General features: G+C 70.4%; 45 protein-coding genes (1 of these 45 only partly in view). 20 read left to right on the top strand and 25 right to left on the bottom strand.

What is annotated here, in order from left to right; translation table 11 throughout:
- Positions 1–293 precede the first annotated feature (293 nt).
- On the bottom strand, positions 294–2,210 hold the full coding sequence (dnaK, locus tag AAHG03_RS14615; RefSeq protein ID WP_342151406.1) for a molecular chaperone DnaK: 1,917 nt from the start codon (positions 2,208–2,210) through the stop codon (positions 294–296).
- 414 nt (positions 2,211–2,624) lie between these two features.
- Between dnaK and AAHG03_RS14620 the strand changes: the two genes are divergently transcribed.
- From AAHG03_RS14620 to AAHG03_RS14630, 3 genes are all read left to right on the top strand, one after another.
- Positions 2,625–3,611, top strand: a complete 987-nt coding sequence (locus AAHG03_RS14620) for a hypothetical protein (RefSeq protein ID WP_412759747.1) — start codon at positions 2,625–2,627, stop codon at positions 3,609–3,611.
- A gap of 178 nt (positions 3,612–3,789) precedes the next feature.
- A complete protein-coding gene (locus AAHG03_RS14625; protein WP_342151408.1) occupies positions 3,790–6,102 on the top strand; it encodes an FdhF/YdeP family oxidoreductase in 2,313 nt (770 codons plus the stop codon).
- Positions 6,103–6,153: 51 nt separating this feature from the next.
- Positions 6,154–6,447, top strand: a complete 294-nt coding sequence (locus AAHG03_RS14630; RefSeq protein WP_056244240.1) for an RNA polymerase sigma factor region1.1 domain-containing protein — start codon at positions 6,154–6,156, stop codon at positions 6,445–6,447.
- 214 nt (positions 6,448–6,661) lie between these two features.
- Here AAHG03_RS14630 and recN read toward each other — a convergent pair whose 3' ends face one another.
- Positions 6,662–8,359: a DNA repair protein RecN gene (recN, locus tag AAHG03_RS14635; RefSeq protein WP_342151409.1), complete on the bottom strand. Its 1,698-nt coding sequence runs from the start codon at positions 8,357–8,359 to the stop codon at positions 6,662–6,664.
- A 152-nt stretch (positions 8,360–8,511) separates the two neighbouring features.
- Between recN and AAHG03_RS14640 the strand changes: the two genes are divergently transcribed.
- Entirely contained in the window at positions 8,512–9,498 is a 987-nt protein-coding gene (locus tag AAHG03_RS14640) for a glycosyltransferase family 2 protein (protein WP_342151410.1), read from the top strand.
- A gap of 123 nt (positions 9,499–9,621) precedes the next feature.
- On the opposite strand, the gene AAHG03_RS14645 is transcribed toward AAHG03_RS14640, so the two are convergent.
- The 12 genes from AAHG03_RS14645 to AAHG03_RS14700 form a co-directional block, all read right to left on the bottom strand.
- The gene (locus tag AAHG03_RS14645; RefSeq protein WP_342151411.1) at positions 9,622–10,500 is read right to left on the bottom strand and encodes an outer membrane protein assembly factor BamD; all 879 of its coding nucleotides are present in this window, start codon (positions 10,498–10,500) and stop codon (positions 9,622–9,624) included.
- Positions 10,501–10,665: 165 nt separating this feature from the next.
- Complete coding sequence (gene lpxC, locus AAHG03_RS14650; RefSeq protein ID WP_342151412.1) at positions 10,666–11,613, bottom strand: UDP-3-O-acyl-N-acetylglucosamine deacetylase; 948 nt, start codon at positions 11,611–11,613, stop codon at positions 10,666–10,668.
- A gap of 337 nt (positions 11,614–11,950) precedes the next feature.
- On the bottom strand, positions 11,951–13,735 hold the full coding sequence (gene ftsZ, locus AAHG03_RS14655) for a cell division protein FtsZ (protein WP_342151413.1): 1,785 nt from the start codon (positions 13,733–13,735) through the stop codon (positions 11,951–11,953).
- Between the two features lie 108 nt (positions 13,736–13,843).
- The gene (gene ftsA, locus AAHG03_RS14660; protein WP_342151414.1) at positions 13,844–15,166 is read right to left on the bottom strand and encodes a cell division protein FtsA; all 1,323 of its coding nucleotides are present in this window, start codon (positions 15,164–15,166) and stop codon (positions 13,844–13,846) included.
- Positions 15,167–15,228: 62 nt separating this feature from the next.
- Positions 15,229–16,167, bottom strand: a complete 939-nt coding sequence (locus AAHG03_RS14665; RefSeq protein WP_342151415.1) for a cell division protein FtsQ/DivIB — start codon at positions 16,165–16,167, stop codon at positions 15,229–15,231.
- On the bottom strand, positions 16,134–17,057 hold the full coding sequence (locus AAHG03_RS14670) for a D-alanine--D-alanine ligase (RefSeq protein ID WP_342151416.1): 924 nt from the start codon (positions 17,055–17,057) through the stop codon (positions 16,134–16,136). The genes AAHG03_RS14665 and AAHG03_RS14670 overlap by 34 nt, the downstream gene beginning before the upstream one ends.
- 25 nt (positions 17,058–17,082) lie before the next feature.
- Complete coding sequence (locus tag AAHG03_RS14675) at positions 17,083–17,241, bottom strand: type II toxin-antitoxin system HicB family antitoxin (RefSeq protein ID WP_342151417.1); 159 nt, start codon at positions 17,239–17,241, stop codon at positions 17,083–17,085.
- 213 nt (positions 17,242–17,454) lie between these two features.
- The gene (gene murB, locus AAHG03_RS14680; protein WP_342151418.1) at positions 17,455–18,384 is read right to left on the bottom strand and encodes a UDP-N-acetylmuramate dehydrogenase; all 930 of its coding nucleotides are present in this window, start codon (positions 18,382–18,384) and stop codon (positions 17,455–17,457) included.
- Positions 18,381–18,917, bottom strand: a complete 537-nt coding sequence (locus AAHG03_RS14685) for an endonuclease domain-containing protein (protein WP_342151419.1) — start codon at positions 18,915–18,917, stop codon at positions 18,381–18,383. The genes murB and AAHG03_RS14685 overlap by 4 nt, the downstream gene beginning before the upstream one ends.
- A gap of 3 nt (positions 18,918–18,920) precedes the next feature.
- Positions 18,921–20,327, bottom strand: a complete 1,407-nt coding sequence (gene murC / locus AAHG03_RS14690; protein WP_342151420.1) for a UDP-N-acetylmuramate--L-alanine ligase — start codon at positions 20,325–20,327, stop codon at positions 18,921–18,923.
- A 49-nt stretch (positions 20,328–20,376) separates the two neighbouring features.
- Positions 20,377–21,486: an undecaprenyldiphospho-muramoylpentapeptide beta-N-acetylglucosaminyltransferase gene (gene murG / locus AAHG03_RS14695; protein ID WP_342151421.1), complete on the bottom strand. Its 1,110-nt coding sequence runs from the start codon at positions 21,484–21,486 to the stop codon at positions 20,377–20,379.
- A 115-nt stretch (positions 21,487–21,601) separates the two neighbouring features.
- Entirely contained in the window at positions 21,602–22,768 is a 1,167-nt protein-coding gene (locus tag AAHG03_RS14700; RefSeq protein WP_342151422.1) for an FtsW/RodA/SpoVE family cell cycle protein, read from the bottom strand.
- Positions 22,769–23,228: 460 nt separating this feature from the next.
- Between AAHG03_RS14700 and guaB the strand changes: the two genes are divergently transcribed.
- Positions 23,229–24,722, top strand: a complete 1,494-nt coding sequence (guaB, locus tag AAHG03_RS14705; RefSeq protein WP_342151423.1) for an IMP dehydrogenase — start codon at positions 23,229–23,231, stop codon at positions 24,720–24,722.
- A 10-nt stretch (positions 24,723–24,732) separates the two neighbouring features.
- On the opposite strand, the gene AAHG03_RS14710 is transcribed toward guaB, so the two are convergent.
- From AAHG03_RS14710 to AAHG03_RS14720, 3 genes are all read right to left on the bottom strand, one after another.
- A complete protein-coding gene (locus AAHG03_RS14710; RefSeq protein ID WP_342151424.1) occupies positions 24,733–24,855 on the bottom strand; it encodes a hypothetical protein in 123 nt (40 codons plus the stop codon).
- Between the two features lie 321 nt (positions 24,856–25,176).
- Positions 25,177–25,755 (bottom strand): hypothetical protein, encoded by a 579-nt coding sequence (locus tag AAHG03_RS14715; RefSeq protein WP_342151425.1) that lies wholly within the window; start codon positions 25,753–25,755, stop codon positions 25,177–25,179.
- 205 nt (positions 25,756–25,960) lie between these two features.
- Positions 25,961–26,137, bottom strand: a complete 177-nt coding sequence (locus AAHG03_RS14720; protein WP_342151426.1) for a hypothetical protein — start codon at positions 26,135–26,137, stop codon at positions 25,961–25,963.
- A 170-nt stretch (positions 26,138–26,307) separates the two neighbouring features.
- On the opposite strand from AAHG03_RS14720, the gene AAHG03_RS14725 reads away from it, so the two are divergent.
- From AAHG03_RS14725 to AAHG03_RS14735, 3 genes are all read left to right on the top strand, one after another.
- Entirely contained in the window at positions 26,308–27,579 is a 1,272-nt protein-coding gene (locus AAHG03_RS14725; protein WP_342151427.1) for a glycosyltransferase, read from the top strand.
- Between the two features lie 290 nt (positions 27,580–27,869).
- Positions 27,870–28,223 carry a phasin gene (locus AAHG03_RS14730; protein WP_342151428.1) on the top strand — a complete coding sequence of 118 codons (354 nt, stop codon included), beginning with the start codon at positions 27,870–27,872 and terminating at the stop codon, positions 28,221–28,223.
- A gap of 256 nt (positions 28,224–28,479) precedes the next feature.
- Entirely contained in the window at positions 28,480–29,286 is an 807-nt protein-coding gene (locus tag AAHG03_RS14735) for a phasin family protein (protein WP_342151429.1), read from the top strand.
- Positions 29,287–29,636: 350 nt separating this feature from the next.
- On the opposite strand, the gene cysN is transcribed toward AAHG03_RS14735, so the two are convergent.
- Genes cysN through AAHG03_RS14750 form a run of 3 tightly spaced genes read right to left on the bottom strand, consistent with a single transcriptional unit; the run spans position 29,637 to position 32,778 of the window.
- Positions 29,637–31,040 carry a sulfate adenylyltransferase subunit CysN gene (gene cysN / locus AAHG03_RS14740; protein ID WP_342151430.1) on the bottom strand — a complete coding sequence of 468 codons (1,404 nt, stop codon included), beginning with the start codon at positions 31,038–31,040 and terminating at the stop codon, positions 29,637–29,639.
- On the bottom strand, positions 31,040–31,969 hold the full coding sequence (cysD, locus tag AAHG03_RS14745) for a sulfate adenylyltransferase subunit CysD (RefSeq protein ID WP_342151431.1): 930 nt from the start codon (positions 31,967–31,969) through the stop codon (positions 31,040–31,042). Before cysD ends, cysN begins: the two co-directional genes overlap by 1 nt.
- On the bottom strand, positions 31,969–32,778 hold the full coding sequence (locus AAHG03_RS14750) for a phosphoadenylyl-sulfate reductase (RefSeq protein WP_342151432.1): 810 nt from the start codon (positions 32,776–32,778) through the stop codon (positions 31,969–31,971). Before AAHG03_RS14750 ends, cysD begins: the two co-directional genes overlap by 1 nt.
- A 237-nt stretch (positions 32,779–33,015) precedes the next feature.
- Between AAHG03_RS14750 and AAHG03_RS14755 the strand changes: the two genes are divergently transcribed.
- From AAHG03_RS14755 to AAHG03_RS14770, 4 genes are all read left to right on the top strand, one after another.
- Positions 33,016–33,519 (top strand): Lrp/AsnC family transcriptional regulator, encoded by a 504-nt coding sequence (locus tag AAHG03_RS14755; protein WP_342151433.1) that lies wholly within the window; start codon positions 33,016–33,018, stop codon positions 33,517–33,519.
- Between the two features lie 112 nt (positions 33,520–33,631).
- On the top strand, positions 33,632–35,413 hold the full coding sequence (locus AAHG03_RS14760) for a diflavin oxidoreductase (RefSeq protein ID WP_342151434.1): 1,782 nt from the start codon (positions 33,632–33,634) through the stop codon (positions 35,411–35,413).
- 183 nt (positions 35,414–35,596) lie between these two features.
- Complete coding sequence (locus tag AAHG03_RS14765; protein ID WP_342151435.1) at positions 35,597–37,429, top strand: NADPH-dependent assimilatory sulfite reductase hemoprotein subunit; 1,833 nt, start codon at positions 35,597–35,599, stop codon at positions 37,427–37,429.
- A 130-nt stretch (positions 37,430–37,559) separates the two neighbouring features.
- On the top strand, positions 37,560–37,985 hold the full coding sequence (locus tag AAHG03_RS14770) for a hypothetical protein (RefSeq protein ID WP_342151436.1): 426 nt from the start codon (positions 37,560–37,562) through the stop codon (positions 37,983–37,985).
- 6 nt (positions 37,986–37,991) lie between these two features.
- On the opposite strand, the gene panC is transcribed toward AAHG03_RS14770, so the two are convergent.
- Positions 37,992–38,858: a pantoate--beta-alanine ligase gene (gene panC / locus AAHG03_RS14775; RefSeq protein ID WP_342151437.1), complete on the bottom strand. Its 867-nt coding sequence runs from the start codon at positions 38,856–38,858 to the stop codon at positions 37,992–37,994.
- A 375-nt stretch (positions 38,859–39,233) separates the two neighbouring features.
- Here panC and AAHG03_RS14780 point away from each other — a divergent pair, with 375 nt between their 5' ends.
- The 3 genes from AAHG03_RS14780 (at position 39,234) to AAHG03_RS14790 (ending at position 42,983) form a co-directional block, all read left to right on the top strand.
- Positions 39,234–41,735: a TonB-dependent receptor gene (locus AAHG03_RS14780; RefSeq protein ID WP_342151462.1), complete on the top strand. Its 2,502-nt coding sequence runs from the start codon at positions 39,234–39,236 to the stop codon at positions 41,733–41,735.
- A 308-nt stretch (positions 41,736–42,043) separates the two neighbouring features.
- Positions 42,044–42,448 (top strand): penta-EF hand family protein, encoded by a 405-nt coding sequence (locus AAHG03_RS14785; protein WP_342151438.1) that lies wholly within the window; start codon positions 42,044–42,046, stop codon positions 42,446–42,448.
- Between the two features lie 175 nt (positions 42,449–42,623).
- Positions 42,624–42,983, top strand: coding sequence for a hypothetical protein (locus tag AAHG03_RS14790; RefSeq protein WP_342151439.1), 360 nt, complete (start codon positions 42,624–42,626; stop codon positions 42,981–42,983).
- Between the two features lie 107 nt (positions 42,984–43,090).
- Here AAHG03_RS14790 and AAHG03_RS14795 read toward each other — a convergent pair whose 3' ends face one another.
- The 3 genes from AAHG03_RS14795 to AAHG03_RS14805 form a co-directional block, all read right to left on the bottom strand.
- On the bottom strand, positions 43,091–44,632 hold the full coding sequence (locus AAHG03_RS14795) for an undecaprenyl-phosphate glucose phosphotransferase (RefSeq protein WP_342151440.1): 1,542 nt from the start codon (positions 44,630–44,632) through the stop codon (positions 43,091–43,093).
- Positions 44,633–44,706: 74 nt separating this feature from the next.
- Positions 44,707–45,951: a glycosyltransferase family 4 protein gene (locus AAHG03_RS14800; RefSeq protein ID WP_412759748.1), complete on the bottom strand. Its 1,245-nt coding sequence runs from the start codon at positions 45,949–45,951 to the stop codon at positions 44,707–44,709.
- A 194-nt stretch (positions 45,952–46,145) separates the two neighbouring features.
- Positions 46,146–46,724, bottom strand: coding sequence for a polysaccharide biosynthesis/export family protein (locus AAHG03_RS14805; protein WP_342151464.1), 579 nt, complete (start codon positions 46,722–46,724; stop codon positions 46,146–46,148).
- Positions 46,725–46,903: 179 nt separating this feature from the next.
- On the opposite strand from AAHG03_RS14805, the gene AAHG03_RS14810 reads away from it, so the two are divergent.
- Entirely contained in the window at positions 46,904–49,192 is a 2,289-nt protein-coding gene (locus AAHG03_RS14810; RefSeq protein WP_342151441.1) for a GumC family protein, read from the top strand.
- 243 nt (positions 49,193–49,435) lie between these two features.
- Here AAHG03_RS14810 and AAHG03_RS14815 read toward each other — a convergent pair whose 3' ends face one another.
- Positions 49,436–50,626 (bottom strand): GNAT family N-acetyltransferase, encoded by a 1,191-nt coding sequence (locus AAHG03_RS14815; protein ID WP_342151442.1) that lies wholly within the window; start codon positions 50,624–50,626, stop codon positions 49,436–49,438.
- Positions 50,627–50,765: 139 nt separating this feature from the next.
- Between AAHG03_RS14815 and AAHG03_RS14820 the strand changes: the two genes are divergently transcribed.
- From AAHG03_RS14820 to AAHG03_RS14835, 4 genes are all read left to right on the top strand, one after another.
- Positions 50,766–51,812: a polysaccharide deacetylase family protein gene (locus AAHG03_RS14820; RefSeq protein WP_342151443.1), complete on the top strand. Its 1,047-nt coding sequence runs from the start codon at positions 50,766–50,768 to the stop codon at positions 51,810–51,812.
- Positions 51,813–52,037: 225 nt separating this feature from the next.
- On the top strand, positions 52,038–52,439 hold the full coding sequence (locus AAHG03_RS14825) for a hypothetical protein (protein ID WP_342151444.1): 402 nt from the start codon (positions 52,038–52,040) through the stop codon (positions 52,437–52,439).
- A gap of 114 nt (positions 52,440–52,553) precedes the next feature.
- The gene (locus tag AAHG03_RS14830) at positions 52,554–55,877 is read left to right on the top strand and encodes a tetratricopeptide repeat protein (RefSeq protein WP_342151445.1); all 3,324 of its coding nucleotides are present in this window, start codon (positions 52,554–52,556) and stop codon (positions 55,875–55,877) included.
- 416 nt (positions 55,878–56,293) lie between these two features.
- Positions 56,294–57,671, top strand: the 5' portion of a protein-coding gene (locus AAHG03_RS14835; RefSeq protein ID WP_342151446.1) for a CYTH and CHAD domain-containing protein. The gene runs 182 nt beyond the window's last position; the window shows 1,378 of its 1,560 coding nt (coding positions 1–1,378); the start codon lies at positions 56,294–56,296; its stop codon lies off the right edge, out of view.

Genomic DNA, 57,671 nt, shown 5'->3' on the forward strand with positions numbered 1-57,671 from the left:
GCGCGGGTCCGGCTCGCGCGCGATCTTTTCCCGTGAACCGCCGCAGCGTTGCCCTCCCCCTCCGCGGGGGAGGGTGGCCCCCGAAGGGGGTCGGGAGAGGGGAGCGACGGTTCCGCTCGGCCGCCGACGAAGGCGAACTCTCCGGGACCGTCGCTCCCCTCTCCCGCCTCGCATCCGCGAGGCACCCTCCCCCACCTCAAGTCGGGCTTGCCCGACTTGAGCACTTGGGATGCGGATATCGGGCAAGCCCGATATCCGTGGGGGAGGGTCGTTCTCGCGTCGCGCCTACGATCTTAGGCGCGCTTCTTCTGGTCCTTGTCGTCGACCTCCTGGAAGTCGGCGTCGATAACGTCGTCCTTCTTCTCGGCCGACGCCGAGGCCCCCTCACCCGGCGCACCCTCGTTCTGCGAGGCGGCGTACATCGCTTCGCCCAGCTTCATCGAGGCCTGCATCAGGTCGTTGGTCTTGGCCTTGATGCCCTCAGTATCCTCGCCCTCCAGCGCGGTGCGGAGCGCGGCGATGGCGGACTCGATGGCGCCCTTGTCGGCGGCCGAGACCTTGTCGCCGTATTCCGCAACCGACTTCTCGGTGGCGTGGATCAGGCTCTCGCCCTGGTTCTTCACCTCGACGAGTTCGCGGCGCTTCTTGTCGGCTTCGGCGTTGGCCTCGGCGTCCTTGACCATCTTCTCGATGTCCGCGTCCGAGAGGCCGCCGGAGGCCTGGATGCGGATCTGGTGCTCCTTGTTGGTCGCCTTGTCCTTGGCCGTGACGTTCACGATGCCGTTGGCGTCGATGTCGAAGGTCACCTCGATCTGCGGCATGCCGCGCGGGGCCGGCGGGATGCCCATCAGGTCGAACTGGCCGAGCAGCTTGTTGTCGGCCGCCATCTCGCGCTCACCCTGGAAGACCCGGATGGTGACCGCGTTCTGGTTGTCTTCCGCCGTCGAGAAGACCTGGGACTTCTTGGTCGGGATCGTGGTGTTGCGGTCGATCAGGCGGGTGAACACGCCGCCGAGCGTCTCGATACCGAGCGAGAGCGGGGTGACGTCCAGCAGCAGCACGTCCTTCACGTCGCCCTGAAGCACGCCGGCCTGGACCGCGGCGCCGATGGCGACGACCTCGTCCGGGTTGACGCCCTTGTGGGGCTCCTTGCCGAAGAACGCCTTCACGACCTCCTGCACCTTGGGCATGCGGGTCTGGCCGCCGACGAGCACGACCTCGTCGATCTCGGACGCGGACACGCCCGCATCCTTGAGCGCCTTGCGGCACGGCTCGATCGTGCGCTGGACGAGGTCGTCGACCAGCGACTCGAACTTCGCCCGGCTGAGCTTGAGCGCGAGGTGCTTCGGGCCCGAGGCATCGGCGGTGATGTAGGGCAGGTTGATCTCGGTCTGGGTGGCCGAGGACAGCTCGATCTTGGCCTTCTCGGCGGCCTCCTTGAGGCGCTGGAGGGCGAGCTTGTCCTTGGTCAGGTCGATGCCCTGCTCCTTCTTGAACTCGGCGGTCAGGTACTCGACCACGCGGTTGTCGAAGTCCTCGCCGCCGAGGAAGGTGTCGCCGTTGGTGGACTTCACCTCGAACACGCCGTCGCCGATCTCGAGGATCGATACGTCGAAGGTGCCGCCGCCAAGGTCGTAGACCGCGATGGTGCCGGCCTTCTTCTTGTCGAGGCCGTAGGCGAGCGCGGCCGCCGTCGGCTCGTTGATGATGCGCAGCACTTCGAGGCCGGCGATCTTGCCCGCGTCCTTGGTGGCCTGACGCTGGGCGTCGTTGAAGTAGGCCGGGACCGTGATGACGGCCTGCGTCACCGGCTGACCGAGATGCGACTCGGCGGTCTCCTTCATCTTCTGCAGGGTGAAGGCGGAGATCTGCGAGGGCGAGTACTTCTTGCCGTCGGCCTCGACCCAGGCGTCACCGTTGTCGCCCTTGGCGATCTTGTAGGGGACGAGCCCCTTGTCCTTCTGCGTCAGCGGATCGTCGTAGGTGCGGCCGATCAGGCGCTTGATCGCGAAGAACGTGCGTTCCGGATTGGTCACGGCCTGCCGCTTGGCCGGCTGGCCGACGAGGCGCTCCCCGTCGTCGGTGAAGGCGACGATGGACGGGGTGGTGCGGGCGCCCTCCGCATTCTCGATGACCCTCGGCTGCGTGCCTTCCATGACGGCCACGCAGGAATTGGTGGTTCCGAGGTCGATACCGATCACTTTACCCATGGTGGGATCCCTCTGTTCGCTGTTTCAAGCAGACCGCCGAGCCCCGAAGCAGCTCGACCCATGGCGGTACAAAACTTCCAGGCTTGAGAACGGGATGGATCCGAAGCGCGGCTCCCGGGGCAGGGTGCGCTCTCAAGGCCTCGTCCCGTGTCTCGGCGCATATAAGAAGACGGCTACGTCGCCGCAAGAACGAGCGGAGACGCGCGAACCCCATCCCACAATCCCGTGTTCCGTGCGGGTTTTTCGGGAGCCGACGCGTGGAAGGCGACCCTTCCCCGTTGCCAGGCTGCCACGCCCGCGCCACGGGTGGCGTGCTAGAGAGCGTGAAGATTCCCTCAACGACCGGCCCCGAGCCAGGATCGCGACTGCCTGATGCGACTGTCCGTTTCGTCAAGTCCCACCCGCCGCCCGCGCATGGCTCTGGTCGCGGCCGTGGCCGCCGTCGCGATGTTCAACCCTGCTGGCGCCAACGCCCAAAACTTTTTCGAGGAGCTGTTCGGGATCGGCCGGGCGGCCAAGCCCCCGGCTCCGCCGCGCAACGTGCCGGCCCCGCCGCCGGCGGCCGTGCCGGGCGAGCCCGGTGCACCCGTCGCGCCGGCGCTTCCCGGCGAGGGTGCCGAGACGCGGCCCAGTGCGCCGCCCGTGCCGCGCCAGCCGGTGGTGCTCAAGGTGCCGGCGGAGGACAACGTCGTCGGCCAGGATCTGATGCTCAACGGCCTCAACGGTGCGCTCAAGATCGAGAAGGCGGGCGCGGGCTACACCGCCCTGATGACGCTGCCGGGCACCAAGGTCTCGCAGCCGACCGAGGCCTGCGCGGTCAAGCTCAACGCCGGCAAGCCGGTGGCGCTGACGGCGGAGGGCCGCTCGCAGGGCGTGTCGCGCTTCTCGGCGAACGCGCCCGAATGCCCGCTCAAGCTCGAAATCCTCGACGGCAGCGTGCTGGCGACGCCGCTCGGCGACAAGGTCTGCACCTTCACGGCGCAGGATTGCGCCACCACGCCGACCGGCCTGTGGGGGCCGGGCGCCGCCGCGCTGATCCCGCAGGCGGGCGAACTCGACACCGCCCGCGGCGTCGCCGACAAGGCCGTGCGCGACAACTTCAAGCTGATGACCCAGCGCGCCCGCGGCCAGGACGTCCGGCCGATCGTGCAGGAGCAGGCGGCCTTCTCCTCCGACCGCGAGCAGGCCTGCCGCACCTATGCCCGCGAGGGCGCGCACGGCTATTGCCACGTGCGCTACACCGAGGCGCGGGCGATCGCGCTCGCCGCCCGGCTCGGCGCCAACACCGCGAGCCCGACGGCGTCGAACACGCCCCCGCCCCGCGCGCGCAAGCCCAAACCCGCCGTCGATGGGGTGAACCCGGACGCGGCCGGCGGCGGCGATCCGTTCGGCGAGCAATAGAGTGCATTCCGACGAAGTGGACACCGGTTCGTCGCAAGAATGCGCGGCAAAACAGAAACTTAGAGACGCCGACCTGATGCAATCAGGTCGGCGTCTCTAAGGCCGCGTCACCGCGGGCCGGAACTCCGCTTTCGCCCATCCTGTTGCGCCGAGGCCACCGGAGCCTCGCGAGCGCGCCATGACCGACCAGAAGATCGAAGCCTACACCGACCCGGCCGGCGGCTGGGGCTCGGCCCGCTCGCTCGTGGACATCCTGACGCGCGAGGAAATCCCGGTCACCGGCGCGGCGATGCTGCTCAAGCAGAACAAGCCCGGCGGCTTCATGTGCGTGTCCTGCGCGTGGTCGAAGCCGGCCAAGCCCGCGGCGTTCGAGTATTGCGAGAACGGCGCCAAGGCGACCGCCTGGGAGCAGACCCGCAAGCGCATCGGCCCCGACTTCTTCGAGCGCCACACCGTCACCGAACTGCTGACGTGGTCGGACTACGCGCTGGAGGAGAAGGGCCGGATCACCCACCCCTTGCGCTACGACCGCCAACGCGACCGCTACGTCCCGGTCGCCTGGGAGGAGGCGTTCGCCGAGATCGGCCGCGAGCTGAAGGGGTTCGATCCGAAATTGGTGGTGTTCTACGCCTCGGGCCGAGCCTCGCTGGAGACGAGCTATATGTACGCGCTGTTCGCGCGGCTCTACGGCACCAACAACCTGCCCGACTCCTCCAATATGTGCCACGAATCGACCTCCAAGGCGCTGCCGCAATCGATCGGCGTGCCGGTCGGGACGACGGTGCTGGAGGATTTCGAGGCGACCGACCTGATCCTGTTCTTCGGCCAGAACGTCGGCTCGAACGCGCCGCGGATGCTGCATCCGCTGCAGGAGGCCCGCCGCCGGGGCGTGCCGATCATCACCTTCAATCCCCTGCGCGAGCGCGGCCTGGAGCGCTTCACCAACCCGCAATCGCCCGTCGAGATGCTGACCAAATCCTCGACGCAGATCTCGACGCAGTACCATCAGGTGAAGGCGGGCGGCGACATCGCGGCGATCGCGGGCATCTGCAAGGCGCTGTTTTCCGCCGACCGCGCGGCGCAAGCGGAAGGCCGCCCGCGCGTGCTCGACGTCGCCTTCATCGCCGAGCACACCCACGGCTTCGAAAAGTTCGAGAAATTCTGCGATCGCCTCGATTGGACGTCCCTCGAGACGAAATCCGGCCTCAAGCGCGAGGCGATGGAGGCGGCGGCCGCCGTCTACGCGCGGGCGCAGGCCGTGATCGGCATCTACGGCATGGGCCTGACCCAGCACCGCCGCGGCACCGAGACGGTGCAGATGCTGGTCAACCTGCTGCTGCTGCGCGGCCATATCGGCCGGCCCGGCGCCGGCATCTGCCCGGTGCGGGGGCACTCGAACGTCCAGGGGCAGCGCACCGTCGGCATCGCCGACGATCCCGAACTCGTGCCGCTCGACAAGCTGAAGGAACTCTACGGCTTCGAGCCGCCGCGGGAAAAAGGCCTCAACACCGTCGAGGCCTGCGAGGCGATCGTGGACGGCAAGGTGAAGGCCTTCATCGGCCTCGGCGGCAATTTCGTCCGCGCGGTGCCCGACACCCGGCGGATGGAGGAGGCGTGGCGCGGCCAGCGGCTGACCGTGCAGGTCTCGACCAAGCTCAACCGCTCCCACCTCGTCAACGGCGAAATCGCCTACATCCTGCCCTGCCTCGGGCGGATCGAGGTGGACGAGCAGAGGAGCGGCCCGCAGGCGGTGTCGATAGAGGATTCGACCTCCTGCTTCCACGGCTCCAAGGGCGTGGCCACCCCGATCAGCGACCACGTCCGGTCCGAGCCCTGGATCGTGGCCGAACTCGCCAAGGCGACGCTGCCGCCCGGCGGCGCGGTCGATTGGGATGCCTGGGTCGGAGATTACGCCAAGGTACGCGACGCCATCGAAGCGACCTACCCCGAAAAATTCAAGGATTTCAACGCGCGCCTGTTCGAACCCGGCGGCCAGCACAAGCCGGTCGCGGCGCGCGAGCGCAAGTGGGACACCGACACCGGCAAGGCCAACTTCGTTGTGCCGCCGGACGGGCTGGAGGAGGACCCCGACATGCCGGCCCGCGGGCACGACGTGCTCGACCTCATCACGCTGCGCTCGAACGACCAGTTCAACACCACGGTCTACGGCTACCACGACCGCTTCCGCGGGGTGAAAGGCACCCGCGACATCCTGTTCATGAACGAGAACGACATCGCCCGCCTCGGGCTGACCGACGGCGAGACGGTGGACGTGGCCACCGACGCCTCCGACGGCTTCGCCCGCGAGGTCCGCGGCCTGCGCATCGTCCGCTACGACATCCCCGAGGGCAATTGCGGCGGCTACTACCCGGAGCTGAACGTGCTGATCCCGCTCTGGCACCACGACGTGCAGGCGAAGGTGCCGGCCGCGAAGGCGATTCCGGTGCGGATCAGCAAGTCAGTCATGCAGGGCGCGACTGAGGGGGCCTGACGGGGTCGGATCGGACTCGACGCCGGCCCGCGCCGGTCCATATTCCGCCACATGGATGGACCGGACGGAGCCCATGCGCGGCGGCAGGCGATCATCGACCGCCTGCTCAGCGACGCCTTGCGCCCGGCGGGCGGGGTCGTGCTGCCGAGTCACGACGCCTTGCCGGCCGACATCCGCATGACCGTGGATCGGCTGCTCGCCAAGGCGGATGCGGAGCGGCGCCGCTCGCTCACCTACGACGATCTCGAAGAGGCGCTGCCGCCCCGCGACGTGACCGCGGACGATCTCGAAGCGATCTTCTGGGTGCTGGCCGAGTACGGCATCGAGCTGGACGAGGGCGATTGAGGCTCGGAGGCCGGATGGTCGCGACGCTTCCCCACCGAACCCGTCATTGCGAGGCGGAGCCGAAGCAATCCAGCGCTCCGCACTCACGGATGAGGTCGCTCACGTCGCCGCCTCATCGTCTCGGTCGCGCCCATTCCGAAAAAACGCGCGCCCTGGATTGCTTCGACTTCGCCTCGCAATGACGGCGCGGGTCTGACGGGGCCGGCGCGCCCTCTCAGCCCTCCGCCCCCTGCAACAGCCGCGCGGCGGCCGCACGGGCTTCGTCCGTGATGGTGGCGCCGGCGAGCATGCGGGCGATCTCCTCCCGGCGGGCCTCCGCGGCGAGGCCGACGACGCGGGTGGTGACGCGGTCCTCGGCCTTGCCCTTCGCCTTGGCTCCCCCCTTCACACTATCCTTGGCGATGCGGAAATGCGTGCCGGCCCGCGCCGCCACCTGGGGAGCGTGGGTCACCGCCACCACTTGGACCTGCGCGGCGAGCCGCCCGAGGCGGGCGCCGATGGCGTCGGCGACGGCGCCGCCGAGGCCGGTGTCGATCTCGTCGAAGATCAGCGTCGGGGCCGAGCCCTTGCCGGCCAGCACCACCTTCAGCGCCAGCATGAAGCGCGAGAGTTCGCCGCCGGAGGCGACCTTCATCATCGGGCCGGCGCGGGTGCCCGGATTGGTCTGCGCCCAGAACTCGACCCGCTCGGTGCCGGCGGCGTCGCGCGAGGCCTCGTCCACGCTGATCTGGGTGATGAAGCGGGCGCCCTCCAGCTTCAACGGCGGCAGCTCGGCCTGGACCGCGGCGTCGAGCGCCTTGGCGGCGCGGCGGCGCCCGTCGCCGAGCTTTTTTGCGGCTGCCGCGTAGGCGGCTTCCGCGGCGTTCTGCTCGGCTTCGAGCCCCGAAAGCGCCTTCTCGCCCGCGTCGAGCGCGGCCACGTCGGCGTCGTAGCGGCTGCGCAGGTCGGCGAGGTCGTCGGCCGGCACCGCGTATTTTCGCGAGGCGGCGCGCAGCGCGAACAGGCGCTCCTCGACGCGCTCCAGCTCGCGCGGATCGAACTCGGCGGCGAGCACCGCCGCGTCGAGCGCCGTGCGGGCCTCGTCCAGCGCGGTCAGCGCCGCGTCGAGGGCCGCGATACTCGGCTCGACCAGGCTCGGCACGGTGGCGGCGCGGCGCTCCAGCTTGCGCACGGCGGAGGAAAGATGCGGCACCATCGAGCCCGAGCCGCCGACGAGGTCGAGCGCCTCGTTCAGCTCGCGGGCGACCTTCTCGCCCTGCTGCATGAGAGTGCGGCGCTCGGCCAGACTCGCCTCCTCGCCCGCCTGCGGATCGAGGGCGCCGAGTTCCTCGACCGCGTGGCGCAGGAAGTCGGCCTCCTTCCGCGCGGCCTCGACGCGGGCGCGCTGCTCGGTGAGCGCCGTGCGGGCGGCGCGCACGCGCTTGGCCGCCGCCGCGACCGAAGCGAGCGGGCCTTGCAGGCCGCCGAAGGCGTCGAGGATGGCGCGGTGCGTGGTGGGGTCGGCCAGCGCCCGGTCGTCGTGCTGGCCGTGAATCTCCACGAGCGCGGTGCCGATCGCCCGCATGGTCTGCACGCCGACCGGCTGGTCGTTGACGAAGGCGCGTGTGCGCCCGTCGGCGAACTGGGTGCGGCGCAGGATCAGGTCGCCGTCGGTGTCGATCTCGGCCGCCGCCGCGAGGGTGCGGGCGGGGTGGTCCAGGGCCACGTCGAACACGGCCGTGACGCCCCCCTGCGCCTCGCCGTGGCGCACGAGCCCGCCGTCGCCGCGCCCGCCGAGCGCCAGGGCGAAGGCGTCGAGCAGGATCGACTTGCCCGCGCCGGTCTCGCCGGTCAGCACGGTGAGCCCCCCGGAGAAGGCGAGGTCGAGCTTGTCGATCAGAACGATGTCGCGGATCGCGAGCTGGACGAGCATGAAGCGGCGCCAGAGCCCCTATTGAAGTGCGCGTGGGTTTAGCCGTAAGCCGAGGCGACTTCATCCGGAAAGTGTCACGGGGTCGATGACGACGCTCGGTCGCGCCTCAGAGCGTGTCGCTCATCGCGTGAGACGTGACGGGGAGCAGGTGCATGCGGATCGTCGCGGTCAGTCGGGTGCTCGATGAGGTCGACATCATCGAGGCCTTCATCCGGCATGCCGCGGCCTTCGTCGATCACCACGTCGTCCTCGACAACGGAAGCCGCGACGGGACCGTCGAGATCCTCCGGCGTCTCGCCGAGGAGGGTCTGTCGCTGACGGTCTACCGATCGCCGTCGATCTGCTTCTCCGAGCGCGACATGAACAACTGGCTCTACAACGAGGCGGTCGACCGGCACGACGCGGATTGGGTCGCCTGCCTCGACAGCGACGAGTTCTACGACGATCGGCAGCTACCGGGGGGCTTGAGGGCCTATCTCGGCGAGCTGGAGAATTCCGGCGGGAACGTCGCCGCGGTCCGGATGCCCTGGGCGCATTACAATTACAGGAGCCAGGACGACGCGACCGACACTCTCGTGCCGCGCCGCATCACGCATCGCACCGAGGTGATGCCGGGCGGCAAGGTGATCGCGAGCTGGCGGCTCGGGAAGGAGAAGGGTCTCGTGCTGGAGGGGCAGCACGACGTGTTCCTGCCCGAGGGCAGCCGCGGCACGATCGTGACCGAGCCGCGGCTCTGGATCGCCCATTTCTCGGTGAGGAGTACGGCTCAGTACGTCACGAAGAACGTGCGCGGATGGGCCAAGGTGCTGACGGCCGGCCGGGAATGCCTCGAGCGGCGTCATTCGGCCCATTATTGCGAGCCGTTCGAGCTTCTCAGGGACCGTCCCGGGAAAGTGCTCCGGTCGAGACGGCTCATCGAGCGGGAAAACGAGGAGCGCTGCGTCATCCACGATCCGATCGACTATCGCGGCGGCCCCCTCCGCTACACGCCCCCGTACGACCCCGAGATGCAGTCGGTGCGCGCGCTCATCGGCTTCCTGTCCGATGTCTGCACCCGCTACGGCGAGCTGACCGATGCCCTGCCCGCGGCGAGGGCCCATTCCGAGCAGATCGAGCGGCGGATCGACCGGCTCATCTGAGGTGCTTACCCCGAGCCGGAGCATCGGCGCGCGAGGACGGAAACGAAGACGGCGCCCCGGATTCGAAATCCGGGACGCCGCCTGAAGGCTTCGTCCGTCTCCCGCGCGCGATGCGGGGAGGCCTTACTGCGCCGAGGCGGTCTTCTGCCCGGTCATGGTGCGGAAGGCGCGGCTCAGCCAGGAGCCCTTCTCCTCGCGCGGCTCCAGGCCGCCGGTCTGCAGGAGCGCGTAGGCGTCCTTGTACCAGGGGCTGTCGGGGAAGTTGTGACCGAGCACGGCCGCGGCGTTCTGCGCCTCCGCGGTGATGCCGAGCGCCATGTAGGCCTCGACCAGACGCTCCAGCGCCTCCTCGGTGTGGCGGGTGGTCTGGTACTTCGAGATCACGTCGCGGAAGCGGTTGATCGCCGCCGGGAACGAGCGCTTCTCGAGGTAGAACCGGCCGATCTCCATCTCCTTCGCCGCGAGCTGGTCGCGGGTGATCTGGATCTTGGCCTTGGCGTCGGTGGCGTATTCCGAGGTCGGGTACTTCTGGACGAGTTCGGTCAGGGCCACGAGGGCGCGCTCGGAGCGCTCCTGATCGCGGGTCGCGTCCGGGATCTGCTTATACTGCGACATCGCCATCAGGTACTGGGCGTAGGCCGCGTCCTTGCTGGCGGGATGGCGCTGGAGGTAGCGCTTCGAGGCGGTGATCGCGTCGTCGTACTTCGCGCCCTCGTAGTTCGAGTAGGCGGTCATCAGCAGCGCTTTGCGCGACCAGTCGGAGTAGGAATACTGCTTGTCGAGCTGGTCGAACGTCTTCGACGCGCCGTCGTAGTCGCGGTCCTCCATCTTGGCGAGACCGTCGCTGTAGAGCTTGTCGGCCGGGGTGTCGGCGACCACCTCGGGCTTGTACTTCTCGGCGAACAGGTTCGTCGGATCGAGGGCGTCGCAGCCGCCGAGGCCGGCGCCGAGGCTGAGGAGCACGGCCGCCATCGCGCCACGGGTCGGGAAGGTCAGAGGCATCGCGGTCAAATCCCTGTCAGGCACGGGCCACCGTTGGGAGCGGCACGCGTCCTACGCGCAGGCTCTAGCGTTGAGGTCCGATTCTGGCGCGAAAGCGGCAGGTTCCCACGAGACGTTAAGGAATCCCGTGCGGAGCGCCGGAGCGGCGGACCTGTGTCTTGAGAGTTACAGTTCGGCGGCGAAGGCGGCCAGCCCGAGGGCGGTGCCGTACTCGGCCCGCGCGGGCTCGCGGCGGGTGCCCTGGCCCTCGACGATGGCGTAGTTCGCGCGGTCGGCGAACAGGGCCGCGAGGATGCCGACATTCATCCGGTGGCCGCCGCAATAGGAGCGGTAGGCGCCCTGGATCGGTAGGCCGGCGAGCGCGAGGTCGCCGACGGCGTCGAGGAACTTGTGGCGGACGAATTCGTCCGGGTAGCGCAGGCCCTCGGGATTGACCACCGCGGTCTCGCCGACGGCGACCGTATTGTCGAGGGAGGCGCCGAGCGCGAAGCCGGCCTTCCAGTAGCGCTCGACGTCCTTCATCATACCGAAGGTACGGGCGCCCGCGATCTCCTTGCGGTAGGCGGCGGGCGTCAGGTCCATCGTCTTGCGCGAGCGGCCGATGACCGGGGATTCGAAGTCGATCTCCACGTCGAGGCGGAAGCCCCGGTCGAGCGGGCGGAGTTCGGCGAAGGCGCGGCCCTGCTCGATCCGGACCGGCTGGAGCACCTTGATCCAGCGGCGCGGGGCACCGCAGGTGGTGACGCCGACGCCGTCGATGGCCTGGACGAAGAGGCGGGCGCTGCCGTCGAGGATCGGCATCTCGGGGCCGTCGATCTCGACCAGAGCGTTGTCGATGCCGAGCCCGTAGAGGGCGGACATCAGGTGCTCGATGGTGGCGACGGCGCCGGTCTCGTTGTCACCGATGACGGTGCAGAGTTCGGTGGCGGAGACGCAGGCGTAGTGGGCCTTGATGAGCCGGTCGTTGCCGGTGGGCGTGCCCGTGCGGAGGAAAGCGATACCGTGGTTGGCGGGGGCGGGATGGAGGGTGATCTCCGCCGGGTTCCCGGAGTGGACGCCGATGCCGGTGAGGGTCACGGACGCCTTGATGGTTGTTTGTTGGTTCGTCCGCATACCTTAGCCCTCGGCCAGGATCCTTCGCGCGACCCCTTGTGGAGGCACGATGCGTGAAGTCCGTCCGCTGCTTGAAGCCCCTGCGAGCGCTTCGGCTGTGACCGCCGTTCGCGCCTTTCGTCGTTCCGGAGGTGTGTATAGCTGCGGCGCACACCTCGGCCAAATCACGGATTCTTACGATCTGTTACAGCCACGGTTTCGCCACGATCCTTGAAAAGCCTTTTATACGCAGTGCGTTAACAACGCATGAAACCCGGAACCTTACGGTTCCGGGTCTGTGGCCGAAATAACCCACTGACGGATGACGCGCGGCGTCAGCCCATCAGGGCGAGGCGTTTCAGTTCGCCTGACGGCGCAGGAAGGCCGGGATTTCGAGCTGGTCGTCTTCCATCATTCGCGGCGGCAGGGCGCGACCCTGCGGGTCGAGGTTGCCGGCGGCCGGGCGATATTGCGGCGCCTGGGGGGCCGGCGCGCGAACCGCGTGCTCGACGCGAGGCGCCGGGATCGACGGGGCCGGGGCGGCGGCGCGGGGGGCCGGCGCGGGAGCGGCCTCGGCCTCCTCGCGGCGACCGCCGAAGCCGACGGTGGCGAGCCGGCGCAGCAGGGTCATCCGCTTGGAGTCCGGGGCGGGCTCATGCGCCTGCTCGTCGCCGCGGCTCTTGAGGATCTGCGCCTGGGTGTGGGGCGGCAGGTCCGAGATCTGCGGCATGCGCGGGGGCCGGGCGAGCTGCGGGCGCGGCGGCACGTAGGGGCCGGCACCGAGCGGGGCGGCGTCCTGAACGGGCGCGACCGGGGCCGGCGGCTCGTAGGCCGGGGCGGCGACGCGGGCCGGGGCCTGGGTCAGCATCACGTCGTGGTGGTGCATCATCGGGGCCGGCTCGGGACGAAACGTGTCGGCGCGAAAGGTCTCCGCACGCACCGGCTCGGGGGCGACCGCCTCCGGCATCACCGGACGCGGAGCCGGGGCCGGCTCGGCGGCGCGCACCGGCTCGGGGGCCGGACGCTGGGCGTGGAGCGGGGCGGCGGTGGGGCTCGCGGGCGACAGGGCGGCGGACGCGCGGGCGCGGGCCTCGGCGCGCAGGCGCTCGGCCACCTCGGCGATGCGCTGCTCGGTCTGAGCGATCTCCGGGTTGTTCGGCGAATCGGCCGAGATCAGCGCCGGCTCGATGCCGGTGGCGACCACCGACACGCGGATGATGCCGTCGAGGCTCTCGTCGAACGTGGCGCCGAGGATGATGTTGGCGTCCTGATCCACTTCCTCGCGGATGCGGGTGGCGGCCTCGTCGAGTTCGTACAGCGTCAGGTCCGAGCCGCCGGTGATCGAGATCAGCAGGCCGCGGGCGCCCTTCATCGACACCTCGTCGAGGAGCGGGTTGGCGATGGCGGCCTCGGCCGCGCGGTTGGCGCGGTTCTCGCCCGACGCCTCGCCGGTGCCCATCATCGCCTTGCCCATGCCGCGCATGATCGCGCGCACGTCGGCGAAGTCGAGGTTGATCAGGCCTTCCTTGACCATCAGGTCGGTGATGCAGGCCACGCCCGAATAGAGCACCTGATCGGCCATCGCGAAGGCGTCGGCGAAGGTGGTCTTCTCGTTGGCGACGCGGAACAGGTTCTGGTTCGGGATGACGATCAGCGTGTCGACCGCGGCCTGAAGCTCCTGGATGCCGGCCTCGGCCGTGCGCATCCGGCGCATGCCCTCGAACTGGAAGGGCTTCGTCACGACGCCGACCGTCAGGATGCCCATATCACGCGCCGCGCGCGCGATGACCGGGGCCGCGCCGGTGCCGGTGCCGCCGCCCATGCCGGCGGTGATGAAGCACATATGGGCGCCGGACAGCTGGTCGCGGATCTCGTCGATCACCTCTTCCGCCGCGGCCGAGCCGACCTCGGGGTGCGAACCCGCGCCGAGCCCTTGCGTGACGCCGATGCCCATCTGGATGACCCGCTCGGCCTTCGACGAGGTGAGCGCCTGGGCATCGGTGTTGGCCACGACGAACTCGCAGCCGAGCAGCCCCGACTCGATCATGTTGTTGACGGCGTTGCCGCCCGCGCCGCCGACGCCGAAGACGGTGATGCGGGGCTTGAGCTCGCGGATGTCGGGAGCCTGAAGAGAGATGGCCATGGTGGTCGTGCCCTTCGTGACTGCTTGAAAGATTGTCTGATCGACGCCCTGAGGACGCCTGCCCTGTTTTTTCCCCGCCCTTCACCTTCCGGCCGGGCGGGTCGTTCTTCAGAAGCTTTCCCGGATCCAGCGACCGACCCGCGAAAAGTATCCGTCCGTTCCCGTGCCGGCGAAGGCGCCCTGCCCCCGCGGCTCGAAATGCTCCGCATGCGCGACCTGCGGGTAGACCAGCATGCCGACCGCGGCCGAGAAGGCGGGACCCTTGGCGGCCTCGGGCAGGCCGCGGATGCCGAGCGGGCGCCCGATGCGGACCTGTCCCTGGAGGATGCGCCGGGCCGTCTCCGGCAGGCCGACGAGCTGGCTCGCGCCGCCCGTGAGGATGACGCGGCGCCCGGCCTGCGCGCCGAAGCCCGCGCCCCGCAGGCGGTCGCGCACGAGTTCGAGCACTTCCTCGACCCGCGGCTTGACGATGCGCACGAGCTGCGAGCGCGGCACGTGGGAGGGGGCCTCGCCCTCGTCCTCGCCGACGCCGTGGACCGCGATCATGTCGCGCTCGTCGGAGGCCGTGGCGATGGCCGAGCCGTAGAGGGTCTTCAGCCGCTCGGCGACGGAGACGCGGGTCGAGAGGCCGCGGGCGATGTCCATGGTGACGTGATGCCCGCCGACCGCCACCGCATCGCAATGGACGAGATGGCCGCCGGTGAACACGCCGACGCTGGTGGTGCCGCCGCCCATGTCCACGACGACGCAGCCGAGTTCGGCCTCGTCGTCGACGAGCGCCGAGAGGCCGGCGGCGTAGGGGGTGGCGATCACGGCATCGACGCCGAGATGGCAATGCTCGACCGCGAGCATGAGGTTGCGGGCGGCGGCCGCTTCCGCGGTGACGACGTGGAGATCGACGCCGAGCGCGTCGCCGATCATGCCCGAGGGATCGATCACCGCGCCCTGGCCGTCCAGCGCGTAGCCGGTCGGCAGGGCGTGGAGCACGGCGCGGCCGGGGCTGACGCCGTGGGCGCTCGCGGTCTCCAGCACGCGCTCGACATCGGCGCCCGTGACGGTGCCGGAGCGGACGTTCACCCGCGCCTCGAAATGCTGCGAGGCGAGGCGCCCGCCGGAGATGTTGACGATGACCGACTGGACCTCGGCCTTGGCCATCCGCTCGGCGGCGTGAACGGCGTGACGGATCGCGCCCTCGGCGGCTTCGAGATCGACGATAGCGCCACCTTTCAGCCCGAGCGAGCGCTGATGGCCGATGCCGATGATGCGGGCCAGATGCGTGCGGCCCCGCAGGGTCGAGACCGCCTCGGCCGGCTGCAGTTCGGCGATGAGGCACACGACCTTGCTGGTGCCGATGTCGAGCACCGACATCGTCGCGCTCCGGCGGGCGGAGAGCGGCTTCAGGCGCGGCGTGAGGCAGTGGGGGGTCTGCATCGGACGCTACTTTGCGAGAACACGGCGGGGGACGGTGCGGAGGGCAGTGCGGCAGGGCGCGCTCATGTCGGCGTCGCCTTCTTCGGCTTCTTGCGGCTCTCGGCGCGGGCGGCGGCCGCCTCCTCGGTGAGGCGCACCACGACGCGGTCGGCCATGCGCAGATCGACGGCGATGATGTCGCGTTCGAGGATGCGGTTCTCGCGCTCGATCCGCACGAGACGGGTCAGCGCCTCGGCGGCCCCCGTCTCGGGCAGGCGGATGTCGACGCCGTCGAGCTTGAGCGTCCAGCGCCGGCCCGAGACGAAGGTGCCGGCCTTGATGCGGGTCCCGAGGGGACCTGCGGCCTCGATCAGGCCGAGGTATTCGGTGAGGCGGGCATTGGCCCCCTCCCCCACGACCAAGGGCAGGTTGACGTAGCGCTCGTCGCGCATCTCGTCGATCACGGTGCCGTCGGCGGCGATCACCTGGATCTCGCCGTTGCGCTGCCACAGGCCGGCGGGCTCGCGCTCGACCTGATTGATGACGATCTCGTTGGGATAGAGCTTACGCACCGACACGCTGGCGATCAGCGGCTCGGCCAGCAGCCGCTCGCGCGCCTTGTCGAGATCGAGGAACGGCACCGAGGAGCGCCAGTCGATTCCCGCGGCGGAGAGCACCTCGCGCTCGTACATCCGCGAGATGCCGGTGATCGTCACCCGCTCGACGCCGAAGCCGGCGATTCGGGCGGCGATGTCCAGCGGCCGGCCGTTCTCGACGACGAAGGCGTCGTAGCGCCCGCTCGCCACGAAGCCGGCGAGCGCCAGCACGCCGGACAGGCCGGAGACCAGGGCGATGCCGGCGAGCCGCGGCACGCGCTGCTCGATCGGCGCGGCCGCGCGGAGGCGCCGGGCGGAGAACCGCCGCAGAACCCGGGGCAGCCGCAGCCGGAACCCCGCGGGGGCTCCGCCGCTTCCGAGGCCGGAAGCGTTCAGCGGCTGAGAGAAGCGTCCTCCACCATCCATCGGACGAGTTCACCGAAACTCAGGCCTGCGTGGGCCGCGATCTCCGGCACAAGGCTCGTCTGGGTCATGCCGGGCTGCGTGTTGACCTCCAGCACGACGAGGGCGCCGGTTCCCCCCGGCGTGTCGTCGTAACGTAGGTCGGCACGGCTGACGCCACGGCATCCCAGTGCTTGATGCGCCGTTAACGCCAACTCTTGGACACGCTGGTAAACATTTGGTTTAAGGTCGGCGGGAAGGACGTGAATCGACCCCCCTCCGGCGTACTTTGCGTCGAAGTCGTACCACTCCCCCGACACCGGCTTGATCTCGGTCACCCCCAGCGCCCGGTCGCCGATCACGGCGCAGGTCAGCTCGCGGCCGGCAACGTAAGTCTCCGCAAGGACTTCCTCGCCGTAGGTCCACTCGTCCGAGGCCAGGATCCGGGGCGGCTCGGAGGCCTCGTCGCGCACGATGATGACCCCCATGGAGGAGCCCTCGGCGATGGGCTTCACGACATACGGGGGAGTTAACGGGTGTGACTTCGCCGCATCATGACGGTTAACGACGCGGCCCTCCGGCACGCTAACGCCGGCCGCGCGCATGACCGTTTTGGCACGCTCCTTGTGCATGGCGAGCGCCGAGGCCAGCACGCCGGAATGGGTGTAGGGAATCTTCAGGATTTCGAGCAGGCCCTGGATGGTGCCGTCCTCGCCCGCCGGCCCGTGGAGCGCGTTCAGCGCCACATCGGGCCGCAGCTCGGTCAGCACGGTGGCGATGTCGGGCCCGACATCGACCGGCGTCACCCGGAACCCCTCCCCTTCCAGCGCGCGGGCGCAGGCGGTGCCGGAGCGGAGCGAGATCTCCCGCTCGGAAGACCAGCCGCCCATCAGGACGGCGACGTGCTTGGACATGGGTTGGCTCCGGAAAGTGGGGAGGTCAGGTCTCGCTTGGGCCCGGCCCGAGCGGGGCGCGGATGCCGCGGCATGGTTCGGCCGTCGCCTCGGGCGTTGCCGCGGTGGAGATGCAGCCCGGCGGATCGGGCACGTAGGCAGAGAAACCGTCTCCGGCCCGCTCGATGACGACGGCGTAGCGCATCAATCCTGTCTCCGCGGAGCCCTTTCGACCCGATTCATTCCACGCGATGCGACCAAACTCAGGTTCTTGTCCAACCCCACACCCTCATCCGGAGGTGCGAAGCGCAGCGGAGCCTCGAAGGAGGGCTCCAGTTCGCTCAGCGATCCCTGGAGCCCTCCTTCGAGGCCGCTTCGCGGCACCTCAGGATGAGGGGGTTGGGTCGGACGGCACGGCTCAGGCGTCCGTGGCGGGCACGCCGATCCGCTTGATCTCCCAGTGCAGCTCGACGCCGGAAGATTCGCGAACACGGCGGCGGACCTCCTCGCCCAGCCCCTCGATATCGGCCGCCGTGGCGCCGCCGCGGTTGATCAGGAAGTTGCAGTGCATCTCCGACACCTGGGCCCCGCCCATGGTGAGCCCGCGACAGCCGGCGGCGTCGATGAGTTGCCAGGCCTTGCCGCCATCCGGGTTCTTGAAGGTCGAGCCGCCGGTGCGCTCGCGGATCGGCTGGGCCGCCTCGCGGGCGGCCGTGACCCGCTCCATCTCGGCTTCGATCTCTTCGCGATTGCCCGGACGGCCGTGGAAGGTGGCTTGCGTAAAAATCACGTCGTCGGGGGCCGACGAGTGGCGATAGCGAAAACCCATCTCGGCGTGGGTGAAGGTCCGGGCCTCGCCCTTGCGGTCGATGCCGCGGGCCTGGGTGAGCACGTCGGTGGTCTCGCCGCCATGCGCACCCGCGTTCATGCGCAGCGCCCCGCCGACCGAGCCGGGGATGCCGCGGAAGAAGGCGAGGCCGTCCAGCGAGGCTTCCGCCGCGGTTTTGGCCAACCGCATGTCCGGCACCGCGGTGCCGGCCCGGATCGTCTCGCCGTCGATCTCGACCGAGCCGAACGCCTTGCCGCCGAGCCGGATCGTCACGCCGGGAATGCCGCCGTCGCGCACGATCAGGTTCGAGCCGAGGCCAATCACGGTCACCGGCACCGCCGGGTCGAGGGCGGCGAGGAAGTCGGACAGATCCTCCTCGTCGGCCGGGCTGAACAGCACCTGCGCCGGCCCGCCGACGCGAAACCACGTGAGGTCGGACAGCGACTGGTTCTCGAGGAGCCGGCCGCGGAGGTTGGGTGCGGCGGCGCGGATGGCGTCGGTGAGTGAGTGCGCGGTCATCCAGTGTCTCCCCCTCTCCCCGCACGCGGGGAGAGGGCTTCGGCGACCTCGTCGTCGCCGAAGCGAGGCGGCAGCCGGGGGTGAGGGGGCGGCACCGGATGAGGCTCAGGCTGACACGCCCCCTCACCTTCGCTACCGCTTGTCGCGCCGACGACGAGGTCGCCGCGACCCTCTCCCCGCGTGCGGGGAGAGGGGGGAAGCGCGGCCAGGATCGTGTCGAGCACGCCGATCGTGTTCGTCATGGCCTTCGCGTTCCAGAAGCGCAACACGCGGTAGCCGCGCTGCGTTAGCCAAGCGTCCCGAATGGCATCGTAAGCGCTCTCGGCGTGTTGGCTCCCATCGAGTTCGACGATCAGCTTCGCCTCGCGGCAGCAGAAATCGGCCACGTAGGGCCCGACGCTCTCCTGCCGCACGAACTTGAACCCAGCGAGGCGACGGTCCCGGAGACGCAGCCAAAGGCGCCGTTCCGCTTCCGTCTGGTCATGCCTCAGCCGTTTGCGAAATCCGCTCCGCTCATCGTCCGCGGAGCGCATTCCTCACCCCTTCAACGCCGCCAGCTCCCCCGGCAGCGCGTAGGCCCACTGGGTGATCGTGCCGGCCCCAAGGCACACCACGTAATCGCCCGCCTGTGCCCGGCCGGCGACGAGCCCGGCCAGCTCCTCCGGGGCGTTCAGCGCCAGCGCGTCGCGGTGCCCGCGGGACTTCAGGCCCGCCACCAGCGAATCGCGGTCGAAGCCTTCGATCGGCGTCTCGCCCGCGGCATAGACCGGGGCGACGATGACCGTGTCGGCGTCGTTGAAGCAGGTGCAGAAATCCTCGAACAGGGATTGCAGACGGGTGTAGCGGTGCGGCTGCACCACGGCGACGACGTTGCCGTCGGTCGAGGCGCGGGCGGCGCGCAGCACGGCGGCGATCTCGACGGGATGGTGGCCGTAATCGTCGAAGATCGTCGCGCCGTTCCACTCGCCCGTGCGGGTGAAGCGGCGCTTGACGCCGCCGAAGCCCGAGAGCGCCTTGCGGATCGCGTCCTCGGAGACGCCGAGTTCGTGGGCGACCGCGAGCGCGGCGGTGGCGTTCAGGGCGTTGTGCTTGCCCGGCATCGGCAGGACGAGGTCGCCCATCTCCAAGCGGAAGCCGGGGCGGCGGTCGCGGATCATCACGCGGAAGCGGCTCTGGCCACCCTTCAGGTCGATGTCGAGGAGGCGCACGTCGGCCTGGGGGTTCTCGCCGTAGGTGATGATGCGCCGGTCCTCGATATGGCCGACGAGGTCCTGCACGATCGGGTGATCGATGCACATCACCGCGAAGCCGTAGAACGGGATGTTGTCGATGAAGCGCCGGAAGGCGTCCTTGATCGCGTCGAACGAGCCGAAATGGTCGAGATGCTCGGGGTCGATGTTGGTGACGATGGCGACATCCGCCGGCAGCTTGAGGAAGGTGCCATCGGATTCGTCGGCCTCCACCACCATCCAGTCGCCCGCGCCCATGCGGGCATTGGTGCCGTAGGCGTTGATGATGCCGCCGTTGATCACCGTCGGGTCGAGGTTGCCGGCGTCGAGCAGCGTCGCGACAAGCGAGGTCGTCGTGGTCTTGCCGTGGGTGCCGGCCACCGCGACGCAGGACTTGAACCGCATCAGCTCGGCCAGCATCTCGGCGCGGCGCACGACGGGCAGGCGGCGCTCGCGGGCCTCGACCAGTTCCGGGTTGTCGCGGCGGATCGCGGTCGAGACCACGACGAGGGCGGCGTTCTCGACGTTCTCGGCCCGGTGGCCGACGAAGGTGCGGATGCCCTTCTCGGCCAGCCGCCGGACGTTGGCGTTGTCGTTCGCGTCCGAGCCCTGCACGGTGTAGCCGAGATTGGCCATCACCTCGGCGATGCCGGACATGCCGATGCCGCCGATGCCGATGAAGTGGATGGGGCCGAGCTTTTCGGGCAGCTTCATGTGACGGAGCCTTCGAGAGCCGGGGCGCGACGGGCGCCTCAGGCTTGAATCAGGTAGCCGATGCGGTTTCGACCACCACGGCGGCGAGGCGGTCGGCGGCGTCGAGGATGCGGGCGGTTTTGGCCGCCGCCGCCGCTTCGGTCAATTTCCGGCCCGCGCCGAACAGGTCCACCAGTTCCGCGGCCAGCCGATCCGGCGTGAAGGCGCTCTGCTGGATCGCGAGCGCGGCGCCGATGCCGGCGAGCGTCGCGGCGTTGGCGGCCTGATCCTGATCGAGGGCGCCGGGCAGCGGCACGAGGATCGCCGGGCGGCCGATGGCGGCGAGTTCCGAGACGGTCGAGGCGCCCGAGCGCGCCACGATGAGGTGGCTCGCGGCCATGCGGCTCGGCAGGTCCTTGAAGAACGGCGCCGCCTCGATCCCGGCGAGCCCCATGGCGAGGTAGCGGTTCTGCACCGCGGTCAGGTCCTCGGGCCGGGCCTGCTGGACGAGATGGAGGCGGGCGCGCAGGTCGCCGGGCAGCTTCTCGAGGGCGGCCGGCACGACCTCGCTCATCACGCGGGCGCCCTGGCTGCCGCCGAACACGAGGAGGCGCAGGGGAGCATTACCGTCGAGGGCCGGATAGGGCGTGTCGGCCACGGACAAAACCGCCGGGCGGATCGGGTTGCCGGTGTGGACGCGGCGCGCGGTCGCCTTCTCCGGCACGCCGCGCACGTCCGCGAAGCCGGTGGCGATGACGCGGGCGCCCTTGGCCAGGAAGCCGTTGGCCCGGCCCATCACGGCGTTCTGCTCGTGCAGGATGGTCGGCACCTTGAGGAGTTGCGCGGCCAGCATCGGCGGCACGGTCGGGTAGCCGCCGAAGCCGACGACCGCGGCCGGGTTGAGCCGGCGCACGGCGCGCGCCGCCTGCCCGAAGCCGCGCCCGAGCGTCACCATGGCACCGGCCCGCCGCACCAGCGAGCGGCCCGAGGGCGTGGCCGAGGCGATGGTGACGAGCTCGTCCGCCGGAAAGTCGCCGGCGATCGAATCGACGCGCGCGTCCGTGGCGAGCGCGACCCGGATGCCGCGCGCCTTCAGGGCGTAGGCGAGGCTCTGCGCGGGAAACAGGTGTCCACCCGTCCCCCCCGCGCAGACCAGAACCAGGGGCGTAAAAACAGTCATCTTGTTTGTCCTCGATGCTGACGCCTCGAGGACGACCCGCCGCACGAGCGGCGACGCACATTCGCGCTTGCCGACGGCCTCGGCCAAGCGGTGCCGATCGTGTTCGCCGTCGGGTTCACTGCATGATCCCCGGAACCGCCGACGGCAGCGTGCCCGGCGGGCGCTGGCTCAGCATCGTCGTGCGCGGGCGCTTGCGGGTGAGCGCCACGAGGAAGCCCATGCCGAGCGCCAGCGAGATCAGCGACGAGCCGCCGTAGGAGACGAACGGCAGCGTCATGCCCTTGGCCGGCATCAGCTGCGTGTTCACCGCCATGTTGATGCAGGCCTGGAGGCCGAACAGGGTGGTCAGACCGGTGATGGCGAGCCTCGAAAAGGTGTCGTCGGTGCGGCGCGCGAGCTTGAGCCCGCGCATGACGATGTAGGCGAAGAGCGCCACGAGGCCCAGGCACACCAGCACGCCGAATTCCTCGCCGGTGACGGAGAAGATGAAGTCGGTATGCGCGTCGGGCAGGTGGCGCTTGGCCACGCCCTCGCCCGGCCCGGTGCCGAACCAGCCGCCGGAATTGAACGATTCCCGCGACCAGAACTCCTGGAAGCTGTCGCCCGAATCGCGGTCCATGAAGCGGTTGATGCGCTCGCGCACGTGGTGGAGGAAGGTGTAGGCGGCGAATACCCCGGTGAGCCCGAGCGCGCCGAGGCCCGCGACCCAGAACCAGTGCAGGCCCGCGACGAAGAACAGCGCGCACCACACCATGGTGATCAGCATGGTCTGACCGAAATCGGGCTGGAGGATCAGCGGGACGATGGTGACCGGCAGGAGCAGGATGGCGAGCAGCCCGCCCGGCATGTCGCGACGCTGCGCCCCCTCCGAGAACGCCCAGGCGGCCACCACCACGAAGGCCGGCTTCACGAACTCGGACGGCTGCAGGCCGAACGAGCCGAACTGGATCCAGCGATGCGCGCCCTTGATCTCGGGGCCGAACTTGCCCGCCGCAATGCAGAGCGTGACGCCGATCAGCCACGTCACCAGGGCGAAGCGGCGGATGTGGCGCACCGACAGGAACGACACGGCGATGATGAGCAGGATGGTGGGCGCGAGATAGAGCGCCTGACGGTTGAGGAAGTAGAAGGTCGGCAAGCCGATGCGCTCGGCCACCGGCGGACCGCCGCCCATCAGGAAGACGAGGCCGGCCACCATCAGGCAGCCGAGGCCCGCGAGCAGGCCGCGATCCACCGTCCACCACCAATCGGCCAGGGGGCTGCGTTCGGCGCGCGACATCATGGCGGGGCTCGACTCCGAGGGCGCGTCATCCCGCGACGAGACACGGGCGGCCCGCCGTGATGGTGGTCTGTAAGGGTTAACGGTCTGTTGCCTGCGGCGCAGAGATTGGGTTGCCTGCAACTCCCCTCGCCGTCATTCCGGGGCGCGAAGCGAACCCGGACCCGAAGGGGCGCGCCGGAGGCGTGCAATCCACGACTGGCCGCGACGGTTCGATTGCGACCGGGCACCGCGCATCACGGGTGGATTCCGGGTTCCGCTGCGCGGCCCCGGAATGACGGCCGTTGAGGGTGAAAAGCGCCGTTCGCGTCACAGCCCAACTGAAAACAACCACCCAGCCATGCACATCCGCGCGCATCCGCCGCTTTGCGTCGGCCCGGTCGCGTGATACGGGCCCTTGCCAACCCGATCCCGCTGGCCGAACGCTTCGGTCCGGCGCTGTCTTCGTCACCGGAGTTGGTTCATGGCCCGTATCAGCGCAGATTCGATCATCGAGGGCCTCACCTTCGACGATGTGCTGCTGCGCCCCGCCGCCTCCTCGGTGATGCCGACGGAGGTCGACGTCGCCACGCGGCTGACCCGCACGATCCATCTCAACCTGCCGATCATCGCCTCCGCCATGGACACGGTGACCGAAGCCCCCATGGCCATCGCCATGGCGCAGAACGGCGGGCTCGGCGTCATCCACCGCAACCTCGAGCCGGCCGAGCAGGCCGAGCAGGTCCGCCTCGTCAAGAAGTACGAGTCGGGCATGGTGCTCAACCCGATCACCATCCACCCCGACGAGACGCTGGCCGACGCCTTCGAGGTGATGAAGAAGAACCGGATCTCCGGCATCCCGGTGGTCGAGCGCGGCCCCAACGGCTCGCGAGGCAAGCTCGTCGGCATCCTGACGAACCGCGACGTGCGCTTCGCCACCAAGACCGGCCAGCCGGTGGCCGAGCTGATGACCCGCGACCGACTCATCACGGTGCGCGAGGGCGTGACGCAGGACGAGGCCAAGCGCCTGCTGCACCAGTTCCGCATCGAGAAGCTCTTGGTCGTCGACGACCACTACCGCTGCATCGGCCTGATCACCGTCAAGGACATCGAGAAGCAGGTCGCCTACCCGAGCGCCGTCAAGGACGAGCAGGGCCGCCTGCGCGTCGCCGCCGCCACCACCACGGGTGACAGCGGCTTCGAGCGGGCCGAACGCCTGATCGATGCGGGCTGCGACGTGATCGTGGTCGACACCGCCCACGGCCATTCCCGCAAGGTGCTCGACAGCGTCGCGCGGGTGAAGCAGCTCTCCAACGCCGTGCAGATCATCGCGGGCAACGTCGCCACCGCCGAGGGCGCCCGCGCGCTGATCGATGCGGGTGCCGACGCGATCAAGGTCGGCATCGGGCCGGGCTCGATCTGCACCACCCGCATCGTCGCGGGCGTCGGCGTGCCCCAGCTCACCGCGCTGATGGAGGCGGTCGAGGCGGCGCAGGGCGCGGACGTGCCGGTGATCGCCGACGGCGGCATCAAGTTCTCGGGCGACCTCGCCAAGGCGATCGCCGCCGGCGCCTCGGTGGCGATGCTCGGCTCGCTGCTCGCGGGCACCGACGAGGCACCGGGCGAGGTCTTCCTGTACCAGGGCCGCTCGTACAAGAGCTACCGGGGCATGGGCTCGGTGGGCGCCATGGCCCGCGGCTCCGCCGACCGCTACTTCCAGGCCGAGGTCAGCGACACCCACAAGCTCGTGCCGGAGGGCATCGAGGGTCAGGTGCCGTACAAGGGCCCGGTGGCCGCCGTGCTGCACCAGCTCGCGGGGGGCCTGCGCGCCGCCATGGGCTATGTCGGCGCCGCGACCGTGCCGGAGTTCCAGGAGCGGGCGCAGTTCGTGCGCATCACCAATGCGGGCCTGCGCGAGAGCCACGTCCACGACGTGACCATCACCCGCGAGAGCCCGAACTACCCGAGCCGGGCCTGAGCGCCCGGCCTCACAGCCAGATCAGGCTGACGACGAGGATCGTGCATTCGAAGGCGATCAGCGTCCCGAGGACGTAGGTCACCCAGTGCTCGGCATCCTCGATCGGGTCCGCCGGGTCGTCTTCGATCATCATCGCCCGTCTCCCCTCGCTTCATGAGGGGTAGACGGGGCGCATTCGGACGGCCTTGACGTAGATTAGGCCGTCTGCCGGAAACACCTTTGCGGAAATCATAAAAAAGCTCCGCGTGCCGTGGAGGCCGCGGAGCTGAAGTCTCGGGAGAAACCGGCCCCGGCGGCGCAAGTCCATGGCGCGCCGCCGAAGTCGAACCGGATGAGCCATCCGGCCTGGGCTTCACGTCATCCGAAGAGCCGCCCGCAATCATTCACATGGATTGAGCGTCGCCGCAGTTTTTCGGTGATCGACGGCCCGGTTTCTTGCGGAGACTGCCGGATATCACAGGCCCGGCAGGCGGCCGAGATCGAGCCGGCCCGCATCCACGCTGCCGAGGCGGGCGAAGCGGCGCTCGATCGAGTCGGCGTAGCCCGCCAGCGTCCGGTGCCAGCCGAGCGCCTGCGCCTCCAGACCGGAGAAGCCGCCAAACGCGTCGGCGCCCGCGGCCTCGCGGGGCGTCGCCCGCGCCGGCCGGTCGAGGCGGGCTACCCGCGCGGCACGGCGCGGCTCGGCGCGCGGCGTGGCGGCGGCCTCCTGGCGCGGAAGCCGCGGCGCGGTGCTGCGGCGCTCGCCTTCGGCGCGGGCGGTGCGCACCGGCGCGGCGGCGGGCTTGGGCGCCGGGGCCGCGGCCGTGCGGGTCTTGGCGTCGGCCGCGTCGAACATCGCCCGGCAATCGGAACTCAGCCGCTCGCGCTCGCGCCGCAGGCAGGCGGCGGTGCGGCCGGGATCGGGGATCGACGAGGCGCAGAGCCGGAACGCGTCCGGCCCGCAGGCCGCGCGCTGCGCCTCCGTCCCCTGCGCGAGCGCAGGCGAGGCGGCGAGCAGCGGCAGGAGCAGGGCGAGCTTCGGAATGGTGGTCAAGGGCGTGCCTCCGTTCACGGGTTCGGACGGGGCCCTCGCGCGTCGCCGACGGCCCCGGACGGTTCGGGTCACCGCCCGGCCTGACGGCGGCGGTGTGAGCCGACAGGAGACCACAGGCTCGGCGTCCAACGCAAATCACAAGCGGCGTGAACGGGTTAGCTGAGCCGTAAGGCCCGCCGCGGCCTCCACCGCGACGGGCCGAAGGTCACTTCGTGATCTTCACCGAGACCGGGTCGCTCGACGGAAACGTCTCCTCCAGGGCCTCGTCGAGGCGCTCGTTGGCCTTGTCCTGGCGGTTCTCGGGGTTAGCCTTGTCGCCCTTGCCGTCCTGGCGGAAGCCCGCGGCCTTGGGATCGTCCTTCTGAGTGTTCTGGTCGGTCATCCGTGTCTCGCTTGTAAGAGGCGCCGCGCGTCCGGCGGCGGGAGATGCGGGTCCAACGCGGAGGGGCGGCGGGGTGTTTCGTCGCTCGGCGTGTCATCGACGGCGATCCGTTTACCGAACGACAGGGGGTTTGCCGCCATCCTCGACCGCCGGCCGTTGGGGAAGCGCCCATGCATGTCGTGATCCTGGCCGAGTTCGCCGCTGCCAGCGGCGGCGCCGAGAAGGTGGCGGTGGAATCTGCCCGCGGCCTCGCCGAGGCCGGCGCGCGCGTGAGCTTCATCCAGGCCGTGGACGGGCCGGTCGATGGGCTGCTCGACCATCCGGGCGTGCGGCGTGTGCCATTGAACCTGCCCGACGTGTGGTCGCTGCCCGCGTGGCGCGGGGCGGTGACCGGCATCTGGAACGGCGAGGCCGCGCGGCGGCTCACCGCTGCCCTCGACGCCCTGCCCGAGCCGGTCGATGCGCTGCACCTGCACCAGTGGAGCCGCGCCTTCTCGCCCGCCGTGCTGCCGGTGCTGCTGGCGCAGCCCGCGCCGCTGGTCCTGACGCTGCACGACTATTTTCTCGCCTGCCCCAACGGCGTCTATTACCGCTTCGATGAGGCCGAGCCCTGCGCCCTGCGGCCGATGTCGGCCGCGTGCCTTGCCGCCCCCTGCGATCCCAAGAGCCGGCTGCACAAGGCGGTGCGGGTCGGGCGCGCCGCGGCGCTTCGGGTCGCGGCCGGCGCCGCGCCGCTCGACGTGATCCATGTCTGCGACGCGAGCCGCAGCCGGATGGCGGCGATGCTGGCGGGAAGACGCTTGCGCCATCACCGCATCGACAACCCCGTGCGGGTCGCCCCCGACGCCCCGGCCGAGCCCGAGCGGGGTGACGCGGTCGCCTATGTCGGGCGGCTGACGGCGGAAAAGGGCGCCGACCTCGTGGCCGAGGCCGCTCGCCGGTCCGGATTGCCGGCCCTGTTCATCGGCGCCGGCCCGCTGGATGATTCTTTGCGTGCGCAAGGCGCCGAAGTGATCGGCTGGCGCAGCCCGGCCGAAGTGGCGGCGATCCTGTGGGCGCGGGCGCGGGCGGTCTGCGCGCCCTCGCGCTGGTACGAGACCGGGCCGCTGACGATCTACGAGGCCCTGGCGCAGGGGATTCCGGCCATCGCCTCGAACCGCTCGGGCGCGGCCGAAAAGGTGCGCCACGGCGAGACCGGACTCGTGGTCGAGCCGGAGGCCGGGGCGCTGGCCGAGGTTTTTCGGGTCCTGAAGGACGATGCCGTGGTCGCGCGGCTCGGCCGGGCCGCGCACGCGGCCTACTGGCAGGCGCCGCCGACGCTCGCCGCCCATGCCGGGGCGCTGCTCGACCTCTACCGGCGGCTGGCGGAGGAAACCGCCGAGCGGCGCAGCGGCCGGAACGGAAATTTCAACGATGGCACGACTGTCGCTGCAATGCGGTGACGAACCCGCTTTTCGCAGTCGCGAAGCGGTTGGCCAAGCTCGATTTCGTTATTATAGTGCCGTCTGTGCGGCCCTCCGCGGGCGGTGCGCCGACATGCGCCCTTGAGCTTCCATTATTGGAATCAGCAGCATAGCCGATTCACGTCAGCCGGCTTCGGCAGCCCGGTTACTCGCTTGACTTTTATGTTGCACCGCAACATATAAGACGCGGGCCGGTCATCCGACACGGACGGCGCCCCGCTTGAGGCGGCGCCCCGATCTCCCGGTCCGACCAGACAGGAGAGAGCGACATGAACACCCCGAATTTCGAGATCCCCACCCAGTTCCGCGACTTCGCCGACAAGAGCGTCGATCAGGCCCGCAACGCCTTCGGCACCCTCCTCAACGGCGCCGTGAAGACCTCGGAGCAGCTGCGCACCTCGACCGACACGGTCCAGTCGACCCTGCACGCCGCCGTGCTCAAGGGCCTCGACCACGCCAAGACCAACGCCGACACCACCTTCGACTACGCCCAACGCGTCGTCCGTGCGAAGGACGTGCGCGAGGCCTTCGAGATCCAGTCGGAGTTCGTAAAGACCCAGTTCGCCGCGATCCAGGCCCAGTTCAAGGAGTACGGTGCCCTCGCTCAGAGCGCCGCCCGCTAAAGCGCATGCCGACGAAGTGGATGCCGGTTCGTCGAAAGAATGCGCGGCAAAACAAGATCTTAGAGACGCCGACCTGATGCAATCAGGTCGTATACGGCTCTAAGCGATCACGCCTCCCGGTTCTGCCGGGATGCGGTTAGCATGAGCCGACGGGCCCGTCCCGAAGGCGCCATGCCGTGACGCACTCTCCCACGGCGCCCCGGACCCGCTCCGGGGTGGCCGGTGGGAGCGATTGTTTGACCGAGGAGTGAAGTCCATGTCGTCGAGCCGCCGTAGAGGACGTTCGTCGGGATCGCCCGCCACGGGTCGCCCGGCCGCCGCCGTGGACGAGGCGCCGGAGGCTGTCGCGGCCGAGGCGTCCCAGGATGCGGCGCCCGCCGAGACCGAGACCGCCGCCATCCCCGAGGTTCCCGCCGAGACCTCGCCCGAGACGGTGCAGGCCGCCGTCACCGACAGCGTGACCGAGACCGCCGAGCAGGCGGCGGAGACGGTCGAGGCGGTGCAGGACGAGACTGCCGCCACCGTGGCAGAGGCCGCCGAGCAGACCGCCGACGCGGTCGAGCAGACGACCGAGACGGTCGAGGCCGCCCAGGCCCAGGTCGTCGACAACGCCGCCGAGGCGGTCGAGCAGGCGACCGAAACCGTCCAGGCCGGGCAGGCCCAGGCCGTCGAGCACGCCGCCGAGACGGTCGATCAGGTCGCCGAGACCGCGATGACGCTGGCCGCCGCGCCGCTCGCCGCCGTCGAGGCCGCCACCGAGGCGACCCGCGCCCCGCTCGACGCATCGGCTAAGTCGTTCGCCAAGGCGACAGGCGCGCGCTTCACCTTTATTCCGACCTTCGAGCCGCTGAACGAGATCAACGCGACGCTGCTGGCCTTCGCCCGCGGCGAGAGCGAGGCAGCGGTGGCGCATTTCCAGGCGCTGTCGAAGGCGAAGTCCCCGGCCGAGGCGATGCGCCTTCAGGTCACCGAGTTCCAGCGCGCCGCCGACGCCTCGCTGACCTGCTTCAGCCACATCCTGCGCAGCGCCAACCGCTTCAGCGGCCCCGCCCGCTGGAATTAGTTTCCGTTTCTATGGATCGCACGAAAAACCCCGCACCGGCCGGTGCGGGGTTTTTGCGTTTCGAAGACGATTAGGATTGGCTCCGCGAAAGCGCCTATTTCCAAACCCTCACTCTCATCCTGAGGTGCGAAGCGTAGCGTAGCCTCGAAGGAGGGCTCCAGAGGTCGCGCGAACCACTGGAGCCCTCCTTCGAGGCCCGCTTCGCGGGCACCTCAGGATGAGGGGTTTGGATAGGAGATGCCGGTCGAGCGGCGCATCGGCGATGGCGCGCAGCGACCGTCTCCGACTTCACGAAGCGCTGCGGGCAAAAAAGACCCTCCCCGGCCATCGGGCCGAGGAGGGCGTGTCGATCAGCCGCCGAACAGGCGCTTGAGGCCGGCGAGCAGGCCGCCGGTGCGGGCGGGCTCCGGCGTGGCGGTGGCGGCCGGGGCGGCCTCCGTCCGGGCCGGGGCGGCGGAGGCCTGGACGAGGCCCAAAGCCGCCGTGTCCGTGGTCTCGCGGTCGATCAGGATCAGGCTGCCGGTGTCGCGGTTGTCGAGGTAGGCATCCACGGCGATCTGGCGGTCGAGCTGGAGCGTCACGTCGCCGATGTCGTTGACGGCGAGCCGGTCGGTCGCGTCGGGCTGTCCGGTCTCGGGGTCAATCCGGCGATGCACGGCGGCGACGCGGGCGTTGACGACCTGCGTGCCGACCTTGGCCCACAGCTCGGCGCCCGTCGTCAGCTCGCTCTCGGCGGCCCAGAACAGACGCACGTCGAGGCGGTCGGTCAGCGTCAGCGGCGCGTCAGCGGTGGCGATCACCGCGCCGCGGGAGGCGTCGATCTCGTCGGCCAGCACCAGCGTGACCGACTGGCCCTCGCTGGCGCGGTCGAGATCGCCGTCGGCGGTGAAGATGCGCGCGACCGTCGAGGATTTGCCGGACGGCGCGACGGTGACGCGATCCCCCGGCGCCACCGAGCCGGAAGCGATCAAACCGGAAAAGCCCCGGAAATCGGAGTTCGGCCGGTTGACCCATTGCACCGGCAGACGGAAGGCGGCGGCGCGCTCCTCCGACTTCACCGGCACCTCTTCGAGGTAACGCAGCAGCGGCACATCGGTGTACCAGGGTGCGGCAGCGCCCGGCAGCACGACGTTGTCGCCGTTCTTGGCCGAGAGCGGAATCGCCCGCACTTCCGCGAAGTTGAGCGGAGCGGCAAAGGCCTGGAAGCCGGCGACGATCTCGTCGAAGCGGTTCTGCGACCAGCCGATCAGGTCCATCTTGTTGATGGCGAGCGCGACCCGGTGGATGCCGAGCAGCGAGACCAGCAGCGCGTGGCGCCGGGTCTGGCGGGTCAGGCCGTGGCGAGCGTCCACGAGGATCACGGCGACATCGGCCGTCGAGGCGCCGGTCGCCATGTTGCGGGTGTACTGCTCGTGGCCGGGGGTGTCGGCGACGATGAACGAGCGCCGCTCCGTCGAGAAGAAGCGATAGGCGACGTCGATGGTGATGCCCTGCTCGCGCTCGGCCTGGAGGCCGTCCACCAGCAGCGCCAGATCGACCTCGCCGCCTTGCGTGCCGTGCTTGCGCGAGTCGCGCTGGAGCGCCGTCACCTGATCGTCGAAGATCTGCTTGGTGTCGTGCAGCAGGCGGCCGATCAGGGTCGACTTGCCGTCGTCCACCGAGCCGCAGGTGATGAAGCGCAGCACTTCCTTGGATTGGTGCGTGCGCAGGAAGGCGTCGTAGCCGAACGCCTCGGGAGACTGATGGATGGTCATCAGAAATAGCCCTCCTGCTTCTTGCGCTCCATGGCGCCGGCGCCGTCCTTGTCGATGACGCGGCCCTGCCGCTCCGAGGTGCGGGCCGCCAGCGTCTCGCCGATGATCTCAGGCAGCGACGCGGCCGGGCTTTCGACCGCGCCGGTCAGCGGGTAGCAGCCGAGCGTGCGGAACCGGACCTGCCGCATCTGCGGGGTCTCGCCCGGCTCCAGCGGGAAGCGGTCGTCATCGACCATGATGAGTTGGCCGTCGCGCTCGACCACGGGGCGCTCGGCGGCGAAGTAGAGCGGGACGATCGGGATCTTTTCCTGCTCAATGTAGAGCCAGATATCGAGTTCGGTCCAATTCGAGAGCGGGAACACGCGGAAGCTCTCGCCGCGCCGCTTCTTGAAATTGTACAGGTGCCACGGCTCGGCGCGCTGGCGCTTGGGGTCCCAGCGGTGCTGGCCGTTGCGCAGGGAGACGATGCGCTCCTTGGCGCGCGACGCCTCCTCGTCGCGGCGGGCGCCGCCGAAGGCCGCGTCGAACTTGTGCTTGTCGAGCGCCTGACGCAGGGCCTGCGTCTTCATCACGTCCGTGTGCACCTCGGAGCCGTGGCTCACCGGGCCGATGCCCTTGGCGAGCCCGTCCTGATTGGTGTGGACGATGAGGTCGAGGCCGAGTTCCTTCGCGCGCTGGTCGCGGAAGGCGATCATCTCGCGGAACTTCCACGTGGTGTCGATGTGCATCAAGGGGAACGGCAGCCGCCCCGGCGCGAACGCCTTGAGGGCCAGATGCAGGAGGACGGAGGAGTCCTTGCCGATCGAGTAGAGCATCACCGGGTTCTCGGTCTCGGCGACCGTCTCGCGGAAGATGTGGATGCTCTCTGCCTCGAGACGCTGCAGATGCGTCAGGCGGGTGCGCGCGGGCGCGGCGACGGCGGCGCTCATCAGACCAGTTCCCTTCTCGATTCGCGTGAGGTCGCGGCGCCTGCGGGCTCCTCGAAAGCGGCGGCTTCCTGTCCGGGAACCACGTCGGCTTCGGGGGCGTGCAGGTGCAGGCCGCACTCCTTCTTGGATTCCTGTTCCCACCACCAGCGGCCGGCGCGCTCGTCCTCGCCGATCTTCACCGCGCGGGTGCAGGGGGCGCAGCCGATCGAGGGGAAGCCCCGGTCGTGCAGCGCGTTGTAGGGGATGAAGTTTTCGCGCACGAAGGCGTCGACTTGTTGGCGCGTCCAGTCGGCAAGCGGGTTCACCTTGATGAGTCCGCGCCCCTCGTCGGCCTCGGCCAGCGGCGTGTCGGCCCGGTTGGCCGATTGCCCGGCGCGCAGGCCCGTAAACCAGGCCGCCGCGCCGTCGAGGGCGCGGCCGAGCGGCTCGACCTTGCGGAAGCCGCAGCAGGCCTGCCGCGCGGCGACCGAATGGCGGAAGCCGTTGATGCCCTCGGCTGCTACGAACTCTTCTTCCGCCACCCGCTCGGGCGCGTAGGCGCGGATGCGGATGCCGTAGGCGGCCTCCGTGTCGGCCCACACGTCGTAGGTCTCGGGGAAGAGCCGGCCGGTGTCGAGGGTGACGATCTCCGTGCGGCCCTTGTTGAGAGCGATCGCGTGGGTGAGCGCCTGATCCTCGATGCCGAGGCTGGTGGTGAAGACGAGCCGACCGGGAATGCGGTCCTCGACGAGGCGGATGCGCCCGCGAAGGTCCAGCCCCGCCATTGCGTCGGCGAGGTCCCCGGCCGCCCGGACGAGGGCAGCGGTCATGTGCGTAAAATCGAATTGCCTGCTTGTCGGAGTTCTGAGATGTTCGCTATAACGAACGCTGTCAAGGCGTCGCACCCGCCACACACGCAAATCCGCGTTGCGGTGCGCGCGTTGCGGCAACGGTCGCCACGGCGGATCGTTGCCCGCTCATAAAAAATTCTTCTCGTTCGGATACCCGAGCGGCACTGCGCCGCCCCGGGCGTCCGGCCCCCTCACCGCCCCTTCGGAGAGGCCACCTTGGACTCGATCGACCTGAAGATCCTCGCGCTCCTGCAGAAGGACGCCACGCTCTCCATCGCCGCCATCGGCGAGCAGGTCGGGCTGTCGCAGACCCCCTGCTGGAAGCGCATCCAGCGCCTCGAAGCCGACGGCGTGATCGACCGGCGGGTGGCGGTGCTGGACCCGGTGAAGCTCGGGCTCGGGCTCACCGTGTTCGTCTCCATCGAGACAGCGGACCATTCCAAGGACTGGCTGGACCGCTTCGCCGACCGCATCGCCGCCATGCCGGAGGTGCTGGAATTCTACCGCATGGCCGGCGACGTCGATTACATGCTGCGCGTCGTCGTGGCCGACATGGCCGCCTACGACACCTTCTACAAGAACCTCATCGCCACCCTGCCGCTCAAGAACGTGACCTCGCGCTTCGCGATGGAGAAGGTGAAGTCCACCACCGCGCTTCCGCTGCCCGCGCCGCCCCCGCGGGGCCGCGCCGAGCCGCGACTCGCGGTGGTCGGAGAATAAACTTTCTTTTTGCGCCGCAACGACAGACAATCTCTTCTCTCCGGCGAGCGTTCTTTAAAACGGACATCCCTCCGTTGACAGCGGCGCCCGGCCGGACGACATGGCACCTACGATGTCCAAGACAGCACTCCTCCCCCGCACCGCCCCGTTCGGCGATCAGGAGCGGGCCCATCTCGACGCGGCGCTGGGCGCCGCGACGCCGATCCAGCGGGCGTGGCTCACGGGCTTCCTCGCCGGCCTCGACGCGGCCGCGGGCCAGCCCGCCGCCGCGACGGCAGCAGCCCCGGCCGCGCCGCCCAAGGCCGCCGAGCCGCTGACGATCCTGTTCGCCTCCGAATCGGGCAATTCCGAAAAGCTCGCGGGCGATGTCAGCAAGCTCGCACGCAAGCAGGGCTTCAAGCCGAAGGTGGTCGATTTCGCCGAACTCGACCTCGCGACGCTGCCCAAAGCCGGCAAGCTCGTCGCCATCGCGGCGACCTGGGGCGAGGGCGAGCCCCCCGCCCGCGCGGTGCGGGCCTATGGCGAGCTGATGGGCGACGGTGCGCCGCGCCTCGACGGCGTCGAGTTCGGCGTGCTGGCGCTCGGCGACACGAGCTACGCGGAGTTCTGCGCCATCGGCAAGGCGCTGGACGCGCGCTTCGAGGCGCTCGGCGCCAAGCGCGCTTACGACCGCGCCGACCTCGACCTCGACTTCGAGAAGCCCGCCGCCGACTGGATCAAGGGCGCGCTCAAGGCGCTGGCCCCGGCGGAGGCGCCCGCGGGCAACGTCGTCGCCGTCGATTTCCGCGCCGCGGGCGGCGAGGACGAGGAAGCCGAGGTCAGCCGCGATCCGGTCGTGGTCGAAGTCATCGACCACGTGAACCTCAACTCCTCGCGCTCCGACAAGGAGACGATCCACCTCGCCCTCGAATTCGAGGACGGCGCGCCGGCCTACGAGCCCGGCGATTCGCTGGAGATCTTCCCCGAGAACGATCCGCAGCTCGTCGAGGACATCCTCAAGGCCGCGGGCCTCTCGGGCGACGAGGCCCTGCGCAAGGCGCTGCTTTCGGAGCGCGACATCACCACGCTCTCGGTCACGACCATCGAGCGCTTCGCCAAGGCCACGGGCCACGCGGACGCTAGAGAATTCGTGGAGAGCGGCGAGGCGAAGGCCTGGATCGAGGGTCGCCACCTGATCGACCTGCTGGAGCGCTTCCCCGTCACGCTCACGGCCGACCACCTCAACACCGTGACCCGGCCGCTGCCGCCGCGGGCCTATTCCATCGCGTCCTCGCGCAAGGAAGTCGGCGACGAGGTGCATCTCACCGTCGCGGCCGTACGCTACGAGACCCACGGCCGCGCCCGCTCCGGCGTCGCCTCGGTCCACGTCGCGGATCGCATCAAGAACGGCGCCAAGCTGCGGGTCCGGGTGAAGCCGAACAAGCACTTCCGCCTGCCCTCGGACCCCGCCACCGACATCATCATGGTCGGCCCCGGCACCGGCGTCGCCCCGTTCCGCGCCTTCGTGCAGGAGCGCCGCGCCACCGAGGCAACCGGTCGCTCGTGGCTGTTCTTCGGCGACCGCCACTTCACCCACGATTTCCTGTACCAGCTCGAATGGCAGGACGCGCTGGAGGACGGCTCGCTCGCCAAGATCGACGTCGCCTTCTCCCGCGACCAGCCGGAGAAGATCTACGTGCAGGACCGGATCGACCAGCACGCCGCCGAACTGGTGGAATGGCTCGACGGCGGCGCTCACTTCTACGTCTGCGGCGACGCCAAGAACATGGCGAAGGACGTTCACGCCGCCGTGGTGCGGGCGTTCCAGACCGTGAAGGGCCTGTCCGCCGCCGACGCGGAGGCGCATGTCGCCGGGCTGGAGCGGGCCAAGCGCTACCAGCAGGACGTTTACTAGCACGGGTTTCCCTCTCCCCTCTGCGGGAGAGGGTGGCCCCGAAGGGGTCGGGTGAGGGGCACCCGGCTTCTGGAGATTTCACGTCGCGTGCGGCCAAGCGGCACCGTCGCTCCCCTCTCCCGCCTGCTCCGCAGGCACCCTCCCCCGCAGAGGGGGGAGGGTCGAAGCTATCGGATCACCGCCATGGACGACCACAAGCCGATCGACACCCCGGACGGCCCGGCGCTGGACACGCCCGGCTCGGGCGCGCGCCGCTACGACGCGCCGCCGTCCGATCGCCCGATCACCGAGGCCGAAGCGGCGAAAGCCGCCGGGCTCGCCCACAACGAGCACCTGAAGATCGCCTCCGGGTATCTCCGCGGCGGCCTCGCCGACGGGCTCCTCAAGCACGCCACCGGCGCGATCTCCGAGGACGACGGGCAGCTCGTCAAGTTCCACGGCATGTACATGCAGGACGACCGGGATATCCGGGCGGAGCGCACCAAGAAGAAGCTCGAGAAGGCGTTCAGCTTCATGATCCGCCTGCGGATCGCGGGCGGCGTCGTCACGCCCAAGCAGTGGCTGGCGCTGGACGAGATCGCCACCACCTACGCCAACGGCACGCTCCGGGCGACGACGCGCCAGACGTTCCAGTATCACGGCGTCATCAAGTCGAACCTCAAGCGCACTATGGCGGCGATCGACGCGGTGCTGCTCGACACCATCGCGGCCTGCGGCGACGTGAACCGCAACGTCATGGCCGCGACGAACCCGGCGCAGGCAGGAGCCCACAAGGCGGCCTACCAGCTCGCCAAGGACATCTCCGACAGCCTGCTGCCGAAGACCAACGCTTGGCGCGAGATCTGGCTCGACGGCGAGCGCGTGGTCGGCGGCGAGGACGAGGTCGAGCCGGTCTATGGTAAGACCTACCTGCCGCGGAAGTTCAAGACCGTGGTCGCCGTGCCCCCCTCCAACGAGGTCGACATCTTCGCTCACGATCTCGGCTTCATCGCGATCCTCGACAAGAAGAATAAGGTGACGGGCTGGAACGTTACGGTCGGCGGCGGCATGGGCATGACCCACGGCGAGCCCGACACCTTCCCGCGCACCGCCGACGTAATGGGCTTCTGCAAGCCGGAAGACGCGCTCAAGGTTGCGGAAGCCGTGATGACGGTCCAGCGCGATTGGGGCAACCGCAAGAACCGCAAGAACGCCCGGCTCAAATACACGATCGAGCGCTTCGGCCTCGACGCGTTCCGCAGCGAGGTCGAGACCCGCATCGGCAAGAAGCTGGGGGCCCCGAAGCCCTTCACGTTCGAGGGCAACGGCGACCGCTACGGCTGGGTCGAGGGTGACGACGGGCGCCACCATCTCACGCTCTACGTGCCGTCGGGCCGCATCAAGGACGTCGAGGGCGGTCCCCAGTTCCTCACGGGCCTGCGCCGCATCGCCGAGGTGCACGAGGGCGATTTCCGGCTGACCGGCAACCAGAACGTCATCATCGCCAACGTGCCGGCCGAGAAGCGCGCCGAGATCGAGGCGCTGGTCGATCAGCACGCCATGACCAAGGGCGCGGGGGCGCTGCGCCGCAACTCCATGGCCTGCGTCGCGCTGCCGACTTGCGGCCTCGCGCTCGCCGAGAGCGAGCGCTACCTGCCCGACCTGCTCACCGAGTTGGAGGAGAGCCTCGCCAGCCACGGCCTGGAAAACGACGAGATCACGATCCGCTCGACCGGCTGCCCCAACGGCTGCGCCCGGCCCTTCATCAGCGAGATCGGCCTCGTCGGCCGCGGCCCCGAGCGCTACCACCTCTACCTCGGCGCCGCCTTCGACGGCTCGCGCCTGAGCAAGCTCTACCGCGAGGACGTGACGGCGGGCGAAATCCGGGGCGTGCTCGACCCGCTGTTCGCGGCCTACGCGAAGGACCGGCAGGCGGGCGAGCGCTTCGGCGACTTCGTCATCCGCGCCGGCTACGTCGCCAAGACGACGAACGGACCGGACTTCCACGAGCGCACGGGGCCGGTGAAGGCGGCTTGATCGAAGGAACGACAGGACCCGCCCGTGATCGGAACGTGGGTGGGTCCGGCGCTTGCCGGTGCCGCTGACCTCGTCCAAACTCGACCGAGGGTTCGGTTCGCGAGTCTTCGGCGGGGTTAGGCGACAGGTCATGACCGACGACATACCCGGCTCGCACGGACGCGGCCCGCGCCGGCTCTATCTTCGTCGTGCCGCCGCACCGCGCGAGGCGGGGGGCGAGACAGGGCTATCCTCGCCGCAGAACAACCTCATCCTGCGCCAACTCCAGGGGCTTCGAAGCGAGAACAAGGAGTTCCTGGAGCGGCATGTCCGCGACCGGGAACTGCTCATCCGGCTCTCCGAGCGTATGGAACTCGGGTTCGAGCATATCCGCACGGACATCAAGGAGTTGCGCCACGAGGTGAACGACCTGCGCTCCGACATGGTGTTGCTGGAGAACAAGATCCTCAACGGCCAGAACGAGATCCTCGATATCGTCCGGCGGATCGACGCCGCGGAGGAGGCCGAGGCGTTCGAATTGGTCGAACTCGACGACGACGCCGCAACGCCCCGGTAGACGCCCTCACGCCTGCGCGGCCGGCACCACCGCCACGTTGTCGATCAACCGCGTGCTTCCGAGGTAGGCCGCCGCGATCACCCGCGCCGGGCGCTCGACCCGCGTGACGGGGCTCAGCGTGTCGGCGTCGCGGAGTTCGAGATACTGCACCGGGCCGAAGCCCGCGGCCTCCAGTTCCGAAATGCCCCCTGCCAGCAGCGGCGCGGCCTCGGCGCCCTCTGCAAGCCGCTCGGCGATGTGCGAGAGCACCGCGTGCAGGCGCGGTGCGGTCGCCCGCTCGGGCGGGGCGAGGTAGCGGTTGCGCGAGGAGAGGGCGAGGCCGTCCGTCTCGCGCAAGGTCGGCACGCCTTCGATGGCGACGGGCACGTCGAGGTCGCGCACGACCGAGCGGATCACTTGGAGCTGCTGAAAATCCTTCTCGCCGAACAGCGCCACGTCCGGCCCGACTTGGATAAGGAGCTTCGTCACCACCGTGGCCACGCCCGAGAAGTGGCCGGGGCGAAATGCGCCGCACAGGCCCTCCGCCGCGGGGCCGGGCTCGATGCGGGTGGAAAAACCCGCCGGGTACATCGTCTCGACCGAGGGCAGCCACGCCGCGTCGGCGCCGGCCTGCGCCAGCAGGGCGAGGTCGGTGTCGGTGTCGCGCGGGTAGCGCGAAAAATCCTCGGTCGGGCCGAACTGGGTCGGGTTGACGAAGATGCTGACCACCGCCCGCTGGCCGATCGCGCGGGCATGGGCAACGAGGGCGAGGTGGCCGGCATGCAGCGCCCCCATGGTCGGCACCAGCACGATCCGCTCACCCGCCCGCCGCCACGCCGCGACCTGCGCGCGCAAGGGTTCGAGACGGTCGAAGCGGAGAAGCGTGTCGGACATGGGACGTCTCGTGGGATGGACGAAGGCTGCACAGGTAAGCGGCCCGCGGGGCGGATGCCAGTCGCCGGCACCCGCACGATTCGAAGGCTGACCGAGCTGCCTCACCGCGCGGGGTCGTGGATCGGTCGCGCCGCCCGCTCGAAACATTGCCGAATGTTCCCGAACATAGCTTCCTTTTTGTCCGTAAGTCGTTGTCGGAGCGTGGGAAATATGTTGCCGCAAGGGCACGCCGGGGCGCGAAGCTTGGGCGTTCTCTCATAAATGCCCCGATAGAGGCTGTGGCGCGATTGTGGCGGCGACGCTTCTCGGGTGACAAACGGGCCAAGGCCTCTCGGGTGGGCCAAACACCAAACCAAAAGGGCTCGGGGAATGAGTTTGCGAGTGCTGCGCGGCAGCCTGATCGCATCGGTGGCGCTGCTGCCGGGGCAGGTTCTGGCCCAGCAGGCCGTGACGCTGGACGAGATCAGCGTCGTCTCGAACACGCCCGTCGCGGCGCCGCGCCGGGTTGTCACCGCGCCGACCGCCTCGGGCGGCATCCGCGAACTGACCGTTCTCGACGGCATCGACCGCAACAAGGTCGCGCACAACACCAGCGTGCTGACGGCCAGCGACGTGAACCGCGTCGGCTTCCCGAGCGTGGTGCGCTCCCTCGACGAGCGGGTCGCCTCGATCAGCATCAACAACGCGCAGGGCAACCCCTTCCAGCCGACGATCACCTATCGCGGCTTCGAGGCCTCGCCGCTCGGCGGCTCGCCGCAGGGTGTCGCGGTCTACGTCAACGGCGCGCGCTTCAACACCTCGTTCGGCGACACGGTGCAGTGGGACCTGATCCCCGACATCGCGGTCGACCGGATCGAGCTGGAGGGCTCCAACCCGGCCTTCGGCCTCAACGCGCTCGGCGGCTCGCTCGCGGTGTCGCTCAAGAACGGCTTCACCTACCAGGGCAGCGAGATCAACCTGCTCGGCGGCTCGTTCGGCCGCGGCGCGGTGGCGTTCCAGCACGGCCAGCGGGTGGACAACGTCGCCCTCTACGTTGCGGGCAACAAGCTCGGCGAGTCGGGCTGGCGCCGCCACTCCCCCTCGCGCCTCAACCAGATCTACGCCGACCTCGGCGTGCTGGCCGAGAAGGGCGAGTTCCACTTCAACGTGATCGGCGCGAGCAACAGCCTCACCGGCAACGGCACCGCCCCGGTCGAGCTGCTCCAGACCAAATACAACGACGTCTTCACCTATCCCGACCAGACCAAGAACGACTTCCTGCGCTTCCAGCTGTCGGGCAACTACGACATCACGCCGACCATCAGCGTGCAGGGCAACGCCTATTACGGCCTGTTCAAGCAGCGCACCGCCAACGGCGACGCGGCGGACGTGGAGAACTGCGAGGCCGACCAGCGCTTCCTGTGCTCGGAGGGGGCCGACGACGAGCAGTTCTTCCTGCGTGACCGCACCGGCAACCGCGTGCTGGCCAGCAGCGTCCGCACCTTCAACTTCGGCGCGGTCAACCCGGCCTTCGCCGACCGGTTCGACGAGGGCGGCCCCTACGCCTTCCTCAACCAGACCCGCACCAACACCGACAATTTCGGCGCCACGATCCAGACCACGGTGCGCGAGACGCTGTTCGGCCTGCCGAACCGCTTCGTGCTCGGCGGCTCCTACGACGGCGGTCGCACCCGCTTCAACGCCGACAACTCGATCGGCGGCCTGACCGCCGACCGCGGCTTCTCGCCCCCCGGCACCATCGTCTCCAGCGACGACGGCATCATCACCCCGGTCTCGGTGCGCACGTCGAACGATTACGGCGGCATCTACTTCTCGAACGTCACCGACCTGACCGACCGGCTGACCCTGACGCTGCAGGGCCGGTTCAACATGGCCCACATCGTGCTGAAGGATCAGATCGGCACCGCGCTGAACGGCGACCACTACTACCAGCGCTTCAACCCCGGCATCGGCGCCACCTACAAGATCATCCCGGACTACCTCAACGTCTACGGCGGCTACTCCGAGGCCAACCGCGCCCCGACGCCGGCGGAGCTGTCCTGCGCCGATCCGCAGGCGCCGTGCTCGCTCACCAACTTCTTCGTCGGCGATCCGCCGCTCAAGCAGGTCAAGGCCCGCACCGTCGAGGCCGGCATCCGCGGCCGCATCCCGCAGCCCGACGAGTGGTTCGGCGGCATCCTGTCCTACAAGGCGGGCTTCTTCTCGACCCGCAACGACGACGACATCCTGTTCGTGCCGGCCCCCGACACGATCGGCCGCGCCTATTTCCGCAACGTCGGCTCGACCAAGCGGCAGGGCGTCGAGGCGAGCCTGTTCTACACCGCGCCGACGTGGTCGGCCTTCGTCGACTACGCCTATGTCGATGCGACCTTCCAGTCGCCGATCGAACTCGCTGCGCCGGGCAACCCGTTCAACAGCGAGGGCGGCGACGAGGGCGGCCTCGTGCAGGTCCGTCCGGGCAACCGCCTGCCCGGCGTCGCGCCGCATCAGGTCAAGTTCGGCTTCAACTATCAGGTCACGCCGGAATGGCGCATCGGCGCGCTCGGCCGCTTCGCCACCGGCAAGTTCCTCGTCGGCGACCCGTCCAACCTGAACAAGACCACCGGCGACTATGCGGTGTTCGGCTTCAACACCTCCTACCGCGTGACCGAGAACATCGAGATCTACGGCTACGTCGAGAACGCGCTGAACCGCCGCTATTCGACCTTCGGCACCTTCTCGCCGGTGGACGAGGTTCCGATCATCGCGGTGCCGAACGCCTCGATCAACCGCAGCCTCGCGCCCGGCGCCCCGATCGCGGCCTTCGGCGGCATGCGCATCCTGTTCGCTCCCCCGCCGCCGGCCGCCCCGATCGAGCCGCTGGTCCGCAAGGGCTGAGCCCATACATCCGGGACGGCCTCGGCCGTCCCGGCGACGAAGATCGACCGTTCGAGAAGCGCGGCGCCGGGCCCCCGGCGCCGCGCTTTTTCGTGCCGCTACCCCTCGCCGGCCGCATGCAACCGTCCGGGATCGGACACGTTCCTCTGGGAATCCCGCCCGCACCGATTGCCAAATCGTCCCGGGCGAGTTACGCAAGGAAGCAGGCCGGGACGACGGGTGCGCGAGGCGCGCGACCGTTTCCCGCCAGCCCGTTTGCCGACCCGCCCGGTTCGCGCCGGGCTCCACGACTAGGAGACTGATCCCCCATGGCGTTCCGCCCCACCCACGTCGCCCTTCTCGCCCTCGCGCTCGGCGCCGCCGCCCCGGCCTTCGCCGCCCCGTCGATGACCAAGGTCGACGTCGCCGCCTTCGATCCGGACAAGGACGGCACGATCGATCTCAAGGAGGCCCAGGCCGCCGCCTCCGCCGCCTTCGACAAGCTCGATCCGGATAAGGACGGCACCCTCGACGCCAAGGAGTTGAAGGGCCGCATGAGCGAGGCCGACCTGAAGCAGTTCGACCCGGACAGCGACGGCACCCTCGATAAGAAGGAATATCTCGCCGCCGTGGCCGCCCAGTTCAAGGCCGCCGACCCGGACAACGACGGCACCATCGACGCCAAGGAGCTGTCGGGCCCGGCCGGTTCGGCCCTCGTCACGCTGATGCGCTAAAACCGAGCAGCCGCTCGACGAGGGGGCGCGGACCGCGAGGTCCGCGCCCTTTTTCATGCGGGCAGGCGCGCCGGGGGCGTAGCGTCGCAGGCCGGAAACTTCTCCTCGGTTCGACGGCTTTCTGGGCACCCGGTCGGCTTATGCGCCGGCCTTCGCTCCCCGGAGACAGCACCTGATGCGTATCGCCCTCGGCCTGCCGGCCGCTCTCGCCTTCCTCGTGGCGGCCGGCCCCGCCCTCGCCGTGACCTGCAAGGACGACATCTCCGCGGTCGAGCGGCGGCTCAACAGCGCCGGGGCCGAGATGGTGACCGGCAAGGAGCCGCCCGGCGGCCCGACCAGCTCCAACTCGCCGATGGCCCTCGACAAGCCGCCGGAGGGCAAGCCGTCCGACCCCTCCACCAAGCCGACCAAGGCCGGCGTGGAGGAGGCCCGCAAGCTGCTCGCCACCGCCAAGGAGCAGGACAAGGCCGGCAAGGAGACCGAGTGCCAGAACACCATGACGAAGGTGAAGGAGGCGGCGGGCGCGCTGCCCTAACCGGTTCGTCGTTCGCATGAGAAAAGCCCGGAGCCGTGAGGCTCCGGGCTTTTTTGTTTTGCAGCCCCGTTGTCAGCCCCTCCCCGTCATTGCGGCGGGCAGGAACCTCAATACGCGCTGTCGGTCTTGAACAGGGCCAGCGGCGTGGTGGCGAGAATCTTCAGGTCGAACAGGATCGACCAGTTCTCGATGTAGTGCAGGTCGTGCTCGACGCGGCGCTGGATCTTTTCGCTGGTGTCGGTCTCGCCGCGCCAGCCGTTGATCTGGGCCCAGCCGGTGATGCCGGGCTTGACCTTGTGGCGGGCGAAGTAGCCGTCCACCACCTGATCGTAGAGGGTGTTGGCGGCCTTGGCCTGGAGGGCGTGCGGGCGGGGGCCGACGAGGGACAGATCGCCGCGGATCACGTTGAAGAGCTGCGGCAACTCGTCGAGCGAGGTCTTGCGGATGAAGCGCCCGACCGGGGTCACGCGGGAATCCGTCTTGGTGACGAGGCGCGCGGCGCCGGCATCGCACTGATCGACGTACATCGAGCGGAACTTGAACACCTCGATCAGCTCGTTGTTGAAGCCGTAGCGCTTCTGCCGGAACAGCACCGGGCCGGACGAGGTGAGCCGCACCGCCAGCGCCACGCCGAGCATGACGGGCGAGAGCGCGAGCAGCAGGCCGAGGCCGACGAAGCGGTCGAACAGGCCCTTGGTGATGACGTCCCAATCGGCCAGCGGCTTGTCGAACACGTCGAGCAGCGGCACGGTGCCGAGATAGGAATAGGCGCGCGGGCGCAGGCGCAGCTTGGTCGCATGCGCCGAGAGGCGGATGTCGACCGGCAGGACCGAGAGCTTGGCCAACATCTGCAGGATGCGGGCTTCGGCCGAGATCGGCAGGGTGAACACCACGAGATCGACGCGGTTGCGGCGGGCGAAGGCGACGAGGTCGCTGACGTTGCCGAGCTTGGGATAGCCCGCGACGTGGTCGCTGGCGCGCTCGTCGCCGCGGTCGTCGAACACGCCGACGATGCGGATGCCGCTGTCGGGGCCGGCCGCGTGCAGCGCGCCGATCAGTTCCTCGGCGACCGCGCCGCCGCCGACGATGGCGGTACGCCGGTCGAAGCGCCCGCGCGACATCTGCACCCGCACGAAGGCGGAAAGCGCCGAGCGGCCGAGCATCAGCGCGGCGAGGCCCGCGGCGAAGAAGCTGATGAGCCAGATCCGCGAGTAATGGTCGGACACCTTGGCCAGCACCATCGCGCCGGCTACCATCAGGAAGGCGAGCGACCAGCCGGTGACGAGCTTGAGCCCGGTCTTGGGTAGGTGGCGGAAGGCGCCGATGCGGTAGCAGCCCGCCGCCTGGAACAGGCCGACGGCCGCGACCGCGACGGCGAAGATGGCGGCGGGGTAGCGCGGGGCGAGCGGCACCTTACCGTGGAGCAAGGCCACGTGCAGGGCGAAGCCGATCAGCACGAGCCCGCCGAACTCGGCGAGCCGGACGCAGCCGGCCAGCACCACCGGCGACAGCCAGGGGCTCGCGGGCGGCAGGGGGGCGAGGTCCGGCGCCTCGCCGGCCTCGCCGAGGGCGAGCGGCGGCGGCACCGGGGTCGGGGCGCCGGCTTGCCCGGCCACCTTCAGCAGATCGCGGACGTCGATGGCACTCATGGCGGACTTATCCCAATGGGGAGGCGCGGGATTTCTTTGAAGGTTCGGGAGCCGGGACGGCTCCCGCGGGCGGATCAGGCCGTAGCCGGGGCGGGCTGCACGGCGGCGGGGCGGGCGGCGAGCGCGGCGGCGTAGCCGCACAGCACGTCGGCCCCCATGCGGTTCATCGAGAAGCGGGCGCGCACCGAGTCGCTCAGAGCCTTGGCCCGCCCGTCGCGGGTCTCGGCCGGCTCGTCGAGGATGCGGGCGATGGCCTCGCTCAGCGCCGCGACATCGCGCGGCGGCACGAGGCCGCCGGAGAAGGCGCCGAAGATCTCGGGGATGCCGCCGACATTGGTCGCCACCAGCGGCTGGCAGGCGGCGGCGGCCTCCAGCACCACGTAGGGCAGCGACTCGGCGAGCGAGGGCACCACCATCACCCGGCCGCGGCCGAGCACCGGCCGGATCGGCTGGGGCGGCTCGAAGGCGATGGCGTCGCGCACGCCGAGTTCGTCGGCCATCGCGGTCAGGCTCTCGGTGTCGGGCCCGGAGCCGACCATCAGCAGGCGCAGGCGGCGGCCCTCGGTCTTGAGGCGCGAGAGCGCCATCAGCAGGAACGGCAGGCCCTTGGCCTCGCGCAACTCGCCGACATAGACGAGGTCGAACGCCGCCGCGACGGTGCCGACGGGCTCGAACTCGGACTCGGCGATGCCGTTGTGGACGATGCGGGCGAGGCGCTCGGGCCCGCCGGCATAGGCGCGATGGCGCGCGGCGACGAACTCGCTCTCGAACAGGAACACGTCGGTGGTGCGCGCGAGCTGCCGCTCGATGCCCATGTAGAGCCGGTGCAGCATCGTGCCGGGGCGGTAATTGTAGCTGCCGCCGTGGGGCGTGTAGGCGCGGATCGGCCCGTTCGCGACGGGGCAGAGCCGGGCATAGACGCCGCCCTTGGCGCCGTGGCCGTGCAGCACGTCCGCCGCGACCGCCCGCACCCGCGCCCGCACGCCCATCAGCGCGGCGGCGTCGGAGACGGGATGCGGGTTGCGCCGCATCGGCAGCCGCACGACGCCGAGCGCCAGATGCGGCGCGAGTTCGGCCAGCGCCCGCTCGGCGCGCTCGCCGCCGGTGTTGGCGTCGCAGACGATGCCGACCCGGTGCCCCGCCGCCGCCTGGATGCGGGTGAGATCGACCACGTGCCGGAACAGCCCGCCGACGGGGGCGCGGAAGACGTGGAGGATGCGCAAGGATTCCCCCGTCCGGCAGGGCGCGGGCAGATCGAGGGCGAGCGGCTCGGAAACCGGGCGGGTCGGCGCGAGGCCGGGGGCGAGGGAAGCGACCACGGTGGAGCAGTCTCCGCGGGGGGCGGTCCCGAAACGGGCGCCCGATGGCCGGGAGAATTGCGCGCGAGGGGTCAGCGGCGGGTTAAGGGAACCGGCGCAATGCCGACTCACCGGCCGCCGGGGGCCGCTGGGCCCGTGTTTTGTACGGTTGGGTTAGGCTTCGGTGAACGTTGAGCGCCGACCGCCCCCGCCTCTCAGAAAAACCGCTCCTTGATCACGATCGTGTCGCCCGGCCGCACCGGGTAGGACATCGGCACGATGCCGTTGATGAGCCCGCCGGGCCCGTCGCGGGTCAGCACGGCGTAGTCGCGGGCGGCGCGGGGGCCGAAGCCCGCCGCGATCGCCACCGCGGACTCGACCGTCATGCCGTTGACGTAGGGGTACTGGCCCGAGGTCGTGACCTCGCCCAGAATGTAGAACGGCCGGTAGGCATCGACCTCGACGGTGACGTGCGGCTCGCGCACGTAACCCGAGGACAGCTTGCCCTCGATCGTCCGCGCGGCCTGGGCCGTGCTCTGCCCGCCGACCTGCACCGTGCCGATCAGCGGCATGGCGATGCGCCCGGCCCCGTCGACGGCGTAGATGTTCGACAGGTTGTCCTGCCCGAAGACGATGACCCGCAGCTTGTCGCCCGCGGCGAGCGTGTAGCGGCTGCCGATCGAGCCGGTGCCGGTGGCGTCGAGGTCGGCCGTCCGGAAGTCCGGACGCAGGCAGCCGCCGAGCGCCAGCACGGTCGGAAGGCCGAAGAGGAATGCGCGCCGATGCATCGTCATCGCCGTTATGGTGAATCTCATCTCACCTCTAAACCGCCGTGGTTAATGAACCCTGACGTGCCGAACGAAGACGGCGCCTGAGCCGAATGCCTTAACCTGCGGGAAACCTTAACAGGTTCTATTGAGGCAACAGGGGTCGATTGCCTCGATCCCGGCCCTGCTCTGCGTGAAGACTGCCCATGCCTCGCCTCAGGCCGCCGACCGAACCCGTCGCCGTCAACGAGCGCCCCCGCGCCGCCGGGGACGGGCTGTCGGTGACGCAGATGGCCTCGGTGCTCGGCCGCTCCTGGGCCTGGATCGCGGGGCCGACGCTCGCCGTGGCGCTGGGCGCGGGCGTCTTCGTGCAGGTCGTCGCGCCGCGTTACACCGGCGAGGCCAAGGTGCTCTTGGAAAGCCGCGACCCGGCATTCGCCCGCACCGCGGCCGAGCGCGGCGAGCAGATCCAGCCGATCGACGAGCAGGCGGTGGCGAGCCAGGTGCAGGTGGCGATGTCGCGCGACCTCGCCCGCCAGGCGATCCGCAGCCTCAAGCTCGTCGGCAACCCGGAATTCGATCCGCAGGCCGCGGGCGTGTCGCCGATCCAGAGCGCGCTGATGCTGCTCGGCGTCACCGCCTCGCCGATGGAGCGTTCGCCCGAGGACCGGGTGCTCGACAACTATCTGGAGCGCCTGCTGGTCTATCCGGTCGGCAAGTCGCGCATCCTCGCGATCGAGTTCAAGTCGCGCGATCCGGACCTCGCCGCCCGCGGCGCCAACACGGTGGCCGACCTCTACCTCGCCTCGCTCGCCGCCGCCTCGGTCGACACCGCGCGCTACGCCTCGACGTGGCTCGGCAACAACATCGAGACCCTGCGGGCGCGGGTGGCCGAGGCCGAGGCCCGGGTCGAGGCGTTCCGCGCCCAGAACGGCCTGATCGGCACCGGTTCGGCCGCGAGCCAGCCGCTCTCGGCGCAGCAGCTCTCGGAGCTGTCGAGCCAGCTGACGCAGGCCCGCACCATCAAGGCCGACCTCGCCGCGCGCGCAAAGCTCTTGAAGGACATGATCAAGGACGGGCGCGCCTTCGAGATTCCGGATGTCGCCAACAACGAGCTGATCCGGCGCACCGTCGAGAGCCGCATGACGCTGCGGGCGCAGCTCGCGCTCGAATCGCGCACGCTGCTGCCGGCGCACCCGCGCATCAAGGAGCTGACCGCCCAGGTCCAGGATCTGGAGACCCAGATCAAGGCGGCGGCCGAGCGCGTGGTGCGTACGCTGGAGAACGACGCCAAGATCGCGGGCGCCCGCGTCGAGAGCCTGCAGGCGGCCGTCGACGGTCAGCAGGATGTGGTCGCCAAGGGCAACACCAGCGAGGTGCAGCTGCGGGCGCTCGAGCGCGAGGCGAAGTCGCAGCGCGAGCAGCTCGAATCCTACCTGTCGCGCTACCGCGAGGCCGCCGCCCGCGACGCCGAGAGCGCGACGCCCGCCGACGCCCGCGTGGTCTCCCGCGCGGTGACGCCGGAACTGCCCTCGTTCCCCAAGAAGGTACCGATCGTCGCCTTCGCGACCCTGCTCGCCTTCCTCCTGTCCTCGGCCGCCGTCATCGGCCGGCATCTCCTCAAGAACCCGCCCGCGCCCCGCCCCGCCCGGTTCGAGGCCGAGGACGAGCTGCCGCCGGACCACTTCCCCGAGCCGGAGGGTCCGCGCCGCCGCGCCCCCGAGGCCCCGCCGATGCCGGCCTCGGCCGCGGAGCGGTTCGCCCCGGCGCTCGCCTTCGCCCATTCCCTGCGGGCGACCGCCACCGTCCACCAGCCGATCTTCGGCGGCCCGCAGGGGCTCGCCCCGGTCGCCCCGCTCGGGAACGCGCGGCCGGCCGGCGCGATCGACCTCGACCGGCTGATCGAGCGGCTCGCCACGACCAAGGCCGGCGAGGGCACCTGCATCCTCGTGGTCGAGACCGAACAGAACCGCGCGGATGCCGGCCTCGCCGCCGAACTCGCCCGCTCTTTAAGCCCGCGCGCCCGCACCCTCCTGGTCGATGTCAACGGCGCGCCCGGCGGCCTGTCCGGCCCCGGCCTGACCGATCTGGTCGCGGGCGAGGCCGCCTTCCTCGACGTGATCCAGCCGGTGCGCGGCTCGCGCCTGCACGCCATCGGCCGCGGCCTCACCGAGCGCGAGGTGCTGATGGAGGAGCCGCAGGCGCTCGCCATCGCCCTCAACGCCATGACCCAGAGCTACGACTGGGTGCTGTGCCGCCTCGACGCCGCGGGCTCGGACGCCGGCGACCTGATCTCGGCCTGCGGCCCCTGCGCCGACTCGATCGTCATCGCCTCGAACGAGGCCCCCGACGCCCCCGCGCTCGTCACCCTCTACGGCCTCGCCCGCGAGACCGGCGCCGCCCAGGTCCTCGTCGCCCAGGATCGCGAGACGGCGCCGCGCCGGGCGCAGCGGGACGAGCGGCTGGAAGAGACGCCGCTGCGGCTGTCGGCTTGAGCGGCATACTTTTGCTGGCGGATTGATCGCCGCCGGTTCAGCCGCTCCCCCCTCTCCCCGCACGCGGGGAGAGGGTCGCGACGACCCCGTCGTCGGCGCGACAAGCAGTAGCGAGGGTGAGGGGGCGGAGCCGGAGGAGCCTCTTCCGTCGAGGCCCCCTCACCTTCGGCTGCCGCCTCGCTTCATGCCCCGACGAGGGGGCATGAAGCCCTCTCCCCGCACGGCAGGGAGAGGGGATGCGCCTCATCCCCGCCGCAGCTTCCGCAGCCGTTGCGCCACTGCAAAAAGCCGCGGCGAGCGCTTGATCCGGTGCTTCAGCCGCACCGCACTCCCCGCGGCGACCGCGAAGAGATGGCCCGCCGCGCTCACCGGCACCACCGATTCCACCAGTTCGATGGTCTCGTCGCAGGTCTTGGCCTTGTAGCTCGCCTCGCCGACGCCGAGGTCGAGCGCCCGGCGACCGCGGGCCGATTGATCGCCGATCAGGCGGTGCAGCAGGATCTCGCCGGGGCTGAAGCGGCCGAGCTCCGGATCGGTGTCGAACGAGGTCCACATCCCGCAGAAGCGGTGGGCATCGACCGCGCCGCCGAAGGTCGCGAGCACCCGGCCGGATTCGGTCTCCAGAGCATGCACCTCGATCGCCGGGCCGCGCCCCTCGACCGGCGCGGTGGCAGCCGTGATGAACCGGCGCACCGCCGGTTCGGCATAGGCATCGGTGACGCCGAGCGCGGCGAATCGGGCCGCCTTCTGCGCGTAGAACGCCGCCTGGATGGCTTGCACCTCCGCGACCGTCGCGGCGACGCGGTGGCGCACCGGCCCTAGGGCCTCCACCAGCTTGCGCTCCTTGGCCCGGACCTTTTTCCGCGCGTCGCCGCTGAAGACGCGCTTGAGCGTCGCCCCCGCGTCGGGGCCGAGCAGCAGGCCGTAGGCGTCGCTGGGCGCGGGCTGGCCGCGATGGCTCAGCGGGTTCGGCACCCCGTCCCAGAAGCGCGGCTGGTGGGTGAAGCGAAACGCGTCGATGCCGGCTTGCCGCCCGGCCCGCACCAGCGCCTCGGCCAGTTCCTCCGGGCGCATCGCCGCCGCCTCGCGGGAGGCGAAGAGCGGCATGTGGAAGTTGGCGTGGCGATCCCCGATCACCCGCGCGACCCGCAGGGGCCCGAGCCGCCCGACCGCGAGCGGGATCAGCAGCCGCGGCCGGCCCGCCTCGTCCCGCAGGATCAGCACCCGCGTCTCGGCCGCGATCCCGGCGCCGGCATAGGCCGCGACCCAGTCGAAGCGCTGATACGGCGTCATCAGCGCCGCCGGATCGGCTTCCAGCGCTCGCCACGCGGTCTCCGCCGCCGGCAGATCGGAAAAAATCTCGACCGTGAGGGTGCCGCGGGCGGCGGCCCCCTCGAGCGCGGCCCGACCCAGGTTCTCGGCGAGTGCCGTCATGACGTGCGATCCCGGCTGCGCCCTTGAGGCGAAGGCCCGGACCCTCGCTCCGTTTCCCTCAAGCGTCGGTTATTGCGCGCAATCGATCTGTCGCGATGGGTAACGAATGCTTGTCGGGCTTGGCCTTAGGATGCGGAGCATGTCCGTCTCCCGCCCCCGCCTGTTCCGCGCCGGATTCGCCACGATCACCGCGCTCGGTGCCGACCGATGGCTCGGCCCCCTGGCTCGCGGGCGCGGCATCATCCTCACCTTCCACCATGTCCGGCCGGAGCCGCCCGCGCCGTTTTCCCCGAACGCGCTCCTGTCGATCACCCCGGCCTTCCTCGACCGGACGCTGACCGCTCTCAAGCAGCGCGGCTTCGAGATCGTCGGCCTCGACGCCGTGCCGGACCGCCTCGCCGACCCGGCGCCCGGACGTCCCTTCGCGGTGCTGACCTTCGACGACGGCTACCGCGACAACCTCGTCCACGCCCGGCCGGTGCTGGCCCGGCACGGCGCGCCCTGGACCCTGTTCGTCACGGCCGATTTCGCCGACCAGAGCGGGCGCCTGTGGTGGATCGAGCTGGAACGCGCGGTCGCCCGGCTCGACCGGGTGACGCTGGCGAGCGGCCTCGACTGCCCGGCGCGGAATACGGCGGAGAAGGGCGCCGCGTTCGAGGCGGCCTACCGGGCCCTGCGGGCGGGACCGGAAGAGGTTCTGCTCGATGAAATCGCCGGCTTGTGCCGCCGTGCCGGCCTCGTGCCGGGCACGGTCGCGGAAGAGCTTTGCCTGACCTGGGACGCGTTGCGCGCGCTCGGCCGCGACCCGGCCGTGACGCTCGGCGCGCACACGCTCTCGCATCCGATGCTCGCCAAGCACGATGCGAGAACCGCCCGCCGCGAGATGGACGAGAGCCGCGTCCGGATCGAGGCCGAAACCGGCCGTTCGGTGCGCCACCTCTCCTACCCCGTGGGCGATCCGACCTCGGCGGGCCCGCGCGACTTCACGCTCGCCCGCGATCTCGGCTTCGCCACGGCGGTGACGACGCGGCCGGGCCATCTCTTTTCCGACCACGCCGCCCATCCCCACGCCCTGCCGCGGGTCTCGGTGAACGGGCTGCACCAGACCGACGCGGCGCTGGCGAGCCTCCTCTCCGGCGTGCCTTTTCTGGCATGGAACCGCGGGCGGCGGCTCAACGTCGGCTGAGCGGGCGCGCCCGCTTCATGAGGCATTCCTAAGCCGCCGATCAGGCGCCCGCCCCTCGCCAAGCCGATCCGTTCTTGGCACAGGGGGCGGACCGGATGACCGGACCCAAACCCTTGAAGCGGCTCCCGGAGCCTGCTTCGCAAGGCGGGCGCATCCATCGATCGGCTGAGAAGCCGCGCTCCGACGCGACACGATCGGGCGGGCTTCGAGGAGAGGAACACACCCATGAGACATCGCGCCCTCGCCGCGGCCCTCCTGCTCGCGCTGCCGCTGGCGGCGGGCGCCCAGGAGGCTCCCAAAAATGAAGCCCCCGCGGGCGCGCCGACGGAGGCGCCCCCGCCCGAGCCGAACCGGCAGCAGACCAACGCGGCCAAGCTCGCCGGGCTGATGCGCTTCGTCGGCGAGTCCTGCAAGGACGTCCAGCCCGACTACGAGCGCTTCAAGGCGGTCGTCGCCAAAATGGGCGTGGACCTCGATGCGATCTCGAAGGGCGAGTTGCTCATGCGCAGCATGAGCTACACCGAGGCCTACCGGAAGAACGTCGACGAGAGCTGCCGCAAGGCGGCCGAGCTGTTCGGCGAGAAGGGCAGCAGCATTCCGGGACTGGTGCTGCGCAAGGCCTCGTAGTCGGTCCCCACCTTAAGCGCCCATTCACCGCGTTGCGCGAGAGTGCGGCACGAGTGGCGTTCGGCGGCGCGGACCTGGTTGAGGTCGGGGCCGCCGCGAGTGTGGGCGGGGGCGATGGCGGGACGGTCCCGGGCGCCGGGTCTTAAGACGGTCCTGCGGGCCGGGCTCGCGCTCGGCCTGATGAGCGTCAGTGCCGAAGCCGCCAAGCTGGTCTCGGCCAAGGGCAGCCAGGCCGAGGGCTACGGCCGCATCGTCCTCACCTTCGACACGCCGGTCTCGGTCAAGGCGCGGCAATCCGGCACCGTGCTGGTGCTCGGCTTCGGCGAGGCGGTCTCCGCCGGCCCGGAAAAGATCGCGGCGGGCATGCCCGATTACGTCTCGGCGGTGCGGCGCGACCCCGACGGCGCGGCGATGCGGCTCGCGCTCCAGCGCGGCTACCGGATCAACGTGCAGGACGCCGCCGAGCAGGTCTTCATCGATCTTCTGCCCGCGAGCTGGAGCGGCTTCCCGCCCCCGCTGCCCCCGGAGGTGGTGGCCGACCTGATCCGCCGGGCCGCCGCGGCGGAAGCCCAGCTCAAGGCCCGCACCCCGGCGATCGTGCGGCGCCCGCTCACCCTCGAACTGTCGCACAACGCCCTGCGCACGCGGCTCAGCCTCAGCCTGCCCGAGGGCACCGAGGCCGCCTTCAGCCCGCAGGACAAGTCCACCCGGCTGACGCTGCCGGGGGCGTGGCGCATCGACGACCGCAGCCTGCGCGGGCGCTTCGACCCGGCGCTCGGCCGCGTCGCCATCGATGCCGACGACAGGGAAGCCCACGTCCTCATCACGCCGGCCGAGGGCGTCGCCGTCTCGACCGCCCGCGACGGCGACGTCGTCACCCTCGATTTCCTGACGAAGCCGCTTCCCACGGCCGAACTCCCGGCGATCCCGCAGCCCCCCTCCCCTGCCCCGGCGGCGGCTCCGGCTCCGGTGAAAGCCGCGGAGACGGCACCGCCTCCCGTCGCTGCGCCGGCCCGCACCGCCGAGCCCGCTCTGCCGAAGGCCGGCGCCGGCCTCGTCTTCCCGTTCCGCAAGCGGGTGCCCGCCGCCCTGTTCGAGCGCGGCGGCGTCGTCACCCTGGTCTTCGCCACGACCGATCCGGTGGCGTTGCCGGCCAAGGCCTCGGCGGATCTCGTCCCCCTCGGCGAACCCACCCGCAGCGGCGGCTTCACCGTCATGCGCTTCGCCAAGCCCGCGGGCCGCCTCGTCGATCTGTTTCCCGTCACCGAGCCGGACGGCTGGGAGCTGGCCTCGGGCGACGGCACGGTGCCGAGCGAGAGCCTGACCGCGCAGCGCCGCCAGGGCCAGCGCGAGCGCATCGGCATCAGCGTGCGCCTGCCCGGCGTCGGCCCGGCGGGCTGGCTCGATCTCGACGGCGAGCGCATCGCCGTCGTCACCGCCGACGGGGTGAAGCGGGCGGCGGTCGCCAAGGCGCAGCGCTTCGTCGAGTTCGAGCTGATCCCGAGCCGGGTCGGGCTCGCGGTGCTGGCGCTCGCCGACGACCTCACCGTCCAGCCCGATCTCGACGCCGTCGCCATCGGCCGCGAGGGCGGCATGGCGGTGTCGGGCTCGGACAACGTCGCGGCGGCGTCGGGCCCGCCGCGCGCGCCCGATCCGCCGGTCGGCGCCGTGTCCGACCTCGTCATCGACAACGACGCCTGGGAGCGGGCTCGCCGCGGCGATGTCCGCACCACCCTGCGCGAGGCCTTGAACGGGATCACCGAGGCGAGCCGGCGCGACCGGGGCGCCGCCCATGTCGCGCTGGCCCGGACCATGATGGCCAACGGCCTTTCCGTCGAGGCGCTCGGCGCGCTGGCCACCGCTGCGGCCGACGACGTGGTGGTCGAGGGCGATCCGCTGACCGGGCTGATGCGCGGCATCCTGCTCACCCGCATGGGCCGCCTCGGCGAGGCGCGCCCGCTGCTGACCGCGCCCGCGCTCGCCGCCAACCCGGAGGCGCGGCTGTGGCGCGGCCTGCTCGATGCCGAGGCCGGGCGCTGGGGCGACGCGCGCGCCGCGTTCCAGGCCGGCAACGGCGTGCTGCGGCGCTATCCCGACGAGATGGCCTCGCTGTTCTACGCCTCCGCCGCGGAGGTCGCGGTCGAACTCGGCGACTGGGAGGAGGCCGCGCGCGCCTCCTCCGCCGCGGGCCGCGGGGCGAGCGACACAATCCGCGACCGCATGGCCCTGCTGCGCGCCCGCATCGACGAGGCGACCGGCCGCGGCACCGCGGCGCTCGCCGCCTACGAAACCCTGAGCAACGAGGCCGTCTGGCCGGTGGCCGCCGCCGCGACCCTGCGGGCGGCAACGCTGGGCCACACGCTGGGCAAGACCATGCTCCCCGACGCCATCGACCGGCTGGAGGGCCTGCAGCTCCTCTGGCACGGCGGCCCGACCGAGATCGGCACGCTGGCGGCGCTTGGCGGCCTCTACGAGGAGGCCGGGCGCTGGCGCAAGATCTTCGCGACCGCGCGGCGCGGCTCCGTCCTCGCGCCGGACGCGCCCGCGATCCGCTCGCTGCACGAGCAGGCCCAGCGGGTGTTCGAGGACCTGTTCCTCGGCGTCCGCGGGGAAAAGCTCAACGGCGTCGAGGCTTTGGCGCTCTATTTCGACTTCAAGGACTTCGCCCCGCCGGGGCGGCGGGCCGACGAGATCGTGCGCCGCCTCGCCGACCGGCTGGTCGCCCTCGACCTGCTCGATTCGGCCGACGAGTTGCTGCAATACCAGATTGAGCACCGCCTGACCGGCCCGGCCCGCGCCTCCGTCTCGGCCCGGCTCGCCACGATCCGGCTGATGGACGGCAAGCCGCTGGAGGCGATGGCGACCCTCGACGCCACCCACCAGCCCGGCCTGCCCGAGGACGTGCGCCGCGCCCGCGCCCTGCTGCGCGCCCGCGCCCTGTCCGACCTGTCGCGCACCGATCTGGCGCTTGAGACCGTCGAGGGCGAGACCGGCACCGACGCCGAGCGGCTGCGCGCCGACATCCTGTGGTCGGCCCGGCGCTGGCGCGAGGCCGGCGAGGCGCACGAATTGCTGCTCGGACCCGCGTGGCGCTCGGGCAAGCCGCTCGACGAGGCGGCGCAGGCCGACGTGATCCGCGCCGCCATCGCCTACGGGCTCGCGGGCGAGGGCCTGGGGCTGGAGCGGTTGAAGGCGAAGTTTTCCGGATTGATGGCCGAGAGCGCGGATGCCCGCACCTTCGCCATGCTGACCCGCCCCGACGCCGCCCGCAGCCCCGCCTTCCGCGACGCCGCCCTCAAGGCGACCAAGGCCGAGACGCTCGCCGCCTTCCTCACCGAGTACCGCAAGCGCTACCCCGACACCGCCGTGCCCGAGCGCGGCAGCGAGGCACCGGGCAACCGCGCCGAGGCGCCGGGCGCGGCGACGCCGCCGGGGTGAGACGGCGTGGGTATCCGGCAAGCGGCTCGGAGGCTTGATGCCCGTATCCGCGGCGCGTTGACGCTGGTTGAATCCTGAAGTAGAAAATCTCCGCGCCTCGCCGCAGGCTTCGCTACTTGAGGTTTTTCGCTTCAGGTCTCGGGGTTTATGGCAGCGCTTGATTTGAGGGGCCTGTTCTTCGGCCGGTGATGGATACGTGCCCGGTGCAGCATAGCATTCGGGTCTCGATTGCTCTCACGGAACCTTAGCTCTTCATGGGGCGGTACGGCTGTCGTCAGCCTTGCCGCCCCTTTTCCTGTCATGAACCGGGTTTTGTCCCGTTGCGCAGGATGGTGGGGCCGGTGGGCCGATGGTAAGCCGGAAGTCGAGCTTGCCTGCCGAGTCGGGCGACGCGCCTGTTGGAGACCACCCGCCCCATGAAAGCCGCGCGGGAGATCGAGCTGAAGCTGGATTGCGACGCGGGCGATCTGGCGGCGCTCGCCGTCCATCCGCTGCTCGATTCGCAAGAGGCGGGCACGCTCACCCTGCGGGCCACCTATTACGACACCGATGCGGGCGATCTGCGCGCCGCCGGCCTATCGCTGCGGGTGCGCCGCGAGACCGGCCCGGACGGCGAGCGGGTGATCCAGACCCTGAAGGCCGGGGCCGGCGGCGCCGGTTTGTTCGACCGGGCCGAGTGGGAGCGGGCGATCCCCGGCCCCGCGCCGGACCGCGCCGCCCTCGATGACACCCCCGCGGATAAGGTGCTGGCCGAGGCCGGAGAGCCGGAGATCGCCGCCCGCTTCTCCACGGTGATCGAGCGGGGGGTGCGCCCGATCCGCTACGGCGCCTCGACCATCGCCGTCACCCTCGACCGCGGCCGGATCGAGACTCCGGGCGGCGAGGTGCCGGTCTGCGAGGCCGAACTCGAACTGAGCGAGGGCGATCCCACCGACCTGTTCGCCCTGGCCCAGGCGCTCGCCGAGACCGTGCCGCTGCGCCTCGGCGCCCTCACCAAGAGCGAGCGCGGCGAGGCGGCGCTCGCGGGCCGTCTCGACCGGCCGAGCAAGGCCGAGCGGGTCGGGCTCGATTCCGATGCAAATGCGGGAGAGGCCTTCGCCGCGGTGGCCCGCGCCTGCCTGCGCCACCTGCGCCTCAACGAGGCGGTGTTTCTGGAGAACCGCGACCCGGAGGCGCTGCACCAGATCCGCGTCGCCCTGCGGCGGCTGCGCTCGGCCTTCACCCTGTTCCGGCCGCTCTTGGCCGCCGATCCCGCCGCCGCGACCTTGCGCGACGAGATCAAGCGCGTCACCGAGCCGTTCGGGCGGGCGCGCAACCTCGACGTCTTCCTCGACGAGACGCTGGCGCCCGAGATCGAGCGGCGCCCCGACGAGACCGGCCTGCACGATCTGCGCGCCCTGCTCCTCCCCGAGCGCGAGCGGGCCTACGCCGTGGTGCTGGCGATCCTCGACAGCGCGGCGTGGCGCGGGCTGATCATCGATCTCGTCGCCTGGATCGAGGCCGGGCCCTGGCGCCGCAGCGGGACCGAGCGGGAGCGCCCGGCCCCAAAATTCGCGGCGGAGGTGCTGGAGCGCCTGCGCCGCCGGATCAAGCGGCGCGGGCGCCGCCTCGACCGGCTGGAGCCGGAGGCGCGCCATCAAGTGCGGATCGAGGCGAAGAAGCTGCGCTACGGCGCCGAATTCTTTGCCGGGCTCTATGCCGAGGGCAAGGCGCGCCGACGCCACCGGGCGTTCGTGGCCGCACTCGCGGCATTGCAGGACCATCTCGGCGCGCTCAACGACATCGCGACCGCCC

Source organism: Methylorubrum subtropicum (assembly GCF_038442325.1).
Lineage (GTDB): Bacteria > Pseudomonadota > Alphaproteobacteria > Rhizobiales > Beijerinckiaceae > Methylobacterium > Methylobacterium subtropicum.

Excerpts from the sequence above, each read along its gene's own strand:
- dnaK (WP_342151406.1), bottom strand. The coding sequence starts at position 2,210 with ATGGGTAAAGTGATCGGTATCGACCTCGGAACCACCAATTCCTGCGTG.
- AAHG03_RS14620 (WP_412759747.1), top strand. The coding sequence starts at position 2,625 with ATGGCTCTGGTCGCGGCCGTGGCCGCCGTCGCGATGTTCAACCCTGCT.
- AAHG03_RS14625 (WP_342151408.1), top strand. The coding sequence starts at position 3,790 with ATGACCGACCAGAAGATCGAAGCCTACACCGACCCGGCCGGCGGCTGG.
- AAHG03_RS14630 (WP_056244240.1), top strand. The coding sequence starts at position 6,154 with ATGGATGGACCGGACGGAGCCCATGCGCGGCGGCAGGCGATCATCGAC.
- recN (WP_342151409.1), bottom strand. The coding sequence starts at position 8,359 with ATGCTCGTCCAGCTCGCGATCCGCGACATCGTTCTGATCGACAAGCTC.
- AAHG03_RS14640 (WP_342151410.1), top strand. The coding sequence starts at position 8,512 with ATGCGGATCGTCGCGGTCAGTCGGGTGCTCGATGAGGTCGACATCATC.
- AAHG03_RS14645 (WP_342151411.1), bottom strand. The coding sequence starts at position 10,500 with ATGCCTCTGACCTTCCCGACCCGTGGCGCGATGGCGGCCGTGCTCCTC.
- lpxC (WP_342151412.1), bottom strand. The coding sequence starts at position 11,613 with ATGCGGACGAACCAACAAACAACCATCAAGGCGTCCGTGACCCTCACC.
- ftsZ (WP_342151413.1), bottom strand. The coding sequence starts at position 13,735 with ATGGCCATCTCTCTTCAGGCTCCCGACATCCGCGAGCTCAAGCCCCGC.
- ftsA (WP_342151414.1), bottom strand. The coding sequence starts at position 15,166 with ATGCAGACCCCCCACTGCCTCACGCCGCGCCTGAAGCCGCTCTCCGCC.
- AAHG03_RS14665 (WP_342151415.1), bottom strand. The coding sequence starts at position 16,167 with ATGGATGGTGGAGGACGCTTCTCTCAGCCGCTGAACGCTTCCGGCCTC.
- AAHG03_RS14670 (WP_342151416.1), bottom strand. The coding sequence starts at position 17,057 with ATGTCCAAGCACGTCGCCGTCCTGATGGGCGGCTGGTCTTCCGAGCGG.
- AAHG03_RS14675 (WP_342151417.1), bottom strand. The coding sequence starts at position 17,241 with ATGCGCTACGCCGTCGTCATCGAGCGGGCCGGAGACGGTTTCTCTGCC.
- murB (WP_342151418.1), bottom strand. The coding sequence starts at position 18,384 with ATGACCGCGCACTCACTCACCGACGCCATCCGCGCCGCCGCACCCAAC.
- AAHG03_RS14685 (WP_342151419.1), bottom strand. The coding sequence starts at position 18,917 with ATGCGCTCCGCGGACGATGAGCGGAGCGGATTTCGCAAACGGCTGAGG.
- murC (WP_342151420.1), bottom strand. The coding sequence starts at position 20,327 with ATGAAGCTGCCCGAAAAGCTCGGCCCCATCCACTTCATCGGCATCGGC.
- murG (WP_342151421.1), bottom strand. The coding sequence starts at position 21,486 with ATGACTGTTTTTACGCCCCTGGTTCTGGTCTGCGCGGGGGGGACGGGT.
- AAHG03_RS14700 (WP_342151422.1), bottom strand. The coding sequence starts at position 22,768 with ATGATGTCGCGCGCCGAACGCAGCCCCCTGGCCGATTGGTGGTGGACG.
- guaB (WP_342151423.1), top strand. The coding sequence starts at position 23,229 with ATGGCCCGTATCAGCGCAGATTCGATCATCGAGGGCCTCACCTTCGAC.
- AAHG03_RS14710 (WP_342151424.1), bottom strand. The coding sequence starts at position 24,855 with ATGATGATCGAAGACGACCCGGCGGACCCGATCGAGGATGCCGAGCAC.
- AAHG03_RS14720 (WP_342151426.1), bottom strand. The coding sequence starts at position 26,137 with ATGACCGACCAGAACACTCAGAAGGACGATCCCAAGGCCGCGGGCTTC.
- AAHG03_RS14725 (WP_342151427.1), top strand. The coding sequence starts at position 26,308 with ATGCATGTCGTGATCCTGGCCGAGTTCGCCGCTGCCAGCGGCGGCGCC.
- AAHG03_RS14730 (WP_342151428.1), top strand. The coding sequence starts at position 27,870 with ATGAACACCCCGAATTTCGAGATCCCCACCCAGTTCCGCGACTTCGCC.
- AAHG03_RS14735 (WP_342151429.1), top strand. The coding sequence starts at position 28,480 with ATGTCGTCGAGCCGCCGTAGAGGACGTTCGTCGGGATCGCCCGCCACG.
- cysN (WP_342151430.1), bottom strand. The coding sequence starts at position 31,040 with ATGACCATCCATCAGTCTCCCGAGGCGTTCGGCTACGACGCCTTCCTG.
- cysD (WP_342151431.1), bottom strand. The coding sequence starts at position 31,969 with ATGAGCGCCGCCGTCGCCGCGCCCGCGCGCACCCGCCTGACGCATCTG.
- AAHG03_RS14750 (WP_342151432.1), bottom strand. The coding sequence starts at position 32,778 with ATGACCGCTGCCCTCGTCCGGGCGGCCGGGGACCTCGCCGACGCAATG.
- AAHG03_RS14760 (WP_342151434.1), top strand. The coding sequence starts at position 33,632 with ATGTCCAAGACAGCACTCCTCCCCCGCACCGCCCCGTTCGGCGATCAG.
- AAHG03_RS14765 (WP_342151435.1), top strand. The coding sequence starts at position 35,597 with ATGGACGACCACAAGCCGATCGACACCCCGGACGGCCCGGCGCTGGAC.
- AAHG03_RS14770 (WP_342151436.1), top strand. The coding sequence starts at position 37,560 with ATGACCGACGACATACCCGGCTCGCACGGACGCGGCCCGCGCCGGCTC.
- panC (WP_342151437.1), bottom strand. The coding sequence starts at position 38,858 with ATGTCCGACACGCTTCTCCGCTTCGACCGTCTCGAACCCTTGCGCGCG.
- AAHG03_RS14785 (WP_342151438.1), top strand. The coding sequence starts at position 42,044 with ATGGCGTTCCGCCCCACCCACGTCGCCCTTCTCGCCCTCGCGCTCGGC.
- AAHG03_RS14790 (WP_342151439.1), top strand. The coding sequence starts at position 42,624 with ATGCGTATCGCCCTCGGCCTGCCGGCCGCTCTCGCCTTCCTCGTGGCG.
- AAHG03_RS14795 (WP_342151440.1), bottom strand. The coding sequence starts at position 44,632 with ATGAGTGCCATCGACGTCCGCGATCTGCTGAAGGTGGCCGGGCAAGCC.
- AAHG03_RS14805 (WP_342151464.1), bottom strand. The coding sequence starts at position 46,724 with ATGACGATGCATCGGCGCGCATTCCTCTTCGGCCTTCCGACCGTGCTG.
- AAHG03_RS14810 (WP_342151441.1), top strand. The coding sequence starts at position 46,904 with ATGCCTCGCCTCAGGCCGCCGACCGAACCCGTCGCCGTCAACGAGCGC.
- AAHG03_RS14815 (WP_342151442.1), bottom strand. The coding sequence starts at position 50,626 with ATGACGGCACTCGCCGAGAACCTGGGTCGGGCCGCGCTCGAGGGGGCC.
- AAHG03_RS14820 (WP_342151443.1), top strand. The coding sequence starts at position 50,766 with ATGTCCGTCTCCCGCCCCCGCCTGTTCCGCGCCGGATTCGCCACGATC.
- AAHG03_RS14825 (WP_342151444.1), top strand. The coding sequence starts at position 52,038 with ATGAGACATCGCGCCCTCGCCGCGGCCCTCCTGCTCGCGCTGCCGCTG.
- AAHG03_RS14830 (WP_342151445.1), top strand. The coding sequence starts at position 52,554 with ATGGCGGGACGGTCCCGGGCGCCGGGTCTTAAGACGGTCCTGCGGGCC.